Raw genomic sequence first — 57,671 nt, 5'->3', positions numbered from 1 at the left:
GCCACGTAGTCGCGCACGATGGCCTTGAGGACCTCGAGGCTGCGTTCACTGACCACGAGCGCCTCCTTTCCCGATCGACCTGGCACTCGGACGTGTCGACTGCTGATCCTACGCCCGACCGCTGACGGCCCGGGACTTCCGGGCGGTCGGCCGATACGCTTCCGCCATGACCTACGGACAGCAGCCCGACGGCCCCGGACCCGAGCACCCCGGCGGCCAGTACGGCCACGGCCCCGGTGGCCCCCAGCAGCCCGGCGGACCGCAGTACCCCGGCGGGCCGCAGTACCCCGCCGGCTACACCCCGCCCCGGCCGATGAGCCCGGAGGACCAGCGCCTGTGGGCCACGCTGACGCACATCGGCGGCATCTTCTTCAACTTCATCGCACCGTTGGTCGCCTACCTGGTCCTCCGCGACCGCGGCGGCTTCGTCCGCGAGCACACCCGCGTCGCGCTGAACTTCCACATCACGATGGGCATCGCCTACGTGGTCGGTTCGCTCACGTCGGTGTTCGGCGTCGGGGTCCTGATCGTGCTGGCAGCGGGCATCGTGTCGCTGATCTTCAGCATCATGGCCGCGATCGCCGCGAACCAGGGCCAGTTCTACCGCTACCCGCTCTCGATCGAGTTCATCAAGCAGTAAGCGGCAAGCACTGCGCAGCCGGCAGTGCGCCGGCTCCTCAGTCGAGCAGCTCCCGCACCACCGCGTCGGCGAGCAGGCGACCCTGCAGGGTCAGGTCGATCCGTCCCCGCACCGCGGCCGACCCGTCCACGAGTCCGCGTGCGATGAGGCCGGCGACCCGGCCACGGGCCTCCTGGCGGATCTCGCTCGTCGCGAGCTCCCCGCGGACCCGCGCCGCCAGCAGCAGGCGCTCGACGTACCGCGTCTCGTCGTCGATGGTCTCGCGGCCGGCGGCCGGCGACTCCCCCGACAGCACCCGGTTCGCGTACGCGGCCGGGTGCTTGACGTTCCACCAGCGCGTGCCGGCGACGGCGGAGTGTGCGCCGGGGCCGACGCCCCACCAGTCGTGGCCCTTCCAGTAGGACAGGTTGTGGCGACTCGCGTGCGCGTCGCCGCGCGCCCAGTTCGACACCTCGTACCAGGAGTAGCCGGCGTCGCCGAGCACCTGGTCGGCGAGCTCGTACATGTCGGCGGCCAGGTCGTCATCGGGGGCTGGGAGCTCGCCGCGGGCGACCATGCGGCCCATCGCAGTGCCGTCCTCGACGATGAGCGAGTACGCCGACACGTGGTCGGGCTCGCAGGCGATCGCGGCGTCGAGCGAGGTCCGCCAGTCGGCGAGGGACTCCCCCGGCGTCGAGTAGATGAGGTCGAGCGAGACGTCGAGCCCCTGCTGCTTCGCGAGGTCGACGACGACGGGGACCCGGAGCGGGTCGTGCGTGCGGTCGAGCGTGGCGAGCACGTGCGGCACGGCGGACTGCATGCCGTAGCTGATCCGGTTGAAGCCGCCGGCCCGCAGCGTCTCGAGCGACGCCGCGTCGACGGAGTCCGGGTTCGCCTCGGTGGTGACCTCCGCCCCGGGCAGGATGCCCCAGGTGTCGTCGATCGCACGGAGGATCATCGCCAGGTCGGACGCCGGGAGCATGGTCGGGGTGCCGCCACCGAAGAAGACGGTCGACACCGGCCGCCGCGGCACACCGGAACGGTCGAGCACGGTCGCGGCCCACTCGATCTCGCGCACGGCGTGCCCGGCGTAGTCGTCGCGACGGACGCCGCGGAGTTCCGACGCCGTGTAGGTGTTGAAGTCGCAGTAGCCGCAGCGCACGCGGCAGAACGGCACGTGCACGTACACGCCGAAGGGCACGTCACCGGCGGTGGGACCAGCCCCCGGCCCGGCAGCGGAGCCCGCTGCCGCCCACGGGGTGATCAGGCCGTCCGCTGGTGCTGGATCGGCGATCGGGAGAGCACTCGGCATGGGCTCCATTCTCCGTCATGATGGAGCCATGGAGCACCATCCCGTCCCCACCACGGTCCTGTGGGACATCGACGGCACCCTCGTGATGAACGCGTCGTCCCCGGGCAACCTCTACCACCTCGCCCTCGAGCGGGCGGTGGGCCGCGACCTCACCCTGCGGGTCGGGCACCAGCACGGCCGGACCGACGCCGGGCTCATCGCCGAGCACGTGCACGCCCACGCGTTCGAGGACACCCTGATCCCCACGGTCAGCCGGCACCTGCACGACCTGACCGCCGAACGGCACGCCTCCGGCGACCACCGCAGCCCCGTCCCCGGGGCGAAGGCGCTCCTGACCCGCTTCGCCGAACTCGGTTGGCGCAACGGCCTGCTCACCGGCAACTCCGAGTACCGCGCCCGGGTGAAGCTCACCGGCGCCGGGTTCGACGCCGACGTCTTCGACTGGGAGCACTCGTACTTCGGCGACACCGAGGTCGAGCGGGCCGGGGTCACCCTGCGCGCCGCCGCCGAGCTGGTCGGCACCCGGGCGGTCATCGTCGGCGACACCCCGCGCGACGGTGAGGCCGCGGACGCCGCAGGCATCCCCTTCCTGGCCGTGGCGACGGGTGTCTACGACGTGGACGCGTTGCGGCACACGAACGCCGTGACGGTCGCACGCGACTGCCAGCAGGACGCCGCCCTCATCGAGGATGCGATCGCCGCACTCCCGCCGCTGCGCTGAGGAGCAGGAGCGAGCGGGGTCGCGAGACCGCGGGCGCGACCGCGAGACCGCGGGCGCGACCGCGAGACCGCGAGACCGCGACCAGACGCCTAGTCGCCCCGCAGCGCCGCCAGGTACTTCTCCGCCATGACCTTCTGCTGCCGCCGCACGAACGGCGCGACGAAGCGCCACTTCCGGCTCGCCGGCTGCGAGAACTGCCGGACCTGCAGCCACACCGAGCCGTCCGGGGTGCGCTCGACGACGAACGACTCCTCGCCGGAGAGCGGGTGCCCCTCGAGCGTGCCGTAGGCGAACCCCTTGCGGTCGTGCTCGTCGATGATCGACACGACGCGCACCGGTGCCAGCACGGTCTGCCCGAACGCGTGGATCGTCAGCGTCGCGCTGGTGCCCGCCGTCAGCAGCGGGGTGCCGTCGGGCGCGAACTTCTCGACCCGGGGCGTGCCGATGGACGCCGGCGCGATCGGCACACCGTCGTCGTCGAAGGTGACCGGGTTGTACCGGACCTCGTCGTCGTCGGGCTGCTCCTCGACGCGCACGCGGACCCCGCTGCGCTCCTGGATCTGCCACGTGAGCGCCTGCACCACGGCGGTCTCGAACCGCTGGTCGCCGTGTCCGATCCGCGCGCGCGACTCGGCCGGCGTGAAGCCGTCCGGCGGGTAGGTCATGAGGTCCGACGCCTGGGTCGCCCCCACCGCGCCGTACGTCAGGGCGGTCCGGTAGCTCCCGCGGATGCTCATGCCGCCATGTTACTTGGGCAGGCCGCCCCGGATCGAACCGATCCACGCTCACCTCCGTCGGATCGGCGCACCCGCCGTGCACCCCGAACTGGAGGCCCGACAACCGCCCGCCCCGGGGCTATCGTCAGCAGGTGCCCCGCCCCACCCCCGTCCGTCCGCGGTCCGTCGACCGCCGGACCGCCGTCCTCGCCGCGCTCACGCTCGTCGCGTTCGGCGTGGCGGCGACCGCCCGGGTGCTGGTGGACGTGACCACGTCGGCCGCGGCGTCACCCGCCCGGTACGCCACCGTCGCGCTCGCTCCCGAGGCGTGGAACGGCTTCGACACCGCGAACGTCATCGCCGCCGTCGGGGCGAGCTGCGCCGGCGCCGGGGTGCTGCTGTTCGGTGCAGCACTGGTGTCGGCCGTGCGGCGTCAGCGCGGCCGTCGGCTGCCGCTGGTCCTCGCGGTCGTGACGCTCGCGATGGTCGTCGGCGCCGTGGTCGCCGGGGTGGCCTCCGGCGAGCAGACCGACTTCGACGCGGCTGCCCACTGGGCCATCCTGCGGACCGCACTGGCGGGACTGGCCGCTGCGAGCCTCCCGGCCCTCTGCCTGGCCGCCCTGCGGGCGCGCGCCCGCCGGACCGGCTGACCCGCGCCGAGCTTTCGCGCTCACCGACAGATCTCGGCGGTCGCAGTGCGTGAGCTGTCGCTCAGCGCGAAACGCGCTACGCGCTACGCGCTACGCGCCCGGCGCTACTTCTTCTTCTCTTCGACGTCGCCGGAGAGCGCCGCGATGAAGGCCTCCTGCGGGACCTCGACCCGACCGATGGTCTTCATGCGCTTCTTGCCCTCCTTCTGCTTCTCGAGGAGCTTGCGCTTGCGGGTGATGTCACCGCCGTAGCACTTCGCCAGGACGTCCTTGCGCATCGCGCGGATGCTCTCACGGGCGATGATGCGGGCGCCGATGGCAGCCTGGATCGGCACCTCGAACTGCTGGCGCGGGATGAGCTTGCGCAGCCGCTCGGTCATGAGCGTGCCGTAGGCGTACGCCTTGTCACGGTGCACGATCGCACTGAAGGCGTCGACCTGGTCGCCCTGCAGCAGGATGTCGACCTTGACGAGGTCGGCGGCCTGGTCGCCGGTGGGCTCGTAGTCGAGCGACGCGTAGCCCTGGGTCTTGCTCTTCAGCTGGTCGAAGAAGTCGAAGACGATCTCGCCGAGGGGCATCTCGTAGCGGATCTCGACGCGGTCCTCGCCGAGGTACTCCATGCCGAGCAGGGAGCCGCGGCGCTGCTGGCAGAGCTCCATGATCGCGCCGACGTAGTCCTTCGGGGCCAGGATCGCGGCGCGGACCATCGGCTCGCGGACCTCGACGATGCGCCCGCTCGGGAACTCCGAGGGGTTCGTGACCTCGGTCACGGCGTTGTCCTCGGTCGTGACCTCGTAGATCACGCTCGGGGCCGTGGTGATGAGGTCGAGACCGAACTCGCGCGACAGCCGCTCGGTGATGATCTCGAGGTGCAGCAGCCCGAGGAACCCGCAGCGGAACCCGAACCCGAGCGCCACCGAGGTCTCCGGCTCGTAGACCAGTGCGGCGTCGGAGAGCTTGAGCTTGTCGAGCGCTTCGCGGAGCACCGGGTAGTCGCTGCCGTCGATCGGGTACAGGCCCGAGAACACCATCGGCTTCGGGTCCGTGTAGCCGGGCAGCGCCTGCGTCGCGGGCTTCTGTGCGCTCGTGACGGTGTCGCCGACCTTGGACTGGCGGACGTCCTTCACACCGGTGATCAGGTAGCCGACCTCGCCGACGGACAGCCCCTTCGTGGGCTTCGGCTCCGGGCTCGAGACCCCGATCTCCAGGATCTCGTGCGTCGACTTCGTCGACATCATCTGGACCTTCTCGCGGGGCGAGATGGTGCCGTCGATCATGCGGACGTAGGTGACGACGCCGCGGTAGCTGTCGTAGACCGAGTCGAAGATCATCGCGCGGGGCGCTGCCTCGGCATCGCCGACGGGGGCCGGCACGCGACGGACGACCAGGTCGAGGAGCTCCGGCACCCCGACGCCGGTCTTGCCGGACACCCGGAGGACGTCCTCGGGCTTGCCACCGATGAGCTGCGCGAGCTCGGCCGCGTACTTGTCCGGTTCGGCCGCCGGGAGGTCGATCTTGTTGAGGACGGGGATGATCTCGAGGTCGTTCTCGAGCGCCAGGTACAGGTTCGCGAGCGTCTGCGCCTCGATGCCCTGGGCGGCGTCGACGAGCAGGATCGCGCCCTCGCACGCGGCCAGGGAGCGCGAGACCTCGTACGAGAAGTCGACGTGCCCGGGGGTGTCGATCATGTTCAGCGCGAAGGTCTCACCGTCGAGTTCCCACGGCATGCGCACGGCCTGCGACTTGATCGTGATGCCGCGCTCGCGCTCGATGTCCATGCGGTCGAGGTACTGCGCACGCATCGCACGGTCCTCGACGATGCCGGTGATCGACAGCATGCGGTCGGCCAGCGTCGACTTGCCGTGGTCGATGTGCGCGATGATGCAGAAGTTGCGGATCGCGTCGGCCGGGGTCGCTGCGGGCTCCAGCGGAGCGGATGCTTGTGGGCTCACGGTTCCTCAGGTGGGTCGGACGGTCGCAACAGTCTCCCACGCTTCACCCGCCCTGGAGGCACGGCGCGCGTCCGCCACGTGCGTGACGGACGCGGGGTGCGCCTCCGAAGCGGTGATGCGGTCGACGAGGCGGGCGTCGGCCGCCGGTCAGACGGTCGCGTGCGCCGGAGCCGGCAGCGCGCCCAGGCCACGTCGGAGATCGTCCGCGGTGGCTGCGAGGCACACGCGGATCCACCCCTCGCCGGTGCGTCCGAAGGCACTGCCCGGCGCGACGGCGACCCGCTCACGCTGCAGGAACCCCAGCGCCCACTCGGCGATGTCCCCGTCGGACGCGTGCGACATGTCGATCCACAGGTAGAACGCCCCGCGTGGGTCGAGGTACCGGATGCCGGCGGCGTCGAGCGTCTCCTTCGCGACCTCGAGGTTCGCGCGGTAGTGCTCCCGAGCGTCGCGCACCGCGGAGTGGTCCCCCACGATCGCCGCGAGGGCCGCGTACTGGTCGGGTTCGGCGACGCAGCTGATCATGGCCTCCTGCGTGGTCCGCATCGTCGCGCCGAGTCCCTTCGGCGTGACGAGGTAGCCCACGCGGACGCCGGTCATCGCGTACGTCTTGCTCAGCGAGAACGCCGAGAACACACGGTCGTCCTCGTCGAGCGCCGCCAGGCTGACGTGCCGGGTGCCGTAGGTGAAGTACTCGTAGACCTCGTCGCTGATCACCCAGAGGTCGTGCCGCTTCGCGAAGGCCAGGAGCGCACGCAGGGTCTCCTCGCCGAAGACCGAGCCGAGCGGGTTCGACGGCGAGTTGACGATGAGCACCCGCGTGCGTTCGGTGACGCTCGCCTCGAGGGCCTGCAGATCGGGTTCGAACCCGTGCTGCGGCTCCAGCCGGTACGGCACGGGGGTCGCCCCGATGATGTGGGCGTTCATCGTGAAGGTCGTGTAGCCGGGGTCCGGCACGAGCACCTCGTCGCCCGGGCTCAGGGTCAGCGTCATCGCCTGGAAGAGCGCCTGGGTCGCACCGATCGTCATCCAGATCTGCTCGAGGTCGGCCTCGATCCGGTTCTCACGGCGGAGCTTGTCGCGGACGGCTTCGCGGAGCGGCGCGATCCCGCCGTTCGGCGTGTACCCGGTGCGGTCCTCGGTCCAGGCGCGACGGGCCGCCTCGCCGATGTGCGGCGCCACCGGGACGTCCGGCTCGCCGATCACGAGCATCGTGACGTCCGTGCCGCTCGACTGCAGCAGGGCCGCCTGCTCGAAGACCCTCCGGATGCCGGAGGCGGGCACGGTGTCGATGCGCGGTGCGAGGGAGGGCATGTCCGTCACGGTATCCGGTGCGTGTTGCCGTGGGGTTTCGGCGCGGTCGGCCGCGGGCTTCCGCCGATCCGGCGGTGTTTCGTGCTTTGGTGGCAGCCCGCTTGCCTGGTAGTGTTGGTGGCTGGCTTCCGCGTTCCCCGCCCACGGGTGGAACGCGATGCGACCAAGGGCCCCTCTACCCTGCGGTCGCGCCCACCCGTACGAGACGAGCAGGAGCAATTCATGGCGAACATCAAGTCGCAGATCAAGCGCATCAAGACCAACCTCAAGGCCACCGAGCGCAACAAGGCCTACAAGTCGGAGCTCAAGACGCACATCCGTCGTGCCAACGACGCCGTCGCCGCCGGCGACAAGGACAAGGCCGTTGCCGCCCTGGCCCTCGCGTCGAAGAAGCTCGACAAGGCCGTGAGCAAGGGTGTCATCCACAAGAACCAGGCCGCGAACCGCAAGTCGGCCATCGCGAAGAAGGTCTCGTCGCTCTGACGTCCTGACCCTTCTGGTCCGAAGGCCCCGCACCGTTGGTGCGGGGCCTTCGTCGTGTGTGGGGTGCGTGCGCGGCGTGGGGCGGCGTGGGGTGCGTTTGGTTCACTTCGTGAGCAGAAAGGGTCGGGTCGTGATGGTGCACCCGACCCTTTCTGCTCACGAAGCGCCGGCCGACCGGCGCGCGGGAAGGTCGGGAGGCCCGACTCGCCTCAGCGGGGCTCGCCGCGTCGGGCGATGGTGCGGACCATGACCTCGAGCGCGTAGTGCGCGTCGCGCGAGCCACCCTTCACCGCGGTGTCCGCCTCGGCGATGCTGATGATCGCGTTCGCCAGCCCGGACTCGCTCCAGCCGGCGACGTCACGCTGCGCGCGCTGCACCTGCCACGGCGCCATGCCGAGCGCCGAGGCCGCCTGCCCGCTCGGACCCCGGAAGGCGCTGACCTTCGCCATCGTGCGGATCTTGCTCGCGAACGCGGCGACGATCGGCACGGGGGCCTCGCCGGTGGCCAGGGCGTGCCGCAGCTCGACGATCGCCGGTGCCGACCGACCCGCGAGGGCGATGTCGGCGACCTTGAACGCGTTCGTCTCGACGCGGCCGCCGTAGTACTTGTCGACGACCTTGTCGGTGATCTCCTCGGCCTCGTCCGCCAGGAGCTGTCGGCACGCGGCGGCGAGTTCGGCGAGGTCGTCGGCGAACGCGGTCACCAGGGTCCGGACGGCGGAGGGTGCGATCCGGCGTCGTGCAGCACGGAACTCGGCGTTCACGAAGTCGATGCGGTCGGTCTCGCGCTTGAGCTCGTCGCACAGCACCTCGACCCCGCCGCCGACACCGCTGCGGATCGTGTCGAGGAGCTTCTTGCCGCGCACACCACCCCCGTGCCGGAGCACCAGGGTGACGTCGTCGGCGGGGGCCTGCAGGTACGAGATCGTCTCGGTGATGAAGGCGTCGGTGCACTTCTCGACGTTCGTGACCTGCACGAGTCGCGGCTCGCCGAACAGCGATGGGCTGGCGAGGGTCGCGAGGAGCCCGGGGGCGTACTGGTCGGCTTCGAGGTCGTGTACCTCGAGCGCGGGGTCCTCGCCCTGCAGCAGGTCCTTCAGCACACCGCGGGCGCGGTCGGCGAGGAACGCTTCGGGCCCGGTGATGAGCACGACGGGTGCCGGACGGATCCCCGACCAGGGCACCTGGTCGATCTTCGCTGCGGCGCGCGCGGGCTTCTTGGCGGCCATGTGGTCCTTCCGGTGGTGCCGGCCCGGACGGTGCCGGGTCGAGTGGTGCACCGACGATCCTACGGGCGGCCGCCGACGACGAGCGCTCCGTCCACACCCGCACCTCGTCGCTGCCGGAGCGGGCGAGCACCACGGCCCCGCGTTCGTCGGTGCGGAGCGGCAGCGTGCCAGCAGCCTCGAGCATGCCGAGCGCGGACGGCGTCGGATGCCCGTAGGTGTTGCCCGCACCGACCCCGATGAGCCCGACCCGCGCGGCGAGCCCTCGGTAGAGCTGCGGGTCCTGGTCCGCGGAGCCGTGGTGCGCCACCTTCACCACGTCGATCGGCCCCGCCGGCAGACCACCGGCGTTGCGCAACCGACGTTGCGACGACTCCCCCAGGTCCCCGAGGAAGACCCCGGTCAGGCACGCCGCACAGGAGTCCCCGTCCGCCGGCCCCGTGACCAGCACGATGCTCGCGTCGTTGCCGGCGGCACGGTCGTCGCCCGGTGGCCACACCACGCGCCAGGCGAGCGGGCCGAGGGTGCCGGACACGCGGTCGTCCGCCGTCCGGACGTCGACACCGGCACGCCGGAGGTCGTCGACCACACGCTCGTCCGACGCACGGCCCACGGGTCCGACCAGGGCGGTCTCGACCGTGTCCGCCACGGCGGGCACCGCGCCGACGTGGTCGCGGTCGAAGTGCGTCAGGACGAGCAGGTCGATCCGGGTGACCCCGAGCAGGCCCAGGCACGCCCGGAGCCGTTCCTCGTCGTCGCCGGTGTCCACCAGCGCGACGGCGTCGTCGCCACGGAGCAGCACGGCGTCCCCCTGCCCGACGTCTTCCGTGCTCGGTCTGTCTGTGTTGCACCTCGTGCCGCTGCTTCGGGGCATCTGGCTCGATGACTCGGGCCTGAGTGGTATTCGTCGAAGTCTCTGCACAACACCCCTATGCGGCGGTGCGGTGCTCGGCGGCGACCCTCTCGGATGGTGCTGGGCATGGCTCCTGACTTCGGGCGCGTTCGAATGTCCTGCTCGGGTCCTTAGACCGGAGCACGCTCCGAGTCATGGGGATCGGTCACCATCCCGACGCTTTCAAGTCTGTAGCCTGTAGTCATGGCAGGCGGACGATTGGGACGGTCATCGCCTGCTGAGTTGGCGGGAGGCGATTGGCCGGCAACCCCTTCGGCCGATCCGCACGTCGAACTTGCTCGCCAGTTCAACATCCGATTGCGCGATGCGATTGGGGATGAGACTCTCCGGTCGGTAGCGGCACGGGCGGACTTGTCACATCAGGGCCTCAGCCGAATACTGGCTGGAGCTACGTGGCCCGACATGCTTTCGATCTCACGTCTTGAGGCAGCGCTTGGTACCGATTTGTGGCCGCGACACCCGAGTTTCACAAGCGGCGACGAGTGACTTTCTTCATCAGTCCGTAGTACCGAGAAGTTGACTGCCCGGCACCAACGTCGCGATTTCATCGAGCGAGTTGGTGGGGACGTTGGCGTAGGACTGCTTATTCCGCGTCGCCCGCATGCAATGAAGGGCTGCGGAAGCGAGATCGACGAGATCTGCGAGCTCAGGCGCCGCGGATGAGATCAGTCGCCGCCCAGTGTCAAGATCGCCAATGACCGTCACCTGGCGATCATCCGCGGTGACGACGACGTTGCAGCGCCATCCGAGGTCGACGATCTCGACGTCCACACCCGCTGGGACGATGAACCGCGAAAGGCGGCTCAGGTCTAGCGACTGACCGCTCAATGTGGCGAGCCGGATGACTGCTTGCCCACGAGTCAACCGCGCCCTCACCTTCACACACGTGATGTTGTAGTGCCCTCCCGTGGCAACTACAGTTGCCAGTATGCATGGACTTCTGGCTTCAGATCAAGGCGAGGCGTCGCGTCGCGGCGGTCGACTCGACAGCGTGTTCGTGCGACGCGTCGCTCCGAGTCCTTCGGCTGGCTCGTGCCCAGTCCCGATGCTCCGCGGCTGATGTCGCCTGCGAACGAGTCACCTCCGGTGCGGTACGTGGACGCGGCCGACTTCGGTGCGAACCCTGTGAGCTGGGTAGTGGTCCTCAGCGGGAGTGGAGCAATTGTTCTGACCGTCGAAGGCATCCCGTTCGCACGAGTCAGCCCAATTGGGCCACCGCTCGAACCATCCGTTCTGGCGCGAGCGGAAGGAGCATCGAAGACGCATGACTGAAGAGACAGGTGGCAGGAGGGAGCAGCTCCCGGGGAAGCGACGTTTGGCGCGCATCCCGTTGTCGGATCTGCGCGACCAGAGTCCCCCGAACCTTCGGGCCCTCTACGCCGACGTTCAGGACGGCCAGGCGCTTATCCCGGGCCTGAAGATGGGTCTCGGCGCCCTCACCGTGCAGCGTTGGGATCCTGCGTACACTGCCGCCGATTGGACACTGCACGGCGCGGACCTCACCCTGAACATGGGTCATCCGTTCGGTTCGATGTTCTACCGCAACGACGCCGACGGCCGGGTGCTGCGCATCGGGGTGAAGTGGCATCCGCCGGTGCAGCAGCTCGAGTTCCCCGCCCTCCATCCGTCGAAGCCGGAGCCGGCATCCGACTGCACGCCCGAGGAGGTCGCTGCGGTGGTGTTGGATGCGCGAAGTCGGATAGGGACTCTTGTTGCGGTCAACGCGCAGATCGGGTCGTTCGTCGCCACCGAGGAGTCCGAGAACGCCATCCTCGACGCGTCCGGGCTCGGGCTCGAGCGGCTCTCCGAGGACGACCCGCGGCTTGCTGGCCGTGACACGCCCCGGCCGTCATCGCCGGGCGGGGGCGGCGTTGATGAGTGACCGGCAGTGGGTGCAGGACATTCGACACCAGCAGACGATTCTGTCGTTGCCGTTCGGGCTCGGGTGGACGATCGACATCACGCAGACGTTGGTCGCGCTTGAGGCGGCGGGGATGCCCGCTCGTGTGGAGGCGTTCGACCGGCTCCGTTTCGAGGACGGCCGGTCCGGGTTCCTGTGCACCCCGAATCCGACCGCCACGATCCGAGACGACGGCACCCCGTCCGAACAGGCCGAGGACCTCATCGTCCTTCCCGGCGGGTCGGAAGGCGGCGTGCTCTCGCTCGTCCGTCGCTACCCGGACCTGGTGGTCGTGAACGGGAAACGGCAACGCGTCTGGGCGAACGCTCGGCAGGTGTATGGGTCGTCGATGGAGCGGGATGCCACACCGGGGTGGCGGACCGTGTTCGCTATCGCCCGCAGCATCGTCCTCCATGGTGGCGGTTCGCAGTCGATCGCGGACCGCATCGGCATCCCACTCGACGACGTGCGCGCCGCGATGCCCGCTCTCGGGACGCATGTCTTCCACACGCCGAGCGGTTGGGAAGCAGCCAACCGGGGCGCCCTGTGCGACTGGGCGATGGCGGCGTATCCGGGTTACGGCGGGATTCGGACCTGCTGGCGTCGCGACACCACCGTCGACGAGCAAGCGGACCAGCTCATTGTGCTGGGTGGGGTCATGTCCGACCGGTGGGCGGCGCAGCAGTCCGGCGTCATCGTCGCACCGAACCGACTGACGGCGTTCTTCGCCGAGCACCCCGACATGGCAGCGCTCGGCTACAAGCCCGCCACGGTGAATGACGCGACGGTGTCGGTCGTCATCCCGCAGGACACCACCGTCCTGACCGGCGCTGAGGGGTGTTGCACGGACGACTTCATCACGGCGCACGTCCTCTACGAAGACAGCTGGGTGGCAGCGAACACGGATGCGGTGAACCGGCTGCGGCAGCTGCTGCACTTCCGGTCCGACCTCGCCCACGACCTTCGGTGGCACCCCGGCAGCGGTGAGGGCGGGGTGGGCTGATGCTGCAGCTGCTGTCCCACCCCGGCAGCGGTGAGGGCGGGGTGGGCTGATGCTGCAGCTGCTGTCGCTGACGTTGGCGTACGACGACTCCCGGTTCTTCGGCTCCGTCATGTTCACCGACCCCGACCACCCGGGCGACAAGCCGACGACCGTCCTCATCGATCACGCCGACGAACGGCCTTGGTTCTGCCTCACCAACGTCGACCCGGACGGCCAGGCTCCGATGGTGCCGGCGATGGTCGAAGCGGACCGCATCATGCGGTTCCTCCTCCGCTACACACCCGACCGCATCGGCCGCACCCGCGCCGACTTCCCGCAGCCCTAACCCGCCCCGCTCAAGCCACCGTCTGGAGGTAGTTGCTGATGATGCGTCTGGTGTCCCTGCACTTGTCGAACGACCGGATCCTGTGGGGGCATGTGCTCCTCGAGGATACCGAGAACCCGGACGCGCACCTGGCGCAGATCCTCGTCCGGCCCATCGATAAGGAGCCCGGCTACGAGCTCTACGACAGGACCAACACGGTCCTGTCGGACCTTTCGGTGCCGGCGGTGCGGGAAGCGAACCGCATCGTGCAGACACTCCTCATCCCCGCCGCGGAGATCGCACGACGGGAGAAGGCGGTCCGGGCGGTGATCCACTCGGGCTACTTGGAAGGGTTCCCGGATGACATGCCGTGGCAGTCGCAGCTGTGGATGTACGCCCGCGGGGAAGTCACCCGCGAACAACTCTCCGCATACGCCGATGAAGGCAGGCAGATCCCCCGCCAACCCGACCACTCTGCGGTTGGTCCGGCGGACGTTCCCGAGGACTGGTGGCAGACCACGCAAGCACGCATCCGCCGGAACCTCCTCAACACCACCCTCACCGAGCCAGAAGTCGCCGCAGCCCTGCAGATCAGCATCGACGAGGTCGGGGAGCTGTTTGAAGCGAACCGGCTGACGAGCTTCGACCTCGACGGCGAAGAACGCATCCCCGACTGGCAACTCATCAAGCCCGCCCTCCCCGAGTTCGGCGACCCGTCATCGCTGCTGCCAGGCTTGGACGTCCTCTACGCGGCCGCTCCGCAGCCACTCCTTGACGCTGCCGCGATGACGGAGTTCATGACGACACCCCTCGAGTTCCTCACTGTCGAGGACCGGGTCCTGACGTCGCTGGATTGGATGCGGGAAGGCCGGCCGTTGACGACGATCATCGCCCTGTTCCGCGGACGACGGTGGCGGCAGTGAGCAGCCGGCCGGACCTGGTCCTCCTGAACGTGGCCTATGACGTCACCGGCGTGCACGGGCACGTGTTCTTTCGCGACCCGCCCAGCACCACGCTGCGGCAGGTCATCATCCGCAGCACTGACACCGGCAACATCTGCGAACCAGCGCACGGCGACACCCGCGACGGGTGGGAACCGTTCCTCGAGGAAACCCGCTGGCTCATCGCCCTCACCCGGCCCGACACCCCGGAAGAGCGCAGCTGATGGGGCCCGGGCTCGAGTGGGTCGCCGCCGCGTACGCCGGTCGGCCGCAGATCACGATGCCGTATGGGCTCGGTGACACCACCGACCTCACCAACACCCTCTCTGTCTTGAAGCTCGCGGGGCTCGCCGCGGTCGTGGAGTCGCACGACACGATCCGCCTCGCCGACGGCCGCCGCGCACGCTTCCCCACCCTCACCCAACGCCCCCGCGATGAGGACCCGAACGACGCGGAACTGCTGCTCCTTGCTCCGCGGACGGTCACTGCGACGCAGATCGCGCTCGCGGAGCAGACGGCGACGGTGCTGCTGGTCGACGTTGACCGGCGCCGTGTCTGGATTGACGGCCGACAAACCCTTGGGACGAAGGAACGGTGGAAGGACGCGGCACCGATCTACGTCGCGTTCGCTGTGGCGCGCCTGCTCGCCGTCAACGGCGCCACCTTCGACGGGCTTGTGCAGTCCGGGCTGTCGCCGGGGCAGGTTGACGACGGGCTCGCGCGCCTCGGCAAGCGCGTGCACCGCACCGACGTCGGGTGGGAGTCACGACACGTCGGAGGGCTCGTCGACTTCGCCATCGCCTGCTACCCCGGACCAGGGGGCGTTCGGACCCGATGGACGTCCAACCTGCCGCTCGTCGAGCAAGCGAAACGGCTCATCGCAGCAGGGTGCCGCCTCTCCGGCCGCGCCATCTCCGACCGCCCCGGCTACCCCGCCATCAGCAAACGCGAGATGCCGTACCGAGTCGTCGCGTTCACCGAGCAGCAGGTCGACATGCCTGCACTCGGCTTCGAGCCCGACACGATCGGCTTCGCGGGCACCGAAATGATCCGACCAGCAGATCCCACGGTCTTCCTCACCGCAGCAGCCGCCGGCTACACGGACCGCACCGACGACATCATCACCGCGAACACGCTCCTCCGCGCCGACTACCGCAACGCCGATGACGCGTCCTCACTGCAAGAAGTCCGTGGCCGGCTGCAGTTCCTCGCCGACACGGGCTACGACCTCCGCCACAACCTGCCCGACTGACGACGAGCAAGCGATCAGTCCGTCATCAGACCGACTTGCCGTCGGTGCTTCACCGAACTGCGCCACACCCAAGCAGCCAGCTTGGTCTCGCCGCGACCGGCTTGCACCCAGACCGCATCCCGCGTGATGCTCCGAGCAACCGCATCGTCCCGGCGAATCAGCCGGTCCGAGAGCTGGAACCAGGCGAACATCGGCAGCGGCTCGGCAAGCTCGCCCGCGTCAACACCACGTGCCGCCTCCTCCAGAGAAAACGGCTCTGGCGGCACCCAACGACCCGGACGACGACGACCACGGCACGGATTGTACGAAACAGCATCGACGTTCGGATCGGGACCGCCACCAAGACGACCAGCGGACGGGATATATGAGACAGAGCCCCATTAGCGCACCCCTCGAACAGAATGACAACCGGTCAAGCACGCGCCACCGGTCGACCTGTGAGGTGCGAATTCACAGCGCAACAACCGAGATCCGACCTCGAACAACAGGACTCTCAACGCGGGGTTGAACAGCACCAGCAGCAGGTAGACGTCGGATCACGTGAGACGTACGATCGACATCGAGCCGAACACGCCCCCGAAGACGAAGGCGATCAACCTCAACACCTTTGCGCTCACCGCGTCATGCGGCGATTGAATAGCTCGTGCCCGTTGCAGTAGGCAACTCGTCAGCGGGCGCGGCGTCGGGCATGTAGATTCCGCAACCAGTTGCCCTCGCCCCCCCCGGTCGGGTGGTGCGTACGGCGCGCGACACCCTGGTTGATCCAGTGGTCGGAGAACTAGACTCGGAGTTCCGAGATGACAGGAGCAACTACCGTGCTCGATATCCACGTCCCCTCACGCACCACCGACCCCGTCGTCTCCTACGACGTGATGTGGGAAGCGGCGAATCGGCTCACTTCGCTGTATGTCCGTCGTATCACTGTCGGGGGTACGGAGGATCCGGCGATAGTCGAGATTCGTCAAATCCGACGACGAGCCGATGACGTCGACGTCGACGACCTCGATGCGCAGCACCAGTTGACCGTCGAGTTCGCGGACCGACGGGAGCGAATCCTGAATGGTGAGTGATCATCGGTATGATCTGAACGAGGTCACTCTCGATCGAATCTTCGAGGAGCAGATAGTCCCGATCCTCTTCGCCAACGTCGAACCGGCAGAGCATCCCCTCTTGATCCTCGTCGGAGCACAGCCCGGCGCCGGGAAGACGCGGGCCGGGCGCTTGGCAGCGAGAGAAGCTACGAGCGACGTGGTACGGATCATCGGTGACGACCTCCGTCAATTCCATCCGGCGTTCGAAACGCTCCTGGGCCATAATCCCGCGGCGATGCCTGACGCCACCGCACAAGCGCTCAGCGCTTGGGTTGAACGGAGCATCGATTACGCGATCTCACACCGGGTCAGCGCCCTGGTCGAGGGGACCTTCCGAAACCCTGACGTCCCGTTGCGAACGGCACGCGTGTTCCGCCGCGCGGGATATGCCGTCCACGTCGTCGTCGTCGCGGTCCGTCCGCACATCTCGAGAGCGTCGATAGCTGCTCGGTATGTGCACGACGCGGCGAATAACGGCGACGCGCGTTTCACGTCCGTCGTCGCGCACGACGTCTCATTCGGTGCAATTGAAGGAACCCTAGAGAAGCTCGGAAAAAATACTGCTCCGATCGGCATGGTTTCTTTCTTCGATCGCACTGGGCTGGTTGAACGCGTGAAGGGCGCCCCGTCCACCGGGATTCCACGGCTCGTCCTTTTCTACCGACGAGCATTGTCTCGCCCGTTGCTAATGGATGCCGTTAACACGTGGCGGGAGGACGTTACCGTCGCACTGAGGTACTTCGAGGAGAGCGGTGTCGAAGCCGAGGAATTGGACGCATTGGTAGCGAGCCTTGTTCAGGATCTGCACGATAACGAGTTAACGTGGATCCCAGCTTATCGCACGCCAACCGACACGATCCGCGGTCACATCGGCAGGTAGCGCAGTCCAGCCCGTATGTCATGCGGCGGTGGCGCGGTGGCGGAAGACGCTAGCGGAGAGATCGTGGCCGACCTGCTCCTGCGAAGCGCTCAAGTGTTTCCCGCCATGATGAACGCACAGCAACCCGGAGGAGCCGTGATGACCCGAGCGACCATTGCCCTCTGCCGCGTGCAGTTCGACGTCACTGGGAATCCGTCGGAGCTGCGTGAGGCGAAGACCGATCGGCTGGTGACCCTGAGTCCAATCCAGCAGGCCGACCTCGCTCGGTCAGTTGCGTGGGCCAGCGATGGAGACCTCGTGGAAGTGCGCGGTATCGTCGAGCTCGATGCGAAGGATGAGCTCCGCTTCAAGCACTTCGTTCAGCTCTCTGGTCCGGTCAGGTATTGCTAGCGCTCATCTTCGCTGCGGTACCGACGCCGGCGACCGAACCGGACCAGGTCCAGACTGCAGTCGCCAGCGCGCCGTGGTGGCTGCAGATCCTGCTGCAGGCGCTTGCCACCGGCATCTTCGTCCTCGGTGCCGCACTGATCACCTTCCGTTCGGTGCAGGCGAGCGACCGGCGCAAGCTGGAGCGCGAAGACCAACGACAGTGGGACAACGAGCGGAAGCTGGCTTTTGTGGCGATCGCCGCTGCGATCTCCGCCGTAAAGCTCGAACTACATCGGGTGCGGTCGGGCTCTTCTGATAACCGCTTGTCGGCCGTGCTTACCAGTCTTGAGACGGCGGTGACGAACGTGCGAGATGAGGTGGAGCTCTTGCGAATCATCGCGAGACAACCAGTCATCGACGCAGCGCGAGCGCTACAGGAGCGGCTTGCTGGCCTCTGGCAGGACGCTCTGCTCTCCGACCTGGGTGCGCCCACTACGGAGGAGATGCTCGGAGTGCCCCAAGCGCTGTGGCAAGCCTTCGGCGAGGTCGACGACCTTCTGGACCAGCTCCGGATTGAGGTTCGGGCGGAAATCCGGGTCGATACTCGGCGCTGACCGCCTCCGACCAGCGCAGCACACGGCGGGGCCCCGACTTCGGCGCTTTTGCGCGATCAGGACGACCGTCCTCGCACGGAACGAGGGCACGCGAAGGTCATCGAGATCCTCGACGCCATTCGCGACGACCTCGTGCCCCGGCACTACCGGAGTGCACTGCAGGATGAAGACGCTCGCGTGGACGCAGCAGTTCGGCGAGCTGACTCGCAATCACATCGAGAGCGATCGGGTGCGCACCGCACGCCAGCATAAGAAGCCCAGTCGGCATTGCCGCGTGATTGACCACCACGCCGCGAGAGCCGCCGGCTCTTGCGGGACATGGCTGCTAGACCGTCAATCCTGAGGCTGCTGTGATGGAATGGTCCGCGCCAGCGCCTCGTCGAAATCGACGGGGCGCTTCTCGCATCCTGTCGAGCATCCGGCGCCGTGAACGCACTAGCAGGAGCTCAGTCGTCGGCCTCCGGTCGCTGGTGGGTTGGACGAGTCAGTTCTGATCTTTGAGCTCAGGGAGCTCTTGTTGCCACTGCTGCCAGCTCGCGAGGGCACGTAGCAGGGGCTGCGTAAGCTTCTTCACGGTGCCGTTGGCTGCTTGCAGGTCGAGCGGCGTGGCGCTGCTGAAGCGCTCGTACTGGGGTTCGTCGAACGCGACGTAGTCGTGTCGGAAACCGTGGGGGCGGTCGGCCATCATGGAGCGGGCGCCTTCGAGGTTCGTGATACGGATGCCGATGTCCCACGTGCCGTCGTAGCCAGTCGCTTCGGCCACGCCTGCCGCGATTCCGAGGAAGTGCCACACGCTGGTCAGGACCCCGCCGTCGAGGACTCGTTGTGATGGCGGATCGTCGGCGCTCGCCTCAGTCGCACCAGTGATGGTGTACCCGACGGAGGCATCGGTCCCGATGCGGACCTCACAGCCGTACGATTCCGCGTCAACGAGCTTCGCGGCCTCCAGGTTGAGGTTGGTCACCGATATCGCACTCGATCGCGGAACCTTCGAAATACCCCCGACGAGGTTGAGCCAACCCGCAAGCTTCTCCGGAACGCTTGATCCAGCGTTCGCCACGAGGTTCAGCGCGTCCGACGGCTGATCCCACACCAACGATTCCGCTAGGCCTGGAGTGGCGCGGCGTGGCTTCGCGACGAGATACAGGTGGCCGAGCCGAGCCTGCGGCGCTGCCGCGGCATCTGCGTCGGGCCGTGCGTTCGGGAACGGGTCTTTGCGTTGCAGGTCTGTCAGCGCGGAGCGAAGCTGATCGTCGGCGTTCCGGCGCTGGCCATGCAGTCGAAGGACGTCTGCGTCGGAGAGTGTCCGGTTGGTTCGTTCTCCGCGCCCGTAGTACCGGCTGTCGACCATATGAGGTGCGTCGGGGCTTGCCGGTACGTCTACCCACACGTAGCCGAAGCCTTCTTTGTCGGAGGGAATCTCTCGCGGTCGAACGACGAGTGGCGGGTCGGCGCGGTTCCGAGCGATGTCCTCAATACGTTCGACGACGTCGTGCAGGTCGACAGGTTCGGGATGGAAGGTGCGTGCTTGCTTGTCCTCACGCACACCGATCAGTAGCGTGCCGCCGTCGATCGCGAACGAAGCGAGGTCCTTCGCCGTTTCCTTGCGTGCGCCGCTGCTGTCGCCGACTTGAGCTTTGAAGTCGAGTCGAGATGACTCGGTGATGTTTCCTTCCGCGAGGGCAGTGACGATGTCGGCTTCGGTCAGGGGAGGCCACGTCATGACGGTCCTTTCGCCGGGATAGATGCGATGTCCTTACCATGCCTACAGCACGCACACGACGTCCGGACTCCGTGCTCCTAGATTAGCGTGAGCGATCACAGGCTCCCGAAGTCGCCTGCACGGCGTGCGGTAGCGGGTCTGCTAGCGAAGATCCGAGCCCCGAAGGTACGGAAACACCCTCACATCACAAACAAGCTCAGCCCGGCTCCGATATGGACTGCAGGTACGTGATGCCGCCCTGATTGATGCAGTCAGTCGCGAGGTCGACGAGCTGCTGCCGGTACGAGCGATCGTCGATGCCGACCTGGATCGTTGCGTCGACAGGCGCGTATCGGTGGAGTGCGGTGGACGTACCCATGAACTGGTAGCCAGTCGAATCTATGGTCGCCAATCGGAGGGGTTGCAGCCCGCGGGATTCTATCCCGATGCGAACGTCATACTCATCTCCGCCCAAATGAAGTCCGACCGCTCGTATCAACGCCACAAAGTCCGACACGGCGTTCTCTACGGCGACAGACTCAACCACCCAGGGTTGAGAGTGCTCGCCCATAACGTTTCGGTGCCCTCCGACTGCTGCGGCGACCGACACGGCACCGTTGTGGTGCACGCTCACCCACGCCTCACGCCAGGCAGCGTTGGCTGTCGCATTGTTCGGCGCAATCCATCGCCGCAGGCCGGGCCGCACGTTGTAGCGATCGGTCGAAGCCAAAGGGTGCATTCCCCGCCTCGTCCATCCGTTCGACAGGCTCTCTGCGCCCCCGAGAAGCCGAACTGTGTCATCGCGTGAGACGCGTTGCAATGAGTCCACCCGGCGAGGCAGCCCCACCGCCACCAGCCATGCGCGACTCTCGGCGTCGCGACCGTCTGCCTCGTAAGCGAAGAGGTCGTCGAGCGCCTGGATAGCGCGACGTTGCTCATCGAAGCGAGCGCGGTACATCCGCGCGACTTCGCGCTCTCTCATCCACACGGTGTCGGAGTCGTTCCGGAGCGGAGCCCCGAAAAAGTCGTTGCGGTAGATCAAGTGCGGTCCATCGACGCTCGCCGGAACTTCCACAACAACCGCGCGCGGCTCTTGCCCGAGGCTGTGAACACGCAGTCCGAGTAACGGCGGCGAGATCGCCGTGACGGCAGCACTCACGAGCGCGCTCTCGTACCGTTCGTGAAACTCAGCAACGTGTGCCCGCCCGGTCGCAGCCTTGTCTGTTTCACGGACGCCGTAGACGATCACACCCCCGCCAGCGTTTGCCATCGCTGCAACATCCTTCGGGAAGTCGCTTTGCGAGAGGTTCTTGATCGGCGGAAGTTCGGACTTCCAATCAAGATCAACTGATTCTCGTGCGCCTGCGGCGACGGCGTCGTCAAGTAGCGAATCGGTGAGCGGCCCGGCAGCAGCTCCCGCCGCGCGGTGAAGGCCAGTGAAGGTCATATCTCCAACTTAAGCGGCTACGGGAGTGTACTCGCCCTCCCATCGGCGGCCCGCTGCCTCGTCCGGTAGCCGATCGACGGGTCGACAAGCTATAGTGCCGTCAGGCTGAAAAGGGAATGTTCCACGCGTGGCAGAGGGCGTTGTGGAGGATGAAGCTCCCGTGGAGGTAGAGCTGGGCATCGTCTCGGCGGTGGTAGAACTGCATGTAGCTGCCACCGCGGATCTGCACTTCGTTGCCGATCGCCCCGGCGAAAAACAGCAGCTTGAGGAGTCGATTGACGACGGTCGCTTCGGTGACGCCCAGTGTCGCAAGTTGGAGCGTGAAGGCGGCGCGGTCGAACCGCTGCCGCTGGAGCGTCTGCAGGGTGTCGAGGGCCTTACTGGCTTCGTCGGGCCCGAATTCGTAGCCGGCGAACTCGTTGCGGATCGCACCTGGGAAGTAGCGGGTCGCGTACTGCAGTACCCCTTCTCGGATGACGTCTTGGCGTAGCTGCTGTTGGCTGGCTGGGAAGATCTGCGACGCTTCGACCTCGCGGATGGCGTCCAGCAGTCGGAGGAGATCGCGGGGTGTGTGGCGGGTGAAGTTCAGGAGGTACTGCAGGCGGTTGATCGTGCGGTGGTTCTTGCCGTGGAGCTCGATGTTCTTCGGAAAGTAGTCGAGGACGTCAACCCGATCGACTTCGAGAGCTTTGGCGGCTTTGCCGTTGACGAGGCGGATGAGTGGAGCGTTGGCGCCTGCTGCTCCGGAGAGGACACGCCAGTCGAGCTCGACTGAGAAGTCGTCGCGCATCTTTTGGGAGTCGGGCAGCGTTAGAGACACTCTGTTGAAGACGTCGTTGCGGAGAAGTAGAACGATAGTGCCGGTGGCGCCGGTGTTAGAGAGGCGCTGGTTGATCGAGTAAGCAGCTTGTACTAGCGACGCGAGGCTCTCGTCGTACTTCTCGTCGTTCAGGAAAATGGAGTCGAGGCCGTCGAGCATGAGTAGGTGCCGATTCCCGGAGCGGGCGTTTGCTGCCCACTCTTCGAGGTAGGGCAGCAGCGAGAAGATGTTCAGCTTCGTTCTCGACTCGCGCCGGTAGACAGTGCCGAGCTTTGGGATCGGGATCTCGATGGTGGTGTTCGATACGTTCAGGATTGCCCGGCCGGAGGTGTCGCCGAGAAGTCCGTACTGGCGCAGTAAGCGAGTGACGCGCGTGACTTCCGCACGGTTCGGGAGGTCGCAGGACTGGTCTTCGAGGAGGAGGGCCAGGTAGTTGCAGAGCAGGATGAACTTCCATGCCGAGACCGTCCGGTCGGTGCCGGCGGGTTGGCCGGTGTCCAAGCGGGGGATGTCTGCGAGTGGCAGCTCGGAGGCGTCGCGGACGACGCAGAGGTAGTCGTTGCCGTGTTGGGACTCGTGGAGGTACCACGCGAGGGCAGACTTCCCGGTTCCTTTTGGCCCGAGAACCAGGGTCTTCTCGCCGGACACGACGGCGTCGGTGATCCGGTTGAGGTCCACGAAGCTCCGGACGAAGTCGTCGCGACCACCTGACAGCTCGTTCTTCGAATCGCTCTTCCCGAAGTAAAGGTCCGCAAACCGAGGAGTCGTCACCGTCATGGTCGAATCGTACCGCCGAGTACAGACCTCCACCGAACGCAGATGCACGGCAGCGCACGCTGGTCCTCGCCGATTGCAGCGCAGGTCGCGGTCACCTGTTACTCCAGCGGCCGACAGCTCGCCGCCGATCCTTCGGGGCTCGTCGACAAGATCAGCACAGCCTTCGAATGCGTCCAAGCACTCAACCTGTGGAGCGGAGATGAGCACGATTGGGTCACGCTCTGATCCTCTGCCCGCCAGCCGGTGCTTCACCGAACGCGTAGCGAAGTACCGACCGGCTTACAATCGCGTTCAGGGGGTGCGGGATGCCGTGCGGCGTTAGTCGACGGCATCAGTGAGCACGATGGTGCTGGGCAGGGTGTCGCTTTAGTTGGCCTTGGTGTGCGCAAACTTCGTGCTGTTAGTGACCGCGGAGGTTGCGCTGCGCTGGTTCGTCTTCGGTACGCCGACGGCCTCGTAGAGGCCCGCGGCGCCGCCGGTGACGTAGAAGTGCGACGCGAGATCCTCGGACAGCCCAGACGGCGTCAGGTACAGCAGGTACGTCTTCCCGGGGGTGAGCAGGTCCGCAGGCCCCGGCGTTGCGCTGGACCTGATCTGGCGGACAACGACCGATGTGCCCGTTGCGTGTGAGGCGTCGGACTTCGGCGCCTCGACGACCGTAAGCGTCGGGAGGGTGAAGTCACCCTCGTTCTCGACGTCACGAGGGTGTGCTGCTCGGTCACAGTTCCAACGACCACGATCGAGCTGTCCGAGGCGAGGGCGTCGACGGACGAGTAGAGCTGCACTCGCGAACCGCCGTAGCTTCGAAAACACTACCGCCCGAAGGCGAAGCCCACATCTAGCTCCAGGACGGTCCGCATCTATCCCGCTTATCGTCAGCGGCTGATGATGGTAGTCTCACCTGCGTTCATTGGGACCGTGGTGAATAGCTTCGATTGGTCTCCGATGCCGGGTGCTATGTATTGCATGAGGTCGAATGTGCGATGTTCGACTTGCGTGAGCGTTCCGTGCAGGGCGGATAGCGCTGTCAGGAGCACTTGACCTGGGCTGGATGTGACGGTAGCTGCGAGGTCGCCGATCAGACCGGTCGGTTTGTAAGTGCCCTTCACGGCGTCGTACCAGACGACGCTCCCTCGGTCGAGGATGAAGATGCCATCGACTCGGAGAGCCGGGTCGGGCTCGTTGCGGGCGAGCTCTGCAAAGACCTCTCCAATCTTTTCGATCGTGTTGGGGCTGCTGAACGCGAAGACGAACCCAAGCGTTGGCCAGTGCGGCCAGGAGCGTCCGTAGACATCAAAGGAGAACTGCAAGCCAACCTGTTCTCGGTAGGCGACCTTCGGCAGCGCCTTCACGCTTCGGATGTTGGCCCACGCCTTCCTCAATTCGTCACTGGTCAGACTCGACTTCACCTCGATCACGGCGTCGACGCATTCGACCGGTACCACCTGGAAGTCCTCCGCAGCCCAGATAGGCGGCGTGGATGGGTCGACGATGAGGATGTCTGACTGCGCACCGTTTCGTCCGTTCGTGGCGACCACTTCGCTGCTACCGAGGACTCGGACGGTGCCCGGAAGGTACTTTTTGAGGAAGTCCTTCACACCCGTTTCACGGACCGTGCCTTTCGAACCGCGGTGCTGTATCCCGGCGGACGCGGCGAAGTCGGCCGCCATCTGCGCTGCTACAGCATCAACAAACCCGTTCAACGTGCCAGAGGAGGTCATGCGGCCAAAGTAGTCGCTCTGCATCGACAAGCCAGGTTTCGGTGACGATGGTTCCGTCGGGCCGCGACGCGCCCCGAACTCGGCGTCTACCACCGACTCCATTGCGCATTGCTGATGCTGTGGGAGGCTTGTTGGATGACTCGCCGACACGCTCCGGATCCGACGGCTCGTCTGCAACGCATACGGGCTCTGTCAGCCGAGTTGGACGTCCAGCGGCAGACCGCCGTCGATCGGGGGAAGACACAGGATTCAAAAGCCTCGTTCGTCCTCGTCGTTGTTGGGCTCGTCGCTAGTGTCGCCTCGGCTCGGCTTGCAGATTCTTCGCTATGGGTGCTCGCGTTGTTGCCCCTCATCGCGGCTCTCGCTGCGGCAGCGGAGGCTGTCGTCGTACTCTGGCCTCGCAGCATCAAAGTCGTTGACGCGTCCGCGCTGACTCTTGCGTGGGTTGACAGTGACCAGACGCAAGAGCAGCTCGAGGATTACCTGCTCGAGTCCAAGCGCAAGGAGATACTCGCCCGAGACGACCGCCACAGACACTCCACCCCGCATCTTCGCAGCGCGTTCCGACTCCTCATCGTCAGCGTCGCGATCCTTTTCGCCGTCACCATCATCGACGGCTTCACCCACGCCCCAGGAGAGCAAACGATGACCGATAGCCAGACACCAACCCCGCCGGCCGCTGCGATGCCAAGTGCCGCAGCGCGGCCGGATACCGACGCGACAATGCAAACCCTGTACGCCACCAACCCGCAGCACCCGAAGGACGAAGCACATGGCTGAGAAGGACACCCCCGCCCAGCAGCAACCGCCCAAGCGTCCCGACACGGACAGCACCTTCAAGCATGTGCAAGAAAGCGGCGGCGGCAAGCCACGACCCACGGACCGTCCGCAGTGATGACACCGCTGAAGTGACGGCCGACGGCGTCATCGCCGCGGGCGAAGCAGACCCACTCGATGGCGCCTTCACGTGCTGGACACGTCCACGAACGAAGAAGCCATCGGCAGCCGCTAACAGCGCGCAAGTCTGGCGAGGCGAGGGTTCTGGAGGACACTACACAGCGGACACTTCCCGCTCCTCAAGCAGGCAGCGCTCGGGCGTCTCCGGTCAGCAGTTCATCGTCGAGCTCAAGAACGGCGCACATCGACGTGTAATGGTCCGCATCGAGAATCCTCATCAGTTCGAACACCGCCTGAATCACCGGGACCGCTTCGCTCGGCTGCAGCGGACGGCCGATGTCCGGCTCTTCGTTGTGGGAGTAGGCATGGAGGTACCGAACGACGCGAGTGCGCGCGGGACCCAATTCCAGGGCATCGATTGCCACCCTGAGGGCGGCGTCGAAGCTCCCGACGTGCTGAGGGTATCTGAACGCTAGAAACGCCTCGAGCATCCGTCGTGCCGCGTTCGGTGCGAGCGCGAGTGCGTCCAGCTGCTCAGCCAGCGTTCCACCGTTCACCGCTGCTTCAAGTGCGCGGCCGACCTGGCTGAAGAGGTAGTGGTACTGCGAGCGGAGCGTTGCAGCCTTGGACGAGTCAGTGTGTGGCCACTTCACGAACGTCGGGGTCCGCTGCACGGAACCGTTGGCCTCGACATTCCGGATGTGCAGCTCGTGAACGGTGGCGGAACCCGGCACGTGCCTGCGCCCGGTCTGCAGCTGAATCACCCATTGACGGAACATCTCGAAGCTGTGGGTGAAGACGAACACCTGGGCGATGGAGGTGCGCGGTACAAGCTCAGCCCACAGGTGTGAGGACACACCGAACATCACGTTGTGGTCGAGGCTCGAGACCGGGTCATCGATGAACACGATCGGCTGGGTGTCTACAACGGCACTGCTTCGTAGGCGCGCGAGGAAGTGAATCAGCGCGATACAGGTACGTTCACCCTCGCTGAGCGCGGTTGCCGGGGATCCGTTGCGTTCGAGTCGATAGGTGACCCGGTCCGGTCCTGTCGTGATCGACAACTCATCCCGGCCGAGCAGGCGCGTCAACGACCTATTGAGCTCATCCGCGAGCGGGATGGGATCGGCTTCAAGGTCCGCTAGCGCGAGAATCCGATTGTCTGTCTCGACCTTCTCGCGGCCGAGCTCCGTCCATTCATCATCTGCTCGCGTCACTTCCGCCTCTGATCGGTCAACTTCGGAGGCGATATCGGCGATGTACCGAAGCTCGACACGACGCGCTGCATCCGCGACGCTCTTCGCGTGCGTCTGGCTGCGTGCGTCGTGGCGAGACAGAATCGCATCGATGTCGGCCGTTGAGGGCGGAACGAGACGCAGGTCTGCGGGACGACGAGGGGTGTCGAATGGGTTTGATCGCTTCATCTGCAAGGCGTCAAGGAGCGCCTGAATTGAGGCTTGGTAGACCGCGAGTGCGTTGGAGTACGCCTCTTTGGCGTTGTCGAAGTCGACGACGACTTCGGTGTAGAGGTCACGGCTGAGCGGCAGTGCAGTGAGGTGCCGCTCGGCGTTGCTCGACGAGTCCTCCAGGCGACGGATGAGGATGTCGACGCGACGTTGTAGATGCAGAAGTGCCGCGCCGAAGTGCGCGTCGAGCTCTTCTCGGCGTGTCGTTGTGATGGATCCATCGCAGAAGAGGCAGCGGTCGAGATCCTTGTGCAGCTGCAGGCCCGCTTGCACCCACTCAGCCCGTTCCCCGTTTCCAGCGAGTGCGTCGATGGCTCGGTCGGTGGCGCTCTCCGAGAGCACCGAATCGATCGGTTCCAGGTCCGCTTCGTCGACGAGATCTGGTCGTGTCACGTGAGTTGAGGACACCATCGGCGCAGCCTTGGCGACGACCAGATCCTCCGCCAGGTCTGCCGACGCGCCCTCGAGAACAGAACGGTCCTGACGGAGGGTGTTGCGGACTTGCGTGATGGTGTAGGCGTTGGTTGCGCGAAAGCGATCGCCGACTTGGCCGAGATTCGCAACAACCGTCTTCGCGGCGGAGCGCATGAGGTCGTCGCGTCGCTTTGACGCGGCCGTCGACTGCGCGCGGAGCTCTGCGCGCCGAGCCGTGATTTCGGTCGCACGAGCACGTTTCTCCGCGAGCTCCTCTCGCGCACGCACATTCGCTTCACCGATCGTGAGGAGCGCGTCCGGGCGAGGACCGTCACCACCTTCGAACCGAAGGCTCCGAAGCACGTAGTCACGGTTGAAGACGTGGACACGTCGCCAGGCGTCGTGGCCGGGACTGGTGACTTGTTCGGTGACGAGGCCTTCTTCTTGCCAGTCGAACCGCACGTCTGCCGACGGCAGGAGCGTCTCGTCAACGCACTCCTGCATCAGTGATGCGAGCGTCGATTTGCCGGACCCGTTTGTACCGAAGACGAGGTTCACGCGACCGAACGGGCTCGCGCTCGACCCCATCGACCAGCGTTGGTAGATGCGGTAGTCACCAATGTGATTGAAGCGCGTGAACACTTCTCCCCCTTTGTCCTCGGCCACCTTGGCCAGCATCGAAGGTAATGGAGGCTCATGATCGCGGAGGGAGGCACGCCGAGCCGATACCGCCCTACGCAACATCGTTGCTGAAGCGCAGACGTCATCCAGTCTCGGTTCGCGGGCCCGTCCGAAGGATGACTGTTACCGGCGGCCACCTCCGACCGCCGAGTTCCCACCGCCCGGCATTCGAGACCACCGATCGATACAACTTAGCGCCGAAGCCACAGCGCAGTGCGACGCCGCCTAGCTGCCGGGGAACATCTCTCGAAACCGCGCGTACGCATCGGGGTCGACCGAGAGTTCCATTGCCGCGCGCTGATGACGAAGCTGTTCGAGCTGCAGCTCCTCCTTCGCGTCGAGCGCGCCTCCGATGAGCTCGCTAACGCGTCGGGTGAGCGGCGTTCCGATGCCTTGGCGGAAGTTGAAGCCGAGCAGCTGCATCACGTTGACTGTCTCGACCGAAAGCAGCGGAGCGAAGGTTTCGATCTGCTGCTTCATCGCGGCGCCGGCGGCTTCATCCTCTGTCGCTTCAGCGAGCTGCACAAGTAACGGCACCACGGTGTCAGCGATGTAACGGATGTCTCCGGGGGTGAGCTGCTGCGCGACGAGCTCGTGCTGGTAGGACTGGGCGATTCGGGTGAGTTCGTTCTTGTCAGCGATGAGGTCCGAGACGATCTGCTCTAGCGCATCTGCACGGGCGGCGGCGTCTTTCGACGCGCGGAGCGCCCCAATCTTGTCAGTAATTGCCGTCGCCGTGTTGCGGGCCGCGCTGGCGGCGAGCTGCGTTGCGAGTTGAGCGACCTGAGGAGTTACGACGTCATCCATGCCTGGAGCCTTGCAGCAGCATCTGACAGCGACGCGCACGCGAATGCGAGACCAGCCCAGGCCGGGCCCAGCCTCCCAGAGATACGGGTACCGCCGGCGACCGCTCGGAAGTCGGATGCACGCATGAGACGACTCGTTCGGAGCTCGGAGCGCGTCTTGCCACCACGCCGTGTTCACCGGCTGCCAGCAGCCCCCATCGTCCACACGGCGGCGTTGGGGTCGATGGGCTCGAACGTAAGCCCATCGTCGACCAGTCAAGGTCTACCGAGGAGCGCTCCGCGGGCGGCCCGGTAACTGTCGGACCGGATTGAGCTGTTCCGTCTGTTGACCATGCTCCTTCAGGAAGGCGTCTACTTCCAGCACGTTGTTAATGCGCCTGAGCCTGCTCAGCTCTGACGTCAGCCGCTTCACAGTCTCTCGTGCCGAATCACGCTGCCTGGTCACCTCCTGGAGCTGCGCGCGGAGTTTCACTTCCGATTCCGGCACGGAACCTTGAGCACGAACCCGCAGATAGAACTCGTCCTTCAGATCGGTGTGCCGGTGCGTGAGCATATGACGCTTAACCCCTGCCTCTTCGGCCAGCGCTACAACGGTCAATGCACCGTTCGAGCGGATCGGCCTCCCCTTGAGGAGGCGCTCCATGGCGGACCGTATCTCGGTACGTTCATCGTTCATCGTCAACCTCCATAGCAGCTATGGTGCGGGTGTTCAAGTGACATTGTGTAGTTTGTCGGAGTTTGTCAGCCTCGCTTTGCAACCGTTGCGCTAAGTACAACGGGCTGACGCTCGCTTCGAGTTCCAGTCGTGCGATTTCTTCCTGCTGCGCTTCGGCCAGACTGTCACTCATTGCAATGTTGCTACACGTCGTTCGGCACTTCCCGGTGTGCGGGCGCGCGTCGGTCGCGTCACGCTCCGCTGCCGTGAGACACAGAGCGGTGGCGCGGCGAAACATACACCACACGAGAGCGTCGTCATTTTGGTAGGCCGCCTGCGTTGGATCGCCGTGCAGTTTCTTCGCCTGTCGCTTATCTACGACGATACCGCCATATCGATCGCTCTGTGCTTTGGCCGCGGTGATCAGTCTTCCCGCGGCCGGGCCGGAGACACGCTCGCCCGCCCGCAGTCTTTCCCAGACGCTCATCAAATTACGAGCGATGGTGCGTGCCGATTCAAGGTCGATGAGCCCCTCAATTCCGTCTGCGAGCTGCGATGCGTATCCTTCAGAAATCGCTGTGTGGACGTGCCCGTATTGGATAGCAAGGGCGACAACCCCGTTTGGCTGATTCGCAATGTGCCATGCGAGGGTGCGCCGGAAGCGCCGTGGGGTGATTCGGCCGCGCGGGTCGTCGTCGATGGCTCCCGGTATGCGTCCATTGACCCAATCGATCATGTCCAGGATCGAATCAGTGATCGTTGTGGGCCCCCTCGATCGTCCAGACCGGTCTTGACCGTGCGGGTTGCGCGTGGCGAAAAGGAGAGATCCGCTGTCGCAAAGTCGCTCGAGGACCGCAAGAGCTCGGCTCACGGGTGTAATCGCAACCCAGGGCGCTTGCCGGATACTGCCGCGGGAATCGTGAACGCCGTTCTCGTCGCGAACGTTCTTGAAGTGCCGTGAGCGGATGAGTGCCCAGCCGCCTGAGGTAGTGCTAGGACTGAGGCAGCCTTGCTCGAGAGCGAGCACTTCTCCCGGCCGCATCCCTGTGAGGTAACAAATCACGATGTAGCAGGCCGCCTCCAGTCGCCGCACCATCGACTCGGTTTCGTGCAGCGGGAAATTCGGGCCGAGTAGACGCGTCCCTGAGGCCGCAACGTCGTTCACCTGATGCAAGCTGAACGACGATCGAGCAGGGCCAGTTTCGACCGTAGGCTCGTATATCCATTGATGCACGATGTTCGCAGGGACCTGGGCTTTGAACGCGATCATTGAATGATCGAACACCAGGGTGCCGGCGTGCATCTTGGTCGGGAGGGGCCGCCCGGCTGCGCGTTCTGCGGCGTACCAGACCCGCAGCCGCTGACGCCCTGACGCGCGCCGCCCCGCATCGATGTCGGTCCACCGGCCCAGGACCTCCACAAGCGGATCCCCCTCCGCTCCTGCCGCGAGCCCCCCGCCGTCGCACCACTCCCGCACGTCGGCGGGAGCGATGGACAGGGCCGCGGCGACGAAGTCGACATCCACCTCTGGGCCCGTTGTCATGTGACGGATCGGCATCCGCAGGCCGGCTGCCACTGCTCTCTTGAGCATCGCAAGTCCCGCATCTGCTGAGCTGGCGTCTGACGACGCTCCGACCGTCATGTCAGCCAGATTTGAGCACTGAGCTGCCCATGAGTGCAGAGAGTGCTCGAGGTATGACGCGGTTGGGTGTGCTTTGAACAGGCGATCTACCGACCCGTATCCAATGTGCAGGGCACGGGACACCGCGGCAGCCGAGACTTCACGGCCGAACGCTCCCGGCAGTGTTGGGAGTGGAAGCTCCGCCGCCTGCACTGCCTGCAGCCAGCCCTCAAGCCACGCTTTCGGAGTGACCTGTTCGTTGCGACTGGTCCGGGTCCACCGCTTGACCTGGAGATCGGTCTCATGAGCGGCAATGATCGTGTCAGAGCACTCCTCGACCATGACGAGGCTCCACGCCAACAGTGACGCCATCACATCCGGGCTGATCGGACGGCTTGTCTCGCCGCCGGCGCTGAGCGGAAGGTAATCTTCCGGCCCGTCTTCGATCCACGGCGGCATCCCGGCAGTGCGAAGCTCCGGGAGCACTAATCCGAGCGTCCACAATCGCGCTAATGCTGTCAGGTATGACCGCGCCGTGACCTCGGCGATTAGACGGTCTTCCGCGAGGTGACGGGCAAAATCCTCGTAATGAGCCTCACTGACTTCGGCCCACTGCCGGCAGCCTCGACTACGCAACCATCGGCAGAACCGACCCCATAACGAGACTGTACTGAAAGCAGCCGTTGCGCTCAGCAGCGGCCTCGCGTTCGCCCCGACGAACGTAAGAAGACGGTCGGATAGCTCGATGTTCAGAAGTCCCCACGCGGCAAGGCGCATTGGTTCACGGAACTCTTGTGGGAAGTTCCGCCAAGCCATCCCAAGGCCCGGTGTTGACGGGTTTGCGGACAACACCCGAAACTCCCACACCGCGTCACCGAACCGAGGCGCCTCGCCCCCCAAGTAAACCCGGTCAGCCGAGACGACGGGCTCGTTCGGACTGGGCCGAGGAACATACTGCGCGGTTGAGAGAAGCTGGCTCAAGAGGTCAGCCAATCCATGAGCACTCTATTCACAATCTCCCGATCCCTCTCAGTTACCCGGCGCGACGCGTCTTCCCACTTCGCCGCCGTGACATGCTGCAGCTTGATGACTTGAATCCGCTCAAAGTGCGAGCGCCACTTACTTTCCCAGAGCTCAGGGGGCAGCGCGCCCGCGAGCGAGAGTAGAGCCCGCAGTAAGAAGGTTATTCGCGGGAGGTGCCTCGGCATGATCACAGCGTTGGGGCAGCCGAAGCACATCAGGAAACTCGCCTGGCAAGGCAATCCCTCCTCCGAAAACGGACTGTGGTCGTAGTCAAGACACGACCCCACCGCGGTGTCGTCAACTTCGGTGTCCTCATGCGCAATCCGAGCGAGGAGATCTCGTGACCGTGAAACTACGTCCGAGATGCCCGCGGCGATCGTCGCTTCGGCTGCGACGTGTGATGCCGGTTCCGGAAGAACGTAGACGCTGTTGTGCGTTTCCTCGGTGTTTTGGTTTGGACCACCTCCTCGCAGAACGTTGTACGTCTTTCGCATGCGGCGGAAATTGGGATGGTAGCCAAATTCCTCAGCCCAGGACGGTGGGTTCGCCGCGCCGTCGAAACGGATCCGCCTATCGCCAACGTCTCGGGCGGGCCGCCAGACTATGAGTCGCTGAGGGTCCGACGACGACAGCAGCGCTCTACCTGGAGCGGTGATAGTCATGATCCGTGTGATGAGCCGGCCCGTTGATTGCGGGCCGTCGTCGATGACGCTTTGGGTCTCGATGGTGCGCGACCCGCCGCGTCGACGTTTGACGAGTTTCAGATGATAGAGGAAAGTCCCATCGACAGACACAGTGTTCGGTACTTCGAGTTCCTCAATCGTCGTGTAGTTCCAACCGAAAGAATCGCAGAGCAGGATCTGCGCGGCCCAGGCTTCGCGCTTTGAGAGGAACAATCGACCTCGAAGGTGATTGAAGGTGTGCCCTCCCAGCGCCGAGTGAACGTGCATCGAAACATTCCCATGCTTGATGCGTGGCACGTCTCCTGTGCGCGCTACTTCGAGGAGGATTTGCCTGACCGAGAACGGATCCTTCTCCCCCGGAGGGTCAATGTCGTCAGCATCGAGGATGGATAGATTCTCGCGTATACGTCGTTCAGCCTGGCCGAATACTCTGCGCGCGTCCTGTGCGATGGCAGCCATCTTGCTCAGTGAATACGCCGTCTCAGTCGGAGGCGGGAGGTGCGCCTGCCGCCGCATTGCCTCACGGGTGTCCATCGTCAACTCGCGCGACGTGAGAAGAACCCGCCTAACCCTTACGTTGTGTACGAAGCGGCTTGTATTCGCAGGCAGACTCAGGTACCACTCTTTCCACTGAGCAGGGGTAACGTCTTTGAGCGTAGCCTCATTGCTCAGGCGCCCCTGCATCCACCGACAGAAGATCAACAAAGATGCCCAATACCCTTCTGAGGTCCGTACGCTCGACCAAGGGCCCTTCGGACGACAGAGGTGGGCAAAGAGCGCCGCGAGCTCGACTCGAAGCCCGTTCGGCACTGCTAACAGCGCGAAGTCGTACCGCTTGCTTCCTTGATGTTCTACGCCCTTATGTATGACAACAAGATCACGTTTGTTCGTCGGCTGCTCTCTCCGCCGCGGCGCCCTCGGCTGTGCGGCGGGCCTACCGCGAGTCACTTTCCCAGTCCTGCACCAGCGGGGACGAACGGGCAATGGCAGACAACAGCGCCACGAGTCGTGACTCCGAATTGCTGAAAAGACTCTGTAACTCGACGTGCTTCAAAGGGGCTGCATAGATGTCTCGCGTCGTACTTTCTTCCTTGTGCCCGAGCAGGTCCTTCACCGTTCGCCAGGGATTCTTGATGAGACGCTGCAGGTTTTCGCGTTCATGCTCCGTAACGTCAGCTTGCTCGCTGGCGAGATAGAGGAATGCGACGAGCATGTAAAGAGCAAACGAGTGACGTGCCATGTGCGGCGTCGCGTATGGAGCGCTCTCACCAAGAATACGAGCTGCGCGCTCGTTGCCATCGCGGAAGACGCCCTCCCACGAGTGGCTACGGAAGGGCAGGCCGCTCTCACTCAAGAACAGCATCGCAGGCTCAAGGGACCCGGCGCTATCGCGGACGTATAGACGGTACCGCGTCGCTTCGTCGATCAAGTCGAGCGACTCTTCCCACCGCCTGCCCGTTGCAGGCGCCCAAAGAGACAGCCGATGACTCGGCCCCGACGAGACATGTTCGATCTCTACTCGTGTGACGTCTTCCGCGTAGAGCCCATTCCGCTGCGCTCGCGACACGGCAGCAGATCGCGAAATCTCGCGATAAGACTTGAGTCGTGCGCGCGTCACGGCATCTGTCAGGAACGGACGGCCACTGTTACCTTTCGCCGCACCGTTCGACAGCTGCGACAATACATAGTCACCCACTGCATCGTTATTCGGGAGTTCGGACACAAGCAAAGTCGCAGCCTCAGTGCGGCGAAGACCGCTTCCGAAGAGAAGCTCTGCGTAGGCCGCGTTGCGATCTGCGCTGCGGCCACGGAACGAAGGGTCATCCAGGCCGTTATCAAGGATGCCTTCCAGGCCTACCTCTCTCCAACGATCCCACATCCGCGGAGTCAACCACTTGAGAGCCGCCTTGGGAACGTTGGTCGCCCTCAGTTCAGGCGCCTCGCCAGATCGGCCATTTCGAGAGCGCCAATGTTCTTTCAGAATAGGACTGCTGGCGATAAGTTTCCGGCGGACCATCCAATCGTAGAGTTGCGTGAAGGCGGCTAACTCCCGATTCCACTTGCCTTCACTAACACGATCACCTGCAGGATCGTCGACTCGCGCGTCTGCATAGTCCTCGAGGTCATCTGTCGTTGCTTCACTCCAGTGTTTGCCGTTGAACGAAAGCCAGTCAAACAACAGTCGGTAATCGTAAAGATAGGAACGCTGCGCCGACAACGCCAGGCCGCGAAACTTTGCGGAGTTGAAAAACAACGACAGACGGGGATCTGCTCGTCCGTCCGGGGCTATCATGAACGGCCGGTCGGGCCGTAAGCGGCGCCGAGATTCCAAAGCCGTCACCGCACTCGTTTCGGGGTCGTCCACTGGCAAAGACTCGCCGCCGGCCGCCGGCCACACCACCAGCCAGCCGATCGCCGATTCAGCCGAGGCCTCAGAGGGGTTCACAACACGGAAACTACAACACGTTGAGGCAATACGGAACGGCATACACGCAGCGACCGACCAGTCGTCCGGCACCGAGCCCCGGACGACGAGCACCGGGACGGTGACGGCTGCGACACCGACCACGACCACCACCCCTGCTGCGAGCAGCAACCGGGAGCCGAGCCGCCCCCGGACCAGCACGGCGACCGCGATGCAGCCGCACACCAGCACCGCGGCGGCTACACCGAGCACCCCGGCCGGCCAGGGTGCCGAGGCGTAGGGCAGGGCCGCCGCACCGTGCGCAATGCCCCCGACTGCGGCGGCCGGGACCCACGCGACGGCCGCGAGTCCCTGCGCACCGACCGGCCACACCGGAGCGAGGCCACACGCGGCGAGCCCGATCACCGTGACGACCGGCGCGAACGGCTCCGCCAGCAGGTTCGCGGGCACCGCGTAGGTCGGGAGCGCCGCCGACAGCGGGATCGTCACCGGCCAGCAGGCCACCTGCGCGGCGACCGGGATCGCGAGTGCGGCGGCGACCGGCGGCCACACACGACGTGCCAGGAGCTCGGTGAGCGGCGGGCCGAGCACCACGATCCCGCTCGTGGCGAGCACGGACAGGGCGAACGCGAACGACCGCGCGAACCACGGGTCGACCACGAGCATGCCGACCGCGGCGAGGGCGATGAGCGGGACACCCCGCACCGGTCGACCGGCCAGGTGCACGACGAGCACCACGATCGCCATCACCGTCGCCCGGACGATCGACGGGTCGGGGCGCACGAGCACGACGAACACCAGGAGTACGCCGACGGCCGCCGCGGCCCGGGGGCCTCTCGGCAGACCACAGGCTCGACCGAGGACCACGACGAGCCCGAACACCACCGCGCAGTTCGCCCCGGACACCGCCGTCAGGTGCGTCAGCGCCGAGGTCTCCATCGCCGCCTCGGTCGTCGGGTCGAGGCCGGAGCGGTCCCCGATCGCGAGCCCGCGCAGCAGCGCCGCTCCGGGCTGCGGCAGGTCGGCCGTGGCCCGTACGAAGGCCTGCCGCGCGGTGTCGGTGGCACCGAGGAGCCCGTCGGGCGGCACCGATGACGGCGTCCCGCGCAGGAACGCCACGAAGGCCGTTGCGGAACCGGGCTCGTCCGGCTGCAGGGTGGCGGTCACGGTGACCCGGGCACCGGCTGCCAGCACGGCGCCCGGTGCGTCGCCGTGCTGATCGGGGACGAGCCGGACCGGCACCCGGAGCCCGTCGAGGTCGTCCGCCCGCACCAGCGTCGCGGTGACGGAGCGGTCCCCCGGCACGAGGTCGCGGGTCAGCACGGCCTCGACGTCCACGTTGCCCGCCCCCGGGCCGGCGACGAGCGCACGGAGCGGTTCCGGGGCCCGCCGGGAATCCCCCACGGTGACCGACACCGCGAGCAGCGTCGTCAGGGCCCCCGCGACGAGCAGCAGCCCGGCGACGGCCGGCACCACCCCGGCGCCCCGACGCCACCGGAGCACGCTGCCGCTGGCACCGGTCAGGAGCGCCGCGGCCCCACCGACCACGGGTGCCACGTCGGGCATGCCGACGAGCAGGGCGGTCGTGATCCAGGCGACGGCCACCGGCACCGCGACCCGCAGGTCGATCGCACTCGGAGCGAGCTGCACGGTCGCCCTCAGACCCGCACACGATCGCGGAGCTCTGCGAACCGCACGTCGCCGATGCCGCTGACGTCGAGCAGGTCCTCGACCGCGGTGAACCGGCCGTGCTCGTCCCGCCAGGCGATGATCCGCCCGGCCAGCCCTGGTCCGATCCCGGGCAGGGTCTCGAGCGCGGTCTGGTCGGCGGTGTTCAGGTCGACGACGGCGGACTCCTCGCCCCCGGTGCCACCGCCACTCCCGGCCCCGGCCCCGGCGGCGGCAGTCGGCCCGGCGGCAGCACCGTCTGCCATCGGTCCGAGCGCCTCGGGCACATCCTGCTGCCCGACACGCGGCACGTACAACCGCTCGCCGTCCGTCAGCACCCGGGCCAGGTTCAGGCGGTCGAGATCGGCGTCGTCGGTGGCCCCACCGGCACGTTCGAGCGCGTCACCGACCCGGCTCGATGCCGGCAACTCGACCACACCGCTCCGCCGCACCGCCCCGAGCACGTGCACCACGACGCGCCCCGCACCCGTGGCCGCGCCGACGCCCGGAGCAGACGAAGCCCCGAAACCGGCGCCAGCACCAGCACCAGCAGAGGCTGACGGCGACGGCCGGACCGAAGCCTGCCCCGCACCGGCCGTCGGCGCCCCACGCACGACGACCCCAGCCGTTCCCCCGGCACCCTCGCCACCACCCGACACCAGCGCCCCGACGAGGACCACCACGACGGCGACCACCACCACGACCGCCGCCAGCACCACGGCTGCCCGCGGTGACAACGCGAGACGGGACCACCAGGGTCCGGGAGACGACGGGGACGACATGCCCCGAACGCTACGGAGCCCGGCCGATCGGCCGGGCTCCGGAGGTCACACCCGTGGAGGGGTGCCACGAACGCCCCTGCTGTGAGGGACGACGCCAGCGACGGTCGCTACCCCTTGATGGCGATGTTCACGAGCTTCGGCGCCCGGACGATCACCTTCACGATCTCGCGGTCACCGATGTACCGCTGCACGTTCGCCGACGACCGTGCGAGCTGTTCGAGCTCGTCCGCCTCGATCGACTTCGACACCTCGAACGAGTCACGCACCTTGCCGTTGACCTGCACGACGGCCGTCAGGGTCTCCTGCACGAGCAGCGTCGGGTCGGCCTTCCGCCAGCCGTACGTGGCGACGGTGGCCTCGTAGCCCAGCTTCTCCCACATCTCCTCGCCGGTGTACGGCGCGAAGACGCTCAGGCCGAGCGTGATGGTCTCGACGGCCTCGCGCACGGCGGGGTCACCGGCGCCGGGACCGCTGTCGATCGCCTTGCGGGTGACGTTGACCAGGTCCATCAGTCGCGCGATCACGACGTTGAACTTGAACGACTCCATCATCCCGGGGGCGTCGGCGAGGAACCGGTGCGTGACCTGGCGGAGTGCCCGGTCGCCGTCGGCCCAGACGACGTCGCGTGCGGACGTGACGTCGAGCGCCAGGCGGTACGCCCGCGCCAGGAACCGAGCCGAGGCGGACGGCGAGACGTCCTCCCAGTTGATGTCGTCCTCGGGCGGGCCGGCGAAGCCCATGACCAGGCGGATGGCGTCGACGCCGTTCGCGTCGAGCTCGTCACCGAGCGAGACGCCGCCCTTCGACTTCGACATCTTCGAGCCACCGGACAGCACCATGCCCTGGTTGAGCAGTGCCGAGAACGGCTCGGTGAAGTCGAGGTACCCGAGGTCGAACAGCACCTTCGTGACGAAACGGGCGTAGAGCAGGTGCAGGATCGCGTGCTCGATGCCGCCGATGTACTGGTCGACGGGAGCCCAGCGGCGTGCGGCTGCCGGGTCGAACGCCTGGGTGTCGTCGTTCGCCGACAGGAACCGCAGGAAGTACCACGACGAGTCGACGAAGGTGTCCATCGTGTCGGTGTCGCGGAGCGCCGGGGTACCGTCGACGGGGTTCGGGACGTTCACCCAGTCGGTCGCGCCACCGAGCGGGGACGTGCCCTTGGGCTTGAGGTCGAGGCCCTCGGTGTCCGGCAGCACGATCGGCAGCTGATCCTCGGGCACCGGGTGCTCGGTGCCGTCGGCACCGTGGATGATCGGGATCGGGGTGCCCCAGAAGCGCTGGCGCGAGATGAGCCAGTCGCGAAGGCGGTAGGTCTTGGCGGCACGGCCGGTCCCGCGTTCCTCGAGCAGCGCGATGGCAGCGGTGATGGCGTGCTGCTTCGACATGCCGTCGAGCGGCCCGGAGTTGATCATCCGGCCCTGACCGGTCAGCGCTTCGCCGGTGGCGACCGGGTCGAGGGTCGGCACGTCGAAGTCGTCGAGCGTCGCGCCCTCGGGGATGACCGGGATCGCCCCGGTGACGGCGGCGTTCGTGTCGACGACCACCTTGACGGGCAGGTCGAACGCCCGCGCGAAGTCGAGGTCGCGCTGGTCGTGCGCGGGCACGGCCATCACGGCGCCGTGGCCGTAGTCGGCGAGCACGTAGTCGGCGGCCCAGATCGGCAGGCGTTCCCCCGTGAGCGGGTGGATCGCGGACCGGCCGAGCGGCACGCCGGTCTTCGGGCGGTCGGCGTTCTGCCGGTCGATCTCGGACGTCTTCTGCGTTGCCGTCAGGTAGGCGTCGAAGTCGCCACGGACGGAGGACGGCACCGACGGGTCGGCGACCAGCGAGGCAGCCAGGTCGGAGTCCGGCGCGACGACCAGGAACGTCGCCCCGTGGATCGTGTCCGGACGGGTGGTGAAGACCGTGACGGGCTCGTCGCGGCCCTCGATCACGAAGTCGACGTCGGCACCGACCGAGCGGCCGATCCAGTTGCGCTGCTGCGCGATGACCTTCGCCGGCCACCGCCCCTCGAGCTGGTTCAGGTCGTCGAGCAGCCGGTCGGCGTACTCGGTGATCTTGAAGTACCACTGCGTGAGCTTCTTCTTCACGACGACGGCGCCGGAGCGGTCCGAGGTGCCGTCGGGCAGGACCTGCTCGTTCGCGAGCACGGTCTGGTCCACCGGGTCCCAGTTGACCCAGCTGTCCTTGCGGTACGCCAGGCCCTTCTCGTACATCTTCAGGAACAGCCACTGGTTCCACTTGTAGTACTCGGGGTCCGAGGTGTGGATCTCGGTGGTCCAGTCGAACGACGGCGCGTAGCGCTTGAAGGACGCCTTCTGCTGCTCGATGTTCGCGTAGGTCCAGTCCTTCGGATCCACCCCGCGCTTGATCGCCGCGTTCTCGGCGGGCAGCCCGAACGAGTCCCAGCCGATCGGGTGCAGCACGTTGAAGCCCTGCTGGCGCCAGTAGCGCGCGACGAAGTCCCCCAGGGCCCAGTTCTCGGCGTGCCCCATGTGCAGGTCGCCGGACGGGTACGGGAACATCTCGAGGATGTACTTGCGCGGACGGGTGTCGTCGAGGTCGGTGGTGAAGAGCCCGAGCTCTTCCCAGCGGGGCTGCCACTTCTCCTGGATACGACGGAAGTCGTAGGCGTTCGGGTCCTCGGCGTGCTGCTCGGTGGTCACGGTCGTCAACGATACAAGCCGGGAGGCCCGTCCCGCGTCCGCCTGTCGGCTCACCCGGCGAGCAGGCGTCCGTCCCGCATCCGCAGGGTGCGGTCGACCAGGTCCGGCGCCACCGGGACGTGCGAGACGATGACGACCGTCCGGCCCGCTGCGCGGGCCGTGGTGACGAGGTCACGCAGCACGGTGTCACCGAGGTCCGGGTCGACGTCGGCGGTCGGTTCGTCGAGCACCAGCACCGGGAACGCGTGCAGCAGTGCACGGGCGAGCGCGAGCCGGTGCGCCTGGCCGCCGGACACCAGCACGCCGCGTTCCCCGACCGAGGCGTCCAGCCCGCCCCGCCGGACCACCCACTCCCCCAGGCCGACCCGGTCTAGCACGGCGAGCAGTTCGTCGTCGGTCGCGGTCTCACGGGCGAAGAGCAGGTTCTGCCGCACCGACTGGTCGAACACGAACGGGTCCTGTTCGATTAGGCCGACCCGGGCCCGCACTGCGTCGGGGTGCATCGCCTTCGCCTCGACGCCGTCGAGCGTGTAGGAGCCCTCGTGCTCCACGAACCGGACGAGCGCGTCGACCAGGGTCGACTTGCCGGCGCCGCTCGGCCCCTCGAGCACGACGACCTCGCCGGGGGTGAGCGTGAACGAGACCCCGTCGACCGCGGGCTCGGCAGCCCCCGGCCAGCGGACCGTGAGGTCGTGGACGGCGAGTGTGACCGGCCCCTCGACCACGAGCGACGCCGGGTCGGCGTCCTCGTCGGGCTCGGGGACGATGCCGACGGGCACCTCGGCGGGCACGACCTGCTCGACCCGATCGGCCGCAGCACGCACCCGGCGGAGCGTCAGGACGGCGAGCGGGACGGTCCCGACGACCTCGAAGAGCGCGAGCGGCACGAAGACCGCCAGTGCCCAGAGCGGACCGTCGAGCGCACCGGACACCACGGCGGGGGCACCGACGGCGAGGATCCCGATCACCGCACCGCCACCGACCAGGCCGACGAGTGCACCGACGAGCGACTCGACCGTGCCACGGCGGCGGACGGCCCGGGTGACGCCGGCGTCGAGCCGGGCGATGTGCGCGAGCCGCTCGTCGAGGGTGCCGTACGCGGCGAAGACGTCGAGCGTCCGGACGGTGTCGAGCACGAGGTCCGCGACGCGACCGCGGTCGGCGGCGGTCTCGCGGTCCGAGCGCTCGGCGATCGACCGGGCGACGATCGTGCCGACCAGGGCCGCGACCGCCAGCGCGAGGACGAGCACGAGCGCCGCCGGCACCGACACGAGCGCCACGGCGACGACCGAAAGCACGGCGACGACCCCGGCGGAGACGAGCGGGCCGACGACGCGGATCGGCAGGTCCTGCAGCCGGTCGGTGTCGGTCACCAGACGCGTCATGAGGTCGCCGCGTCCGGTCCGGCCGAGTCCGGCTGGCGCGATCGACGCCAGCCGTCGGTACATCTCCGTCCGCACCACGGCCAGTTGCCGGAAGGACGCGTCGTGCCCGGCGAGCCGGTCGACGTAGCGCAGCACCGCACGCCCCAGCGCGAAGGCGCGCACGCCGACCATCACGAGCGTCAGGTACAGGATCGGCGGGTGCTCGGCGGCACGGGTGATCAGGTAGCCGCTCGCGGCGAGGAGCGCGACGGCGCAGAGCGCGCTGAGCGCTCCGGCGGCGACCGCCTTCGCCCAACCCGACCCGTGCGGCATCGCGAGCCGCAGGACGGAGCCGCCACGGGCCTCCCGGCTCATGCGCGCACCCCCCTGCGGACCGTCACGGACCCGCCGGCGCGGACGTCCACGCGGACGTCCGCCGCGGCGACGACCGCGGGTCGGTGGCTGGCGATCACGACGACGGCCCCGTCGGCCGCCAGGCCTCGGGCTGCCGCGATGACGCGTTCCTCGGCCTCGGCGTCCAGCGCCGAGGTCGGCTCGTCGAGCAGCACGAGGGGCGTGGCGGCGCGGCGTGCGCGGTACAGCGCGCGGGCGACGGCGACGCGCTGTGCCTGGCCGCCGGACAGTCCGCTGCCACCGGCGCCGACCGGGAGGCCCGGGTCGAGTCCCAGCCCCGCGTCGCCCAGGGCGGTGCGCACGTCGGCGTCGTCGGGGGTCGCGCTGAGCGCGACGTTCTCGGCGATCGTCCCGCGGACGAGACGCGGGCGCTGGTCGGCCCACGTGGTGCGCTCGGCGACGGACGCGCCGGCCGGGCCGGGCACGGTGACGGCACCGTCGTGCGGCAGGACACCGCGGAGTGCGGCGATGATGCTCGACTTGCCGGAACCGCTCGGGCCGGCCAGCACGACGACGGTGCCGGGCTCGGCGTGCAGGTCGAACGGTCCGATCACGACGTCGGGTCGGCGGACGGTGAGCCCCCGGACGTCGACCCCCCGGACGTCCACGGCGGTGGCGGGTGCTGCGGTGTCCGTGTCGGTCCCGCTGCTGCCGGTCGCGGACGACGATGCGGTCTCGTCGTCGGCCAGCACGTCGAGCACCGCGGCCGAGGCCTCGACGCCGTCCTGGGCGGCGTGGAAGTCGGCGCCGACCTGGCGGATGGGGGCGAAGGCCTCCGGGGCCAGGACGAGCACGAACATCGCGGCCCCGAGGCCGAGCGAGCCGTCGACCAGGCGGATGCCGATCGAGACGGCGACCAGCGCGACGGACAGGCTCGCGGCGAGCTCGAGCGCGAAGCCGCTCACGAACGACAGCCGGAGCACGCCGATCGTGCCGCGGCGGTACTCGTCGGTGACCGCCCCGATGCGACCGACCTGGCGGCGCGCACGGCCGAAGACCTTGAGCGTGGCGAGCCCCTCGACGGCTTCGGTGAAGGCGCCACCGAGCTTCGCGAGGGCGTCCGACTGCTTCCGCTGCAGCGACTGCGTCGCCAGGCCGATCAGGATCATGAAGACCGGGATCACCGGCAGGGCGAAGAGGATGATCAGCCCGCTCGTCAGGTCGCCCAGGCCGATCGCGACCAGGAGCATCGGGGTCGCGATCGCGGTGAGCGCGAGCTGCGGCAGGTACCGGCCGAAGTAGGCGTCGAGTGCGTCGAGCCCGGGACCGAGCGTGGTGGCGAAGCCGGCGCTCGACCGGCCGGCGAGCCACGACGGACCGCGCTCGGCGGCGCGGGCGAGCACCGTCGTGCGCATCTCGCTCTTCACCTTCGCCGCAGCGCGTGCCGCCAGGTCGTCGGTCGCCCACGCGGCCAGCGCACGCAGGACGAACGCCCCGCCGAGCAGCGCGAGCGCCTGCCCGAACGCCGCCGGGACCGTGCCGTCGCCGACGGCGTCGACCCCGAGGGTGACGGCCGCGGCGATCCCCCACGCGATCGCGATGGTCGCGAGCGTGCGGAGGACACCGGTGCCGGCGGCGGCGACGATGAAGCCGCGCGCCGTCCGGGACAACCGCAGGAGTCGGGGGTCGAGGGGCTTCATCGTCGTCCGCCTAGTGCGCGGCCGCGGTGACCTGGGCGCGGGAGACGCGCTTGCGGAACACCCAGTAGGTCCAGGCCTGGTACGCGAAGACCAGGGGCACGAAGATCAGCGCGACCCAGCTCATCACGGTCAGCGTGTACGACCCGGACGAGGCGTTGTACACGTTCAGGCTGTTCGCGACGTCGTTCGAGGCCGGCATGACGTCGGGGAAGATCGCCGTGAACATCGCGAGCACGATCGCGGCGATGGTGACCGCCATCAGCGTGAAGGCGCGCCCCTCCTTGCCCCAGGCGTTGCAGAGCACGGCGAGCACCAGGGCCAGGGCGGCGACCACGGAGAGCACCAGCGAGGCCGGGGTGGCCCGGACGAAGGCCATCGACACCAGGAACGCGGCGCCGACGACGATCGTGACGATGCCGGCCCGGGTCGCCAGGCGCTTGGCGCGGACGCGGATGTCGCCCTCGGTCTTCAGCGCGACGAAGACGACCCCGTGGGTGAAGAACACCAGCAGCGTCGCGGCACCGGTCAGCAGCGCGAACGGGTTGAGCAGGTCGAAGATCGTGCCGGTGTAGTTGTGCCCGGCGTCCATCGGGATGCCACGGACCACGTTGCCGAACGCGACGCCCCACAGGAACGACGGCACGGCACTGCCGACGATGATCATCAGGTCGAAGCGGCGCTTCCACTCGAGGTGCTTGTTCTGGTGCCGGTACTCGAACGACACCCCTCGCAGGATGAGGGCAGCGAGGATGAGCAGCAGCGCCAGGTAGAAGCCGGAGAACATCGTGGCGTACCACTCCGGGAACGCCGCGAACAGGCACGCCCCGGCGACGATGACCCAGGTCTCGTTGAGGTCCCAGACCGGGCCGATGGTGTTGATCAGGACCCGACGGTCGGTGTCGTCCTTGCCGAGGAACGGCAGGGACATGCCGACACCGAAGTCGAATCCGTCGAGGACGAAGTAGCCGACGAAGAAGACGCCGACGATCGCGAACCAGAGAACGGGGAGATCCATCAGGCAGCGTCCATTTCTCGTGCAGTGTCCATTGCTAGTAGACCGTCACTTCGTGCTTGACCTCGCCGGTCTCCTCGTCGACCTCGTCCGGGTCGGCGGGCCCCTCTTGCGCGACCTTCTTGATGAGCTTGAACTCGACGACGGCCAGCGAGCCGTAGATCAGGGTGAAGACCAGCAGCGAGATGAGGACCTCGAGTCCGGTCACGTTCGGCGACACACCGTCCTTCGTCTGGAGCAGCCCGAACACGAGCCACGGCTGGCGGCCCATCTCGGTGAAGACCCAACCGACGATCATCGCGGCCATCGGCAGCGGCACCGTCCAGGTGGCGATGCGCCACACCCAGCGCTGCGTCGGGAACCGGCCCTTGCGGGTCAGCCACAGGCCGACCAGCGAGACCATGACCGCGCCGACGCCGAGGGCGATCATCCAGCGGAACGACCAGTAGGTGACCCAGATGATCGGCTTGTAGTCGCCGGGGCCGTACACCTGCGTGTACTGCGCCTGCAGGTCGTTGATGCCCTCGACCGTGCCGTTGAACGTGTGCGTCGACAGGAACGACAACAGGTACGGCACCCGGATCGAGAACAGCTCGTGCACGCCGTCCGGGGTGCCGAGCGTGAAGATCGAGAACGAGGCGTCCTTGCCGGTCGCGGTGTTGTACAGCGCCTCGGCCGCCGCCATCTTCATCGGCTGCGTGTCGACCATCGTCAGTCCGAGCTGGTCGCCGGTCAGGACGGTCAGCGCGCCGGCCGCGAGCATGGTCCACATGCCGAACTTGAGCGCCGGCATCATCGTCTCGAGGTTCTGGTTGCGCGCCAGGTGGTAGGCCGCGACCGAGATGATGACCGCCGCGGCGACCATGAAGCAGGCGAAGAGCGTGTGCGGGAACGCGGCCAGGGCGACCTTGTTGCCGAGCACCGCCCAGATGTCGGTGAGTTCCGCACGGCCCTTGGCCTCGTTCATCGCGAAGCCGACCGGGTGCTGCATGAAGGCGTTCGCGGCGATGATGAAGTACGCCGACATGATCGTGCCGGCGCTGACGCACCAGATGCTCGCCAGGTGCAGCCCCTTGGGCAGGCGGTCCCAGCCGAAGATCCAGATGCCGATGAACGCCGCCTCGAAGAAGAACGCCAGGATCCCCTCGAGCGCGAGCGGTGCGCCGAAGACGTCACCGACGAAGCGCGAGTAGTTCGACCAGTTCATGCCGAACTGGAACTCCTGCACGATGCCCGTCACGACACCCATCGCGAAGTTGATCAGGAAGATCCGCCCGAAGAACCGCGTCAGCTGCAGGTAGTGCGCGCGGCCGGTCCGGTACCAGGCGGTCTGGAACACGGCCACCACGGCTGCCATGCCGATCGTCAGCGGGACGAAGAGGAAGTGGTAGATGGTCGTCAGACCGAACTGCCACCGCGACAGGAGGAGCGGATCGAGGAGGTCGTTCATGCGGCGATTCCGAGACGGGTGGCCGCGCGCTGTTCGTGCACGTCAGTTGCTTCCTGTGGAACGGATACATCAGGTGTCACAGCCCTTGGGACACCCCAACGCTATCGCGCCGCACCCCTGTTCGACAACTTGTAGAACCTCCCTGTGCACAAACGTGCACAGCCTCTGCACGGCACAACCGTGCGGCACGGATGTTCGCGCTGCCCCGTCCGCGAACGACGACAGGCGCCGGGTAGATACCCGACGCCTGTCGCTTTTCTGTCGTGGAGCTGTGGCTACAGCAGACCCTCGGCCTTGAGCCAGTCCTCGGCGATGGTGGACGCCTTCTCCTTGTCGGCCGTGCTCTTGGTGTTGAGCTCGATCAGGGCCTCGGTCGTGAGCTTCTCGTTGACCGAGTCGATCGCGTCCGCAGCCTTCTCGTTGACCTTCTTCGAGACGACCGGCACGACGTTCTGCGGCAGGATCAGGTTCTCCGGGTCCTTCAGCGTGACGAAGCCGTTCGCCTTGATGCTCGGGTCGGCCGTGTAGATGTCGGCCAGCTGGACGGTGTCGTCCTTGAGCGCCTTGACGGTCAGGGCGCCGCCGCCGTCCTCGATCGCCTTGAAGTCGACGTCGACGCCGTAGACCGACTTGAGCCCCTTCGGGCCGTACGGCCGCGTCTGGTTCTCGGAGTTGGCGCCCACGGTGAGCTTCTCGTCGACGTTCTTCAGGTCGGCCAGGCTCGTGACGTCGTTGTCCTCGGAGAACTTCTTCGTGACGGTGTAGCTGTCCTGGTCGGTGGCGTCGGCCTCGTCGAGGACCCGGAGACCCTTCGGCAGGGCCTTGTCGAGCCCGTCGTCGATCTGGTCGGCGGTCTTCGCGTCCGAGCCCTTGTCGAAGTACTGCAGCAGGTTGCCGCTGTACTCGGGCATGACGTCGATGGCGCCCTTCTCGAGCTGCGGGATGTAGACCTCACGCTGCCCGATGTTGAAGTTGCGCTTCACGTCGAAGCCGTCCTTCTCGAGGACCTGGGCGTAGAGCTCGGCGATGATCTCGTTCGAGTAGTACTGCTGCGAGCCGACGACGATCGTCTTCGAGTCGGACGAGTCGCTGGAGCCGCTGTCGAGCGGGTCGCTCGACGCGCAGCCGGCGAGGGCGGCGACGACGCCCACCGCCATCGCGGCGGCGACACCGGCGCGGATCTTGGGTGCTGTGATCACGAGGGATTTCCTTCCGGGAGTGGATTGCGGGCTCGCTCACGCGACCCCTGACGCTGTCGGGCCGACGGGTCCGCGGTGCCCTTCGGCACCGCCGCCCGCTGCAGCACGGCGAACACGATCTCGAACGCGATCGCGAGGGCGATCACGAGGATGGAGGCGCCGAGCATCTCGGCGTAGTCCTGGGTCTTCAGGCCGAGGAAGAAGTACCCGCCGAGACCACCGGCCCCGACGTACGCGGCGAGCGTGGCCGTCGCGACGACCTGCAGCACCGCGGCACGGATGCCACCGATCAGGAGCGGGAGCCCGAGCGGGATCTCGACCTTCCACAGGATCTGCCAGCCGGTCATGCCCTGGGCCTTCGCGGCGTCGACGACCCCCGGGTCGACGGACTCGATGCCGGAGTACGCACCGGCGAGCACCGACGGGATCGCCAGGATGACGAGGGCGAGCAAGGGAGCCTGCAGCCCGATGCCGAGCAGCAGCCCGAACAGCGAGAGCACGCCGAGCGTCGGGAGTGCCCGCACCCCGCCGGACACCGCGATCGAGAAGCCACGAGCACGGCGTGTGTGGCCGATCGCGTACCCGACCGGCACGGCGATGACGGCGGCGATGAGCACCGCGAGCAGGGTGATCCAGACGTGTTCCCAGAGGCGCTGGGGGATGCCGTTGTAGCCGCCGTAGTTCGCTGGGTCGAACACCCACGCGAAGGCCTGTCCGATGATCACGAGGAGACCTCCGCTGCTTGCAGGACCCGGCGGGCCTGTCGGCGTGACACCGAGTTCGTCCGGGTCCACGGCATGACCAGGCGCCCGAGCAGCACGAGGAGGCCGTCGAGGGCGAAGGCGAGCACGAGCACCATCACGATGCCGGAGAGGATCTCCTCGTAGATCCCGCGCCCCAGGCCGTCGGTGAACAGGAGGCCGAGACTCGGGATGCCGAGGACCGCGCCGACCGTGGTCAGCGAGATCGTGGAGACCGAGACCACCCGGAGCCCGGCCAGCAGGACCGGACCGGCGAGCGGGAGCTCCACACGGAAGAACCGCTGCGCCGGTGAGTAGCCCATCGCGGTCGATGCGGACTTGGTCTCGGAGTCGACCGAGGTCAGCCCGTCGACCGTGGACCGGACCATCAGTGCGAGGCCGTACAGCGTCAGGCCGATGACGACGTTGATCGGGCTCTGCAGGCCGGTGCCGATGATGCTCGGCAGCGCGACGAACAGGGCGAGCGACGGGATGGCGTAGAGCAGACCGGCGAGGGTCACGATGCTGCTGCCCACTCCCGACGCGAAGCGCGACCCACCGGGGCGCTGCAGCCGGACCACCAGCCACCCGATCGGGATCGACAGCAGGAACGCGACGATGATCGGCGGGATCGCGATCGCGAGGTGGGAGAGGGTGTTGTCCCAGATCGTGTCGAGGTTCGCCAGCACCCACTTCACCGGGTGCCCCCACCCTGCGCCGGAGCACCCGGTGCGTCGTGCGACGCTCCGGCCTCTGCTGCTCGGGAGTCGGACTGCGGCACGGCCTCGGCGGCGTCGACGACCCCGACGGGGCCCGTCAGCACGCCGGCCGCGCGGCCTTCACCGTCGACGACGATCGGACCGGTCGGGGTCTGCTCGACTCGGAGCGCGCGGCGCCCGCGTCCGGCGCCGATGAACGTGGCGACGAAGTCGTCGGCGGGTGCGGCGAGGATCTCGGCCGGCGTCCCCTGCTGGGCGATCTCGCCGCCCTTCTTGAGGATGACGACCTGGTCGCCGAGCTTGAACGCCTCGTCGATGTCGTGCGTCACGAACACGACGGTCTTGCCGAGTTCGCGCTGCAGGCGGATGAGCTCGTCCTGCAGGTCGTTGCGCACCAGGGGGTCGACAGCACCGAACGGCTCGTCCATGAGCAGGATGTTCGGGTCGACGGCCAGCCCGCGGGCCACACCGACGCGCTGCTGCTGGCCACCGGAGAGCTGTGACGGGTAGCGGTCGGCGAATGCACGGTCGAGTCCGACGGTGTCCATGAGCTCGAGGGCGCGCTTGCGTGCGTCGGCCTTGGAGACGCCGGTCAGCAGCGGGACGGTCGCGATGTTGTCGACGACCTTGCGGTGTGGCAGCAGTCCGGAGTTCTGCATGACGTACCCGATGTGGCGACGGAGCTCGACGGGGTTGATCCCGGCGACGTCCGAGCCGTCGATCTCGACGGTGCCGGAGGTGGGGTCGACCATGCGGTTGATCATGCGCAGCAGCGTGGTCTTGCCACAGCCGCTGGATCCGACGAAGACGGTGGTGGTCCGGGACGGGATGACCAGATCGAAGTGCTCGACCGCAGTCGTGCCGTCCGGGTAGGTCTTGCGTACCGAGCGGAACTCGATCATGGGGTGCCCTTCTGTTCGGAGGTAGCCCGACTCCGGATGAGAGTACCCGGGGGTGCCGACATCGGTTCGCTGTGACGATCCGTGACGGCCCCGCGGCGGTGCACCGGTCGGTGGGGATGCCGACGGGCACGACGGGAACGGCGGGGACGACGACGCCCGCGCCTCGGTGTTCGGAGGCGCGGGCGGATCGGATCGGTCACCGGCGTGTCGCGCCGGCTGAGTGGGTGGTCAGGACGGCGCGATCACCGATTCCAGGTGCGCACGGTTCATCCGGCGGTACTCCTCGATCAGCTCCGTGTCGGGGTGCTCGCGGTCGCGGTGCGCCCGCGCCAGCACCGCGTGACCGGACTCGGCGAGGACGACCCAGGCGCGGGTGATGTGCTCGTCGTCCGGCAGGCCGAAGCGGTCGCGCATGATCTGGCCCACGGTCGCTCCGAGTGCGCCCATGCGGTCCTCGGCGTCACCGGTACCGGTGTCCGCCGGGTCACCGAAGCGGATGGCCCGGAAGCCGGGTTCGGTGCGGTACATCTCGGCGGTCATGTCGATGAGCGCGTCGTTCGCGTCCTGCCAGGTCTCGGCACCGCTGGCGTCGAGGGCCTCGACGAAGCGGGAGGCGAGCCGCTGGGTGCAGCGGATCGCGAGTGCCTCGACCACGGCGATGCGGTCCGGGAAGTACCGGTAGACGGTGCCGATCGACGCCCCCGCGCGCTCGGCGACCATGGCGGTCGTGAGCCGTTCGAACCCGATCTCGTCGATCACCGCGGCTGCGGCGTCGAGGAGGCCGGCGAGGCGCGCCGAACTGCGGGCTTGGACCGGCTCGTTCCTGAGCAGTGATGATCCCCCCGGCAGAGCGTTCGTTACCTCGGTGACGAGCACGTGTTCTCCTCTTGCGCTCCAGCGCGGTTGGTTGGTGTGACGGGGACAACTTTCGCAGAACGCGCCTGGAACATGGCTGCGACTCACCAGTTCCGCCCAGCGCGCGGTTTCGTCAGCCGTACGTGGGATGATGGCGCCATGCCCGACCCGACGTCCCACGAGCCGTCGTTGGCCGAGCCGCTCCTGCACCGCGCGGCCCGCATCGAGGACGCCGTCCAGGAGTTCCGCGAGCACCGTGCACGCCGTCGCGGACTGGTGCCGACGGTGGTCCCGTACACCGGCTACGGCGCGCCCGGTTGGGTGCGCATCCTGTGCCGTGTGCTGCTGACCCGCCGCGGTCTCGCCTCCGACGTCTCCTACGCGGGCGTCCGAGGCTGGAAGAGCTTCACGAGCGTGGCCGTCGACCACGCCGAGGTCACCGTCACCGCCGGCGGTGTCTCCCACGTGGTGAAGACCGACCGTGGCGGCGTCGTCGACACCATCGTCCCGATCGACCTCGAGCCCGGCTGGCGCACGGTGCGGCTGTCGGCAGGCGGCGGGCGCGACGTCGAGGCCGACGTGTTCGTCGTGCACCCGGACACCCGCTTCGGGCTGCTGTCCGACATCGACGACACCGTCATGGTGACCTCGCTCCCCCGCCCCATGCTCGCCGCCTGGAACTCGTTCGTGCTGACCGAGCACGCCCGCCGCCCGGTGCCGGGCATGTCCGTGCTGTACGAGCGGATCCTCGCGCAGCACCCCGGTTCCCCGACGGTCTACCTGTCGACCGGGGCCTGGAACGTCGCCCCGACGCTGCAGCGCTTCCTGTCGCGCAACATGTACCCGTCCGGCACGCTCCTGCTCACCGACTGGGGCCCCACCCACGACCGGTTCTTCCGAAGCGGCCAGCTGCACAAGCAGGAGAACCTGCGGCGGCTCGCCAAGGACTTCCCGGACATCCGCTGGCTCCTGGTCGGCGACGACGGACAGCACGACGAGAGCCTCTACGGGGACTTCTCGCGGGAACACCCGGACAACGTCGCGGGCGTCGCCATCCGGCAGCTGTCCACGAGCGAAGCGGTCCTGGCCGGTGGTCGCTCGCGGGCGCAGGAACGCTCCCGTGACTCGTCGGCGCCCTGGGTGTACGCACCGGACGGCGCCGGCCTGTGGAGCGAGCTCGCTCGGGTCGGCATCATCGAGTCCGACGGTTCCGACCCGGCCTGAGCGACCCTTCATCACGTTCTCGGCCCGGAGCCCCCGTCGCCGACCGCGGCGCTCGGGCATCGGGTGTTCGATCGGTCCATGAGCACCGAGCCGGCCGCACCGCCCGAAGCCGCACCACACCCAGCCGCACCGCACGCAGCCGCGCCGGAACCAGCGCCGAACACACCGCCGAACCGCATCGAGGACCACGCCCTGATCGGCGACACCGGCACCGCTGCCCTGATCGGCCGCGACGGGACCATCGACTGGGCGTGCCTGCCGCGCTTCGACAGCTCGTCCACCTTCGCCTCGCTGCTCGGCACCGAGGACCACGGGCACTGGACACTCCGACCCGTCGACGACGACGCCACCGCCGAGTGGCGGTACCACGGCGACACCCTGGTGCTCTCGACCGTGTGGACCACCCGTGACGGCGTGGTCGAGGTCACCGAGTTCATGCCCGTCGGCGCGCACCGCCCCTCGATCGTCCGCCGAGTACGCGGGCTCCGCGGCACCGTCGAGCTCCGGCAGACGCTCCGGATCCGCTTCGACTACTCGCGCGCCCTGCCCTGGATCCGGCAGATCGGGGACGACGACGAACCGGCGCTGCTCGCGACGGCGGGCCCCGGCTCGGTGATCGTCCGGGGACCCCGGTTCCGCGCCGACGACCACCGGCACACCGCCGTCACGACGATCCACGACGGCGACGTGCTCGACACGGTGCTCACCTGGTACCCGTCGCACCGCGAGCCGCCGGAGCCGCTCGACGTCGACGCGGCCCTCGCCCACACCGTCTCGTGGTGGACGGCGTGGACCGCCCCGGCGCAGACCACCGGTCGGTACGCCCACGCCGCACGACGGTCGCTGGTGTTCCTCCGCGCGATGACCCACGGCGAGACCGGTGGCGTCGTCGCCGCCGCGACCACGGGCCTGCCGGAGGACCCCGGCGGCGAACGCAACTGGGACTACCGCTACGTGTGGCTGCGCGACGCCTCCCTCGCGCTCGCGTCGCTCATCGCCCACGGCTACCGCGACGAGGCCACGCACTGGCGCGGCTGGCTGCTGCGCGCGATCGCGGGCGACCCCGCCGACGTTCAGATCATGTACGGCATCGCCGGCGAACGCGAGCTGCCCGAACGGGAGCTGCCCGAACTGCCCGGGTACCTCGGGTCGACGCCCGTGCGCGTCGGCAACGGCGCCTCGACCCAGTACCAGGGCGACGTCTTCGGCGAGGTGCTCGCGGCACTGCACGACGCGCGCGAGCTCGGGGTCGAGGAGAACGCCGACTCCTGGGCGCTGCAACGGGCACTGCTCGGCTACGTCGAGGAGCACTGGCAGGAGCCGGACAACGGCATCTGGGAGATGCGCGGCCCGCGGCGCAGCTTCACCCACTCGCGGGTGATGATCTGGGCTGCGTTCGACCGCGGGGTCGCCGCGGTCGAGGAGTTCGGCCTCGAGGGCCCCGTCGACCGCTGGCGGACCCTGCGCGACACCGTCCGCGCCGAGATCGAGGAGCACGGCTGGAACGCCGATCGCGGTTCGTTCCGCCAGCACTACGACACCGACGAGGTCGACGCGAGTCTGCTCGTCCTGCCGCAGGTCGGGTTCTGCCGCGCCGACGACCCCCGGATGACGGGCACCGTCCGCGCCATCGAGGAGGACCTGCGCGTCGGGGACGAGGGCCTCGTGCTCCGCTACCGCACGACGGCCGGCTTCGACGGACTGTCCGGTGCCGAGCACCCGTTCCTGGCGTGCTCGTTCTGGCTGGTGGAGCAGTACGCCGCCTCGGGACGGGTCGAGGACGCCGAGCATCTGATGGACGTGCTCGTCGGGTACGCCAACGACGTCGGCATGCTCTCCGAGGAGATCGACGTCGCCACCGGGCACCACATCGGCAACACCCCGCAGGTGCTGTCGCACCTGACGCTCGTGTCGGCAGCGGACGCCATCGAGCGCGCACGTGGCGCGACCGTCGGGCACCGCACGCGGTTGCCCGTCCACGACGGCGGCACGCGGTCGTGGACCGGCGAGGGTGAGCGCGCCGGCTCCCCCGCCTGACGTCCGGCTCAGCCCCCGGGAGACGCCGTCGTCTTCGCGCGACACCTCGAAGCCGCCGAGACGCCGCAGGATCCGGCGGCGTCTCGACGACACGACGGCGTCTTGCGGTGCCCTGATGGTGACCCCACGACGGACGGGAGGCCCGGTGCCAGCTGGCACCGGGCCTCCCGTCCGTCAGGGCGTCCGTTCAGGACGTCGGCAGCGCATCCGTCAGGACGACGACTCCCAGTCCGCCGGACCGCGCGAACCGGCGCGGTACTCCTCGAGCGGGACCTCGTCGGCCTTCCAGGCGGCGACGACCGGCTCCACGATCTCCCAGCAGCGCTCGGCCACGTCACCGCGGATGGAGAGCAGCGGGTCGTCGTGGAAGATCCCGTTCAGGACCTCGCCGTACGGGGTGAGCTCGCCGTCGCTGAACGACGACGACAGGGTGACCTGTCCCATCTCGAACGGGTTACCACCGCCGTTGGCCGACACCGACAGCTCGATCTCGTCCGGGTTCAGGACGATGCGCAGCGTGTCGGTCTTCGGGCGACCGCTCAGACCGGAGGGCAGGCGCGTGACCGGCTTGAAGGTGATCAGCACCTCCTTGCGGCTGGCGCCGAGGGCCTTGCCGGAGCGCAGCGTGAAGGGGACGCCTGCCCAGCGGGCGGTGTCCACCTCGACCGAGATCTCGGCGAGGGTCTCCGTCTGGCGCGACGGGTCGACGCCGTCCTCTTCCTGGTACGACGGCAGTTCCTTGCCGTCGATGGTGCCGGCGGTGTAGACCGCGCGGCGCGAGGCGATCTTCGCGTCGTCGCCCTTGAGGCGGGTGGAGCGCAGGACCCGGGCGAGCGACGAGCGGAACTCGACCGCGTCGATCGCGGCCGGGGCGTCCATCGTGACCAGGCCGAGGATCTGCAGCAGGTGCGACTGGATCATGTCGACCATCGCACCGGCCTCGTCGTAGTACTGGGCGCGGTTCTCGAGACCGAGGGTCTCGTCGTAGAAGATGTCGACCTTCTCGATGTTCTCGGCGTTCCAGATGGGCTCGAACAGGCGGTTCGCGAAGCGCAGACCGATGATGTTCAGCACCGTGGTGCGGCCGAGGAAGTGGTCGGTGCGGTGCACGCGGTCCTCGGGGACGAGCTTGAGCACCGTCTCGTTGAGGGCCTGGGCGCTGGCGACGTCCGTGCCGAAGGGCTTCTCGAAGGCCAGGGTCGTCCCCTCGGGGAGCTCGACGTGCTCGAGCGCCTCGCAGATGTCGGAGGCGATCTGCGGCGGGAGGGCGAAGTACAGGATCGGCTCGGAGTCGGCCGCGGCCAGGAGCGCCTCGAGGTGCTTCGGGTCGGTGGGGTCGCCCTGGATGAACTGCGTCGACTCGATGGTCGCGTCGACCTCCGGCCCCTTGACGTCCTGCGACGCGAAGGACTGCTTGACGATGTCCTTCCACTTCTCGGGGCTGCGCTCGCTGCGGCCCGTGCCGATCAGCTGCACGGGGACGGCACGGCCGCTCTGCAGGAACGTGCCGAGGCCCGGCAGGAGCAGGCGGGAGGCGAGGTCGCCCGTTGCGCCGAAGATGATGAGGGTGCGCTTGTCGGTCACCTGAGGTGACTCCTTTCGCTGTGGTGGGAGGTCCGCTCCAGTCAAGTCGCGGGCGGGCCCGTTTGTTCCGGATCGGGACCGGAGTTCGTCTCCTGGACGCACTTCGGGCGGCACCGTTCTGGTGCCGCCCGAAGTGTCAGGTGCGCTGCAGCGCCGGGTCAGTGCCCGAAGTTGCCGCGGTAGTACTCGTAGACCCAGCCGACCAGGGTGATCGCCACGAGGACGAGCCCGATCGGGACGATCCACAGGCCGGCGGCCACGCCGAGGAAGCAGACGGCGACCGCGGCGGCCAGCAGGATGGGCCACCACGACCACGGGCTGAAGTGCCCGAGCTCGGCGTCGCCGTCCTCGATGTTGGCGTCGGGACGGTCCTCGGGCAGGACCCCGCCCTGGGACGACATGACCTTGCCGAGGTAGAAGGCGATGAACGCCGACATCAGGCCGGTCAGGCCGATCGCCACGGTGCCCACCCACTCGGGCTCGCCGTAGTAGATCATCGCCCACGTGGTGTAGGCGGCGTCCGCCAGGATGAAGAACCCGAAGAGGATCCAGAACAGGTTGGTGTTCGCGCGCATGGCGTTACTTCACCTCGCCCTTCGCGGCGTCGTAGGTCGGGGCATCGGGGGCGTCCTTCGCGGGACCCACACCGATCGGCACACCGGCCTCGGGGTGGTTCAGGTCGAAGGCCGGGGACTCCGAACGGATACGCGGGATCGACGTGAAGTTGTGGCGCGGCGGCGGGCAGGAGGTCGCCCACTCGAGCGAGCGGCCGTAGCCCCACGGGTCGTTCACGGCGACCTTCGGTGCGTTCCGGGCGGTCACGTAGACGTTGAAGATGAACGGCAGGAACGAGATCGCGAGGATCATCGAGCCGATCGTCGACAGCTGGTTCATCCAGGTGAAGCCGTCGTTCGGCAGGTAGGTCGCGTACCGACGCGGCATGCCGATGACGCCCAGCCAGTGCTGGATGAGGAACGTCGTGTGGAACCCGATGAACAGGAGCCAGAAGTGGATCTTGCCGAGACGCTCGTTGAGCATCTTGCCGGTCCACTTCGGCCACCAGAAGTAGAAGCCGGAGAACATCGCGAAGACGACGGTTCCGAAGACCACGTAGTGGAAGTGCGCCACGACGAAGTACGAGTCGGACACGTGGAAGTCGAGCGGCGGCGACGCCAGGATCACGCCGGTGAGACCACCGAAGGTGAACGTGATGAGGAAGCCGAGGGCCCAGAGGAGCGGGGTCTCGAACGTGACCGAGCCGCGCCACATGGTGCCGACCCAGTTGAAGATCTTCACGCCGGTCGGGACCGCGATGAGCATCGTCATGAGCGAGAACCACGGGAGCAGGACGCCACCGGTGACGTACATGTGGTGCGCCCACACCGTGACCGAGAGGGCCGCGATGGAGATCGTCGCGTAGACCAGGGTCTTGTACCCGAAGATCGGCTTGCGGCTGAACACCGGGAAGACCTCGGAGACGATGCCGAAGAACGGCAGCGCGATGATGTAGACCTCGGGGTGCCCGAAGAACCAGAACAGGTGCTGCCAGAGCAGGGCCCCGCCGTTGGCCGGGTTGAAGATCTGTGCGTCGAACACGCGGTCGAGCCCGAGGCCGAAGAGCGCCGTCGCGAGGACCGGGAAGGCCATCAGGACGAGGAGCGCCGTCACGAGGGTGTTCCACGTGAAGATCGACATGCGGAACATCGTCAGACCCGGGGCACGCATCGTGATGATCGTGGTGATGAAGTTCACCGCGCCGAGGATCGTCGAGAAGCCGGTCATCCCGAGCCCGAAGACCCAGAGTGTGCCGCCGAGCCCTGGTGTGAACGTCGTGTCACTCAGTGGCGCGTAGGCGAACCACCCGAACGAGGCAGCGCCCTGCGGGGTGAGGAAGCCGCCGACCGCGATGAGCGAGCCGAACAGGTAGAGCCAGAAGGCGAAGCCGTTGAGTCGCGGGAAGGCGACGTCCGGCGCACCGATCTGGAGCGGCATGATCGCGTTCGCGAAGCCCGAG

52 protein-coding genes and 1 pseudogene (2 of these 53 only partly in view) are annotated in these 57,671 nt (G+C 67.4%); 20 read left to right on the top strand and 33 right to left on the bottom strand.

The features are described from left to right. Window positions 1-56, bottom strand: the 5' end (the start) of a protein-coding gene (gene hrcA / locus BR70_RS0105890; protein WP_027465308.1) for a heat-inducible transcriptional repressor HrcA. Its footprint begins 964 nt before the window's first position; only the first 56 of its 1,020 coding nucleotides appear in the window; it begins with the start codon at window positions 54-56; the stop codon falls past the left edge of the window. 110 nt (window positions 57-166) lie between these two features. On the opposite strand from hrcA, the gene BR70_RS0105885 reads away from it, so the two are divergent. Continuing rightward, window positions 167-640 (top strand): DUF4870 domain-containing protein, encoded by a 474-nt coding sequence (locus tag BR70_RS0105885; protein WP_331279961.1) that lies wholly within the window; start codon window positions 167-169, stop codon window positions 638-640. Window positions 641-677: 37 nt separating this feature from the next. On the opposite strand, the gene hemW is transcribed toward BR70_RS0105885, so the two are convergent. After that, the gene (gene hemW, locus BR70_RS0105880) at window positions 678-1,931 is read right to left on the bottom strand and encodes a radical SAM family heme chaperone HemW (protein ID WP_027465306.1); all 1,254 of its coding nucleotides are present in this window, start codon (window positions 1,929-1,931) and stop codon (window positions 678-680) included. A gap of 28 nt (window positions 1,932-1,959) precedes the next feature. Between hemW and BR70_RS19785 the strand changes: the two genes are divergently transcribed. Continuing rightward, window positions 1,960-2,652 carry an HAD family hydrolase gene (locus tag BR70_RS19785; protein WP_051596685.1) on the top strand — a complete coding sequence of 231 codons (693 nt, stop codon included), beginning with the start codon at window positions 1,960-1,962 and terminating at the stop codon, window positions 2,650-2,652. An 89-nt stretch (window positions 2,653-2,741) separates the two neighbouring features. On the opposite strand, the gene BR70_RS0105870 is transcribed toward BR70_RS19785, so the two are convergent. Further along, window positions 2,742-3,389, bottom strand: a complete 648-nt coding sequence (locus BR70_RS0105870) for a DUF1990 family protein (protein WP_035808235.1) — start codon at window positions 3,387-3,389, stop codon at window positions 2,742-2,744. Between the two features lie 131 nt (window positions 3,390-3,520). Here BR70_RS0105870 and BR70_RS22190 point away from each other — a divergent pair, with 131 nt between their 5' ends. Further along, on the top strand, window positions 3,521-4,018 hold the full coding sequence (locus BR70_RS22190) for a hypothetical protein (protein WP_027465304.1): 498 nt from the start codon (window positions 3,521-3,523) through the stop codon (window positions 4,016-4,018). A 104-nt stretch (window positions 4,019-4,122) separates the two neighbouring features. Here BR70_RS22190 and lepA read toward each other — a convergent pair whose 3' ends face one another. Beyond that, window positions 4,123-5,970 carry a translation elongation factor 4 gene (lepA, locus tag BR70_RS0105860; protein ID WP_027465303.1) on the bottom strand — a complete coding sequence of 616 codons (1,848 nt, stop codon included), beginning with the start codon at window positions 5,968-5,970 and terminating at the stop codon, window positions 4,123-4,125. Between the two features lie 147 nt (window positions 5,971-6,117). Next, on the bottom strand, window positions 6,118-7,284 hold the full coding sequence (locus BR70_RS0105855; protein ID WP_027465302.1) for a pyridoxal phosphate-dependent aminotransferase: 1,167 nt from the start codon (window positions 7,282-7,284) through the stop codon (window positions 6,118-6,120). Window positions 7,285-7,506: 222 nt separating this feature from the next. Here BR70_RS0105855 and rpsT point away from each other — a divergent pair, with 222 nt between their 5' ends. Next, a complete protein-coding gene (gene rpsT, locus BR70_RS0105850) occupies window positions 7,507-7,767 on the top strand; it encodes a 30S ribosomal protein S20 (protein ID WP_017886662.1) in 261 nt (86 codons plus the stop codon). Between the two features lie 209 nt (window positions 7,768-7,976). Here rpsT and holA read toward each other — a convergent pair whose 3' ends face one another. Together holA and BR70_RS23930 are read right to left on the bottom strand one after the other, a co-directional pair. Continuing rightward, a complete protein-coding gene (gene holA, locus BR70_RS0105845) occupies window positions 7,977-8,996 on the bottom strand; it encodes a DNA polymerase III subunit delta (RefSeq protein ID WP_027465301.1) in 1,020 nt (339 codons plus the stop codon). A 670-nt stretch (window positions 8,997-9,666) separates the two neighbouring features. Further along, window positions 9,667-9,867: pseudogene (locus BR70_RS23930) on the bottom strand (MBL fold metallo-hydrolase); the annotation flags it as partial. A gap of 222 nt (window positions 9,868-10,089) precedes the next feature. Here BR70_RS23930 and BR70_RS23925 point away from each other — a divergent pair. Next, a complete protein-coding gene (locus tag BR70_RS23925; RefSeq protein ID WP_442854630.1) occupies window positions 10,090-10,392 on the top strand; it encodes a helix-turn-helix domain-containing protein in 303 nt (100 codons plus the stop codon). A 9-nt stretch (window positions 10,393-10,401) separates the two neighbouring features. On the opposite strand, the gene BR70_RS0105835 is transcribed toward BR70_RS23925, so the two are convergent. Then, window positions 10,402-10,677, bottom strand: coding sequence for a hypothetical protein (locus BR70_RS0105835; protein ID WP_027465299.1), 276 nt, complete (start codon window positions 10,675-10,677; stop codon window positions 10,402-10,404). Between the two features lie 493 nt (window positions 10,678-11,170). Here BR70_RS0105835 and BR70_RS0105830 point away from each other — a divergent pair, with 493 nt between their 5' ends. Genes BR70_RS0105830 through BR70_RS23165 form a run of 6 tightly spaced genes read left to right on the top strand, consistent with a single transcriptional unit; the run spans window position 11,171 to window position 15,306 of the window. Next, a complete protein-coding gene (locus BR70_RS0105830) occupies window positions 11,171-11,788 on the top strand; it encodes a hypothetical protein (protein WP_027465298.1) in 618 nt (205 codons plus the stop codon). Continuing rightward, on the top strand, window positions 11,781-12,809 hold the full coding sequence (locus BR70_RS0105825) for a hypothetical protein (protein WP_155896799.1): 1,029 nt from the start codon (window positions 11,781-11,783) through the stop codon (window positions 12,807-12,809). Before BR70_RS0105830 ends, BR70_RS0105825 begins: the two co-directional genes overlap by 8 nt. Window positions 12,810-12,858: 49 nt before the next feature. After that, window positions 12,859-13,134: a hypothetical protein gene (locus tag BR70_RS0105820; protein ID WP_027465296.1), complete on the top strand. Its 276-nt coding sequence runs from the start codon at window positions 12,859-12,861 to the stop codon at window positions 13,132-13,134. Between the two features lie 50 nt (window positions 13,135-13,184). Continuing rightward, window positions 13,185-14,036 carry an antitoxin VbhA family protein gene (locus BR70_RS0105815; protein WP_155896798.1) on the top strand — a complete coding sequence of 284 codons (852 nt, stop codon included), beginning with the start codon at window positions 13,185-13,187 and terminating at the stop codon, window positions 14,034-14,036. Continuing rightward, on the top strand, window positions 14,033-14,278 hold the full coding sequence (locus tag BR70_RS0105810) for a hypothetical protein (RefSeq protein ID WP_027465294.1): 246 nt from the start codon (window positions 14,033-14,035) through the stop codon (window positions 14,276-14,278). The genes BR70_RS0105815 and BR70_RS0105810 overlap by 4 nt, the downstream gene beginning before the upstream one ends. After that, window positions 14,278-15,306, top strand: coding sequence for a hypothetical protein (locus tag BR70_RS23165; protein WP_027465293.1), 1,029 nt, complete (start codon window positions 14,278-14,280; stop codon window positions 15,304-15,306). Before BR70_RS0105810 ends, BR70_RS23165 begins: the two co-directional genes overlap by 1 nt. A 14-nt stretch (window positions 15,307-15,320) precedes the next feature. On the opposite strand, the gene BR70_RS23160 is transcribed toward BR70_RS23165, so the two are convergent. After that, complete coding sequence (locus BR70_RS23160; RefSeq protein ID WP_155896797.1) at window positions 15,321-15,572, bottom strand: hypothetical protein; 252 nt, start codon at window positions 15,570-15,572, stop codon at window positions 15,321-15,323. A 549-nt stretch (window positions 15,573-16,121) separates the two neighbouring features. Here BR70_RS23160 and BR70_RS0105790 point away from each other — a divergent pair. The 4 genes from BR70_RS0105790 to BR70_RS0105775 all read left to right on the top strand — a co-directional run bounded on the left by BR70_RS0105790 (window position 16,122) and on the right by BR70_RS0105775 (window position 18,260). After that, the gene (locus tag BR70_RS0105790; RefSeq protein WP_027465292.1) at window positions 16,122-16,376 is read left to right on the top strand and encodes a hypothetical protein; all 255 of its coding nucleotides are present in this window, start codon (window positions 16,122-16,124) and stop codon (window positions 16,374-16,376) included. Continuing rightward, complete coding sequence (locus BR70_RS0105785) at window positions 16,366-17,277, top strand: zeta toxin family protein (RefSeq protein ID WP_027465291.1); 912 nt, start codon at window positions 16,366-16,368, stop codon at window positions 17,275-17,277. Before BR70_RS0105790 ends, BR70_RS0105785 begins: the two co-directional genes overlap by 11 nt. A gap of 63 nt (window positions 17,278-17,340) precedes the next feature. Next, complete coding sequence (locus tag BR70_RS0105780) at window positions 17,341-17,667, top strand: hypothetical protein (protein WP_155896796.1); 327 nt, start codon at window positions 17,341-17,343, stop codon at window positions 17,665-17,667. Continuing rightward, window positions 17,661-18,260, top strand: coding sequence for a hypothetical protein (locus BR70_RS0105775; protein ID WP_027465289.1), 600 nt, complete (start codon window positions 17,661-17,663; stop codon window positions 18,258-18,260). Before BR70_RS0105780 ends, BR70_RS0105775 begins: the two co-directional genes overlap by 7 nt. 484 nt (window positions 18,261-18,744) lie before the next feature. On the opposite strand, the gene BR70_RS22785 is transcribed toward BR70_RS0105775, so the two are convergent. The 3 genes from BR70_RS22785 to BR70_RS0105755 all read right to left on the bottom strand — a co-directional run bounded on the left by BR70_RS22785 (window position 18,745) and on the right by BR70_RS0105755 (window position 23,006). After that, a complete protein-coding gene (locus tag BR70_RS22785) occupies window positions 18,745-19,983 on the bottom strand; it encodes an AlbA family DNA-binding domain-containing protein (protein WP_081827270.1) in 1,239 nt (412 codons plus the stop codon). A 196-nt stretch (window positions 19,984-20,179) separates the two neighbouring features. Continuing rightward, window positions 20,180-21,409, bottom strand: a complete 1,230-nt coding sequence (locus BR70_RS0105760; protein WP_027465286.1) for an AlbA family DNA-binding domain-containing protein — start codon at window positions 21,407-21,409, stop codon at window positions 20,180-20,182. A 100-nt stretch (window positions 21,410-21,509) separates the two neighbouring features. Continuing rightward, the gene (locus BR70_RS0105755; RefSeq protein ID WP_027465285.1) at window positions 21,510-23,006 is read right to left on the bottom strand and encodes a P-loop ATPase, Sll1717 family; all 1,497 of its coding nucleotides are present in this window, start codon (window positions 23,004-23,006) and stop codon (window positions 21,510-21,512) included. A gap of 42 nt (window positions 23,007-23,048) precedes the next feature. On the opposite strand from BR70_RS0105755, the gene BR70_RS23155 reads away from it, so the two are divergent. Continuing rightward, window positions 23,049-23,231, top strand: a complete 183-nt coding sequence (locus tag BR70_RS23155) for a hypothetical protein (RefSeq protein WP_155896795.1) — start codon at window positions 23,049-23,051, stop codon at window positions 23,229-23,231. A gap of 650 nt (window positions 23,232-23,881) precedes the next feature. Here the strand turns inward: BR70_RS23155 and BR70_RS0105750 are convergent. Then, on the bottom strand, window positions 23,882-24,751 hold the full coding sequence (locus BR70_RS0105750) for a DUF6602 domain-containing protein (RefSeq protein WP_027465284.1): 870 nt from the start codon (window positions 24,749-24,751) through the stop codon (window positions 23,882-23,884). Between the two features lie 306 nt (window positions 24,752-25,057). On the opposite strand from BR70_RS0105750, the gene BR70_RS0105745 reads away from it, so the two are divergent. After that, entirely contained in the window at window positions 25,058-25,507 is a 450-nt protein-coding gene (locus tag BR70_RS0105745) for a hypothetical protein (protein WP_155896794.1), read from the top strand. Next, window positions 25,500-25,622 carry a hypothetical protein gene (locus tag BR70_RS23845; protein WP_269319945.1) on the top strand — a complete coding sequence of 41 codons (123 nt, stop codon included), beginning with the start codon at window positions 25,500-25,502 and terminating at the stop codon, window positions 25,620-25,622. Before BR70_RS0105745 ends, BR70_RS23845 begins: the two co-directional genes overlap by 8 nt. Window positions 25,623-25,803: 181 nt before the next feature. Here the strand turns inward: BR70_RS23845 and BR70_RS0105740 are convergent, their stop codons facing one another. The 17 genes from BR70_RS0105740 to BR70_RS0105660 all read right to left on the bottom strand — a co-directional run bounded on the left by BR70_RS0105740 (window position 25,804) and on the right by BR70_RS0105660 (window position 50,833). Next, window positions 25,804-28,182 carry an AAA family ATPase gene (locus tag BR70_RS0105740; RefSeq protein ID WP_027465282.1) on the bottom strand — a complete coding sequence of 793 codons (2,379 nt, stop codon included), beginning with the start codon at window positions 28,180-28,182 and terminating at the stop codon, window positions 25,804-25,806. Between the two features lie 228 nt (window positions 28,183-28,410). Next, window positions 28,411-28,992 carry a hypothetical protein gene (locus BR70_RS0105735; RefSeq protein ID WP_027465281.1) on the bottom strand — a complete coding sequence of 194 codons (582 nt, stop codon included), beginning with the start codon at window positions 28,990-28,992 and terminating at the stop codon, window positions 28,411-28,413. Window positions 28,993-29,253: 261 nt separating this feature from the next. Then, window positions 29,254-29,634 carry a hypothetical protein gene (locus BR70_RS23585; protein ID WP_051596684.1) on the bottom strand — a complete coding sequence of 127 codons (381 nt, stop codon included), beginning with the start codon at window positions 29,632-29,634 and terminating at the stop codon, window positions 29,254-29,256. Between the two features lie 22 nt (window positions 29,635-29,656). Continuing rightward, entirely contained in the window at window positions 29,657-31,726 is a 2,070-nt protein-coding gene (locus tag BR70_RS23145) for a site-specific integrase (protein WP_155896793.1), read from the bottom strand. Between the two features lie 518 nt (window positions 31,727-32,244). Then, window positions 32,245-33,432: a hypothetical protein gene (locus BR70_RS23140; protein WP_155896792.1), complete on the bottom strand. Its 1,188-nt coding sequence runs from the start codon at window positions 33,430-33,432 to the stop codon at window positions 32,245-32,247. 475 nt (window positions 33,433-33,907) lie between these two features. Further along, the gene (locus BR70_RS22185; RefSeq protein ID WP_051596683.1) at window positions 33,908-37,048 is read right to left on the bottom strand and encodes a ComEC/Rec2 family competence protein; all 3,141 of its coding nucleotides are present in this window, start codon (window positions 37,046-37,048) and stop codon (window positions 33,908-33,910) included. A gap of 8 nt (window positions 37,049-37,056) precedes the next feature. After that, complete coding sequence (locus tag BR70_RS22780) at window positions 37,057-37,848, bottom strand: ComEA family DNA-binding protein (protein WP_081827268.1); 792 nt, start codon at window positions 37,846-37,848, stop codon at window positions 37,057-37,059. A gap of 107 nt (window positions 37,849-37,955) precedes the next feature. Next, entirely contained in the window at window positions 37,956-40,517 is a 2,562-nt protein-coding gene (leuS, locus tag BR70_RS0105705; protein WP_027465278.1) for a leucine--tRNA ligase, read from the bottom strand. 50 nt (window positions 40,518-40,567) lie between these two features. After that, window positions 40,568-42,256, bottom strand: coding sequence for a thiol reductant ABC exporter subunit CydC (gene cydC / locus BR70_RS0105700; RefSeq protein ID WP_027465277.1), 1,689 nt, complete (start codon window positions 42,254-42,256; stop codon window positions 40,568-40,570). After that, the gene (gene cydD / locus BR70_RS19765) at window positions 42,253-43,935 is read right to left on the bottom strand and encodes a thiol reductant ABC exporter subunit CydD (protein WP_035808221.1); all 1,683 of its coding nucleotides are present in this window, start codon (window positions 43,933-43,935) and stop codon (window positions 42,253-42,255) included. The genes cydC and cydD overlap by 4 nt, the downstream gene beginning before the upstream one ends. Window positions 43,936-43,945: 10 nt before the next feature. Continuing rightward, window positions 43,946-44,950: a cytochrome d ubiquinol oxidase subunit II gene (gene cydB, locus BR70_RS0105690; RefSeq protein ID WP_027465276.1), complete on the bottom strand. Its 1,005-nt coding sequence runs from the start codon at window positions 44,948-44,950 to the stop codon at window positions 43,946-43,948. A gap of 34 nt (window positions 44,951-44,984) precedes the next feature. Continuing rightward, window positions 44,985-46,397, bottom strand: coding sequence for a cytochrome ubiquinol oxidase subunit I (locus BR70_RS0105685; protein WP_027465275.1), 1,413 nt, complete (start codon window positions 46,395-46,397; stop codon window positions 44,985-44,987). A gap of 275 nt (window positions 46,398-46,672) precedes the next feature. Continuing rightward, window positions 46,673-47,596, bottom strand: a complete 924-nt coding sequence (locus tag BR70_RS0105680; protein WP_027465274.1) for an ABC transporter substrate-binding protein — start codon at window positions 47,594-47,596, stop codon at window positions 46,673-46,675. After that, entirely contained in the window at window positions 47,593-48,321 is a 729-nt protein-coding gene (locus BR70_RS0105675; RefSeq protein ID WP_027465273.1) for an ABC transporter permease, read from the bottom strand. The genes BR70_RS0105680 and BR70_RS0105675 overlap by 4 nt, the downstream gene beginning before the upstream one ends. Next, on the bottom strand, window positions 48,318-49,034 hold the full coding sequence (locus BR70_RS0105670; protein WP_027465272.1) for an ABC transporter permease: 717 nt from the start codon (window positions 49,032-49,034) through the stop codon (window positions 48,318-48,320). The genes BR70_RS0105675 and BR70_RS0105670 overlap by 4 nt, the downstream gene beginning before the upstream one ends. Then, on the bottom strand, window positions 49,031-49,957 hold the full coding sequence (locus BR70_RS0105665; protein ID WP_027465271.1) for an ABC transporter ATP-binding protein: 927 nt from the start codon (window positions 49,955-49,957) through the stop codon (window positions 49,031-49,033). Before BR70_RS0105665 ends, BR70_RS0105670 begins: the two co-directional genes overlap by 4 nt. Before the next feature lie 228 nt (window positions 49,958-50,185). Then, window positions 50,186-50,833, bottom strand: a complete 648-nt coding sequence (locus BR70_RS0105660; RefSeq protein ID WP_051596682.1) for a TetR/AcrR family transcriptional regulator — start codon at window positions 50,831-50,833, stop codon at window positions 50,186-50,188. A 138-nt stretch (window positions 50,834-50,971) separates the two neighbouring features. Here BR70_RS0105660 and BR70_RS0105655 point away from each other — a divergent pair, with 138 nt between their 5' ends. Both BR70_RS0105655 and BR70_RS19760 read left to right on the top strand, forming a co-directional pair. Beyond that, window positions 50,972-52,036: an App1 family protein gene (locus BR70_RS0105655; protein WP_035808219.1), complete on the top strand. Its 1,065-nt coding sequence runs from the start codon at window positions 50,972-50,974 to the stop codon at window positions 52,034-52,036. Window positions 52,037-52,114: 78 nt separating this feature from the next. Beyond that, window positions 52,115-54,073, top strand: coding sequence for a glycoside hydrolase family 15 protein (locus tag BR70_RS19760; RefSeq protein WP_231495655.1), 1,959 nt, complete (start codon window positions 52,115-52,117; stop codon window positions 54,071-54,073). A gap of 210 nt (window positions 54,074-54,283) precedes the next feature. Here BR70_RS19760 and BR70_RS0105645 read toward each other — a convergent pair whose 3' ends face one another. The 3 genes from BR70_RS0105645 to ctaD form a co-directional block, all read right to left on the bottom strand. Next, window positions 54,284-55,657, bottom strand: a complete 1,374-nt coding sequence (locus tag BR70_RS0105645) for a glucose-6-phosphate dehydrogenase (RefSeq protein ID WP_027465268.1) — start codon at window positions 55,655-55,657, stop codon at window positions 54,284-54,286. 158 nt (window positions 55,658-55,815) lie between these two features. After that, complete coding sequence (locus BR70_RS0105640; RefSeq protein ID WP_027465267.1) at window positions 55,816-56,232, bottom strand: cytochrome c oxidase subunit 4; 417 nt, start codon at window positions 56,230-56,232, stop codon at window positions 55,816-55,818. A 4-nt stretch (window positions 56,233-56,236) separates the two neighbouring features. After that, window positions 56,237-57,671 carry the 3' portion of an aa3-type cytochrome oxidase subunit I gene (gene ctaD / locus BR70_RS0105635; protein WP_027465266.1) on the bottom strand. 302 nt of this gene lie beyond the right edge of the window, so only the last 1,435 of its 1,737 coding nucleotides appear in the window; its start codon lies beyond the right edge, outside the window — the gene reads right to left on this strand; the stop codon is at window positions 56,237-56,239.

This window comes from Curtobacterium sp. UNCCL17, assembly GCF_000686685.1.
In the GTDB taxonomy this organism is placed as follows: Bacteria; Actinomycetota; Actinomycetes; order Actinomycetales; family Microbacteriaceae; genus Curtobacterium; species Curtobacterium flaccumfaciens.
The sequence above is the reverse complement of the archived record's forward strand: the minus strand, read 5'-3'. Positions and strand labels throughout refer to the sequence as shown.

Bases quoted from the DNA above. Each gene is read 5' to 3' on its own strand.
- BR70_RS0105885 (WP_331279961.1), top strand. From the start codon at position 167: ATGACCTACGGACAGCAGCCCGACGGCCCCGGACCCGAGCACCCCGGC.
- hemW (WP_027465306.1), bottom strand. From the start codon at position 1,931: ATGCCGAGTGCTCTCCCGATCGCCGATCCAGCACCAGCGGACGGCCTG.
- BR70_RS19785 (WP_051596685.1), top strand. From the start codon at position 1,960: ATGGAGCACCATCCCGTCCCCACCACGGTCCTGTGGGACATCGACGGC.
- BR70_RS0105870 (WP_035808235.1), bottom strand. From the start codon at position 3,389: ATGAGCATCCGCGGGAGCTACCGGACCGCCCTGACGTACGGCGCGGTG.
- BR70_RS0105855 (WP_027465302.1), bottom strand. From the start codon at position 7,284: ATGCCCTCCCTCGCACCGCGCATCGACACCGTGCCCGCCTCCGGCATC.
- rpsT (WP_017886662.1), top strand. From the start codon at position 7,507: ATGGCGAACATCAAGTCGCAGATCAAGCGCATCAAGACCAACCTCAAG.
- holA (WP_027465301.1), bottom strand. From the start codon at position 8,996: ATGGCCGCCAAGAAGCCCGCGCGCGCCGCAGCGAAGATCGACCAGGTG.
- BR70_RS23925 (WP_442854630.1), top strand. From the start codon at position 10,090: ATGGCAGGCGGACGATTGGGACGGTCATCGCCTGCTGAGTTGGCGGGA.
- BR70_RS0105830 (WP_027465298.1), top strand. From the start codon at position 11,171: ATGACTGAAGAGACAGGTGGCAGGAGGGAGCAGCTCCCGGGGAAGCGA.
- BR70_RS0105825 (WP_155896799.1), top strand. From the start codon at position 11,781: ATGAGTGACCGGCAGTGGGTGCAGGACATTCGACACCAGCAGACGATT.
- BR70_RS0105820 (WP_027465296.1), top strand. From the start codon at position 12,859: ATGCTGCAGCTGCTGTCGCTGACGTTGGCGTACGACGACTCCCGGTTC.
- BR70_RS23165 (WP_027465293.1), top strand. From the start codon at position 14,278: ATGGGGCCCGGGCTCGAGTGGGTCGCCGCCGCGTACGCCGGTCGGCCG.
- BR70_RS0105785 (WP_027465291.1), top strand. From the start codon at position 16,366: ATGGTGAGTGATCATCGGTATGATCTGAACGAGGTCACTCTCGATCGA.
- BR70_RS22785 (WP_081827270.1), bottom strand. From the start codon at position 19,983: ATGACGTGGCCTCCCCTGACCGAAGCCGACATCGTCACTGCCCTCGCG.
- BR70_RS0105760 (WP_027465286.1), bottom strand. From the start codon at position 21,409: ATGACCTTCACTGGCCTTCACCGCGCGGCGGGAGCTGCTGCCGGGCCG.
- BR70_RS0105755 (WP_027465285.1), bottom strand. From the start codon at position 23,006: ATGACGGTGACGACTCCTCGGTTTGCGGACCTTTACTTCGGGAAGAGC.
- BR70_RS23155 (WP_155896795.1), top strand. From the start codon at position 23,049: ATGCACGGCAGCGCACGCTGGTCCTCGCCGATTGCAGCGCAGGTCGCG.
- BR70_RS0105750 (WP_027465284.1), bottom strand. From the start codon at position 24,751: ATGCAGAGCGACTACTTTGGCCGCATGACCTCCTCTGGCACGTTGAAC.
- BR70_RS23845 (WP_269319945.1), top strand. From the start codon at position 25,500: ATGGCTGAGAAGGACACCCCCGCCCAGCAGCAACCGCCCAAGCGTCCC.
- BR70_RS0105740 (WP_027465282.1), bottom strand. From the start codon at position 28,182: ATGCTGGCCAAGGTGGCCGAGGACAAAGGGGGAGAAGTGTTCACGCGC.
- BR70_RS0105735 (WP_027465281.1), bottom strand. From the start codon at position 28,992: ATGGATGACGTCGTAACTCCTCAGGTCGCTCAACTCGCAACGCAGCTC.
- BR70_RS23585 (WP_051596684.1), bottom strand. From the start codon at position 29,634: ATGGAGCGCCTCCTCAAGGGGAGGCCGATCCGCTCGAACGGTGCATTG.
- BR70_RS23145 (WP_155896793.1), bottom strand. From the start codon at position 31,726: ATGCCGCCGTGGATCGAAGACGGGCCGGAAGATTACCTTCCGCTCAGC.
- BR70_RS23140 (WP_155896792.1), bottom strand. From the start codon at position 33,432: ATGGCTGCCATCGCACAGGACGCGCGCAGAGTATTCGGCCAGGCTGAA.
- BR70_RS22780 (WP_081827268.1), bottom strand. From the start codon at position 37,848: ATGTCGTCCCCGTCGTCTCCCGGACCCTGGTGGTCCCGTCTCGCGTTG.
- cydC (WP_027465277.1), bottom strand. From the start codon at position 42,256: ATGAGCCGGGAGGCCCGTGGCGGCTCCGTCCTGCGGCTCGCGATGCCG.
- cydD (WP_035808221.1), bottom strand. From the start codon at position 43,935: ATGAAGCCCCTCGACCCCCGACTCCTGCGGTTGTCCCGGACGGCGCGC.
- cydB (WP_027465276.1), bottom strand. From the start codon at position 44,950: ATGGATCTCCCCGTTCTCTGGTTCGCGATCGTCGGCGTCTTCTTCGTC.
- BR70_RS0105685 (WP_027465275.1), bottom strand. From the start codon at position 46,397: ATGAACGACCTCCTCGATCCGCTCCTCCTGTCGCGGTGGCAGTTCGGT.
- BR70_RS0105665 (WP_027465271.1), bottom strand. From the start codon at position 49,957: ATGATCGAGTTCCGCTCGGTACGCAAGACCTACCCGGACGGCACGACT.
- BR70_RS0105655 (WP_035808219.1), top strand. From the start codon at position 50,972: ATGCCCGACCCGACGTCCCACGAGCCGTCGTTGGCCGAGCCGCTCCTG.
- BR70_RS19760 (WP_231495655.1), top strand. From the start codon at position 52,115: ATGAGCACCGAGCCGGCCGCACCGCCCGAAGCCGCACCACACCCAGCC.
- BR70_RS0105640 (WP_027465267.1), bottom strand. From the start codon at position 56,232: ATGCGCGCGAACACCAACCTGTTCTGGATCCTCTTCGGGTTCTTCATC.